We start from the raw sequence: 57,671 nt of genomic DNA, 5'->3' as shown, positions 1-57,671 counted from the left end.
GGGATGTGACGAAAAACGTCAGCCTGACCGGCGGCGTGGATAACGTCTTTGACAAGCGTTTATGGCGTGAAGGTAATGCCCAGACCACGGGCGATATTGTGACCGGAAACTATATGGCGGGCGCGGGCGCGAACACCTATAACGAACCAGGCCGGACGTGGTTCATGAGCGTTAACACACACTTCTGATAACGTTTCCCCCTCTCCTCCCTGCGGGGAGAGGGAAAGCATAACCATGATGCACACCACGCACACACCGCTCACTTTCGCAGACCACACGCTGCACATTGTCGAGTTCGATCCCGCCAGCTTCCATGAGCAGGACCTGCTCTGGCTGCCCCACCACGCTCAGCTCCTGTCCAGTGGACGTAAGCGTAAAGCAGAGCACTTAGCAGGACGTATTGCCGCAGTACATGCATTACGTGAATACGGTATCAAAACTGTGCCTGGCATCGGCGCGCAACGCCAACCATTGTGGCCGCAAAATCTGTTTGGCAGCCTCAGCCACAGTGCATCGACAGCGCTGGCGGTGGTATCAAGACAGCCGGTGGGTATTGACATAGAAGCCATTTTTACGCCGAAAACGGCAGCCGAACTGGCAAGTAGCATTGTCACTCATGCTGAGAAAGAATTGTTGGCAAACGGCTGCTTGTCTATTGAACAGGCGCTCACCCTGGCGTTTTCCGCCAAAGAGAGCGCTTTTAAAGCAACCCAGGCATCAAGACAAGCAGACGCCGGGTTTACGCAATATCAAATCGTGGTGTTACAGCATAACCAGATGATCCTCCGCGCACACCACCAAACGTATCGTGTGCAATGGCGTTTTTCGGACAACGCTGTAATCACACTGGCAACAGTATAGAATTCAAAGCAGTTCACGGGCCAGAGCAGCGATGGCTGCGGCGTCAAAGCCATGGTACTGGCGTAACCAGCCACGATCAGCCGCCGCCGCGAACTCCCCATCCTGGATGCCTAAACGCTTCAAAATTGCCCCCATTCCGGCCTCTGCCAGCACTTCGGCCACCAGGCTTCCCAACCCGCCATTAATATTATGCTCTTCCACGGTAATCACCGCTTTACAGCCTTGTAACGCAGATAACAGGGCTTTGGTATCGCAGGGGCGAATTGAAGGCACACTGACCACCTTCGCCTGAATTCCCACGTCAGCCAACAGCGCGGCGGCATCGACAATTTCATGAACTGTAGAACCGGTCGCCATCAGCGCCACAGCCCCCCCTTCACGCAGCGTCAACACCGCTCCTGGGACAAAACGGTAATTCTCGTCATGAAGCTCCGGCAGCGCTTTTCCGTCAAGACGGATATAAACTGGTCCCTGATAGCCAAGCGCGTAATCGATAATCTGGCGGCACTCCCGCGGCGAAGACGGGGCGAAAATCTGGATGTTGCCGAAGCCTCGCATAATGGCAATATCATCGATCGAATGGTGAGTGCTCGCTAGCGGGCCATAGCTGGCACCGGCATTGAGACCGAATAACTTCACGTTGGTATTGTTGTAGCAAACATCGACTTTAATTTGCTCATTGGCGCGGGAGATAAGGAATGGCGCGGCGTTACAGGTGACAGCCACTTTACCGCCGAGGGCTAGTCCTGCCGCCGTTCCAACCATGCTTTGTTCGGCGATACCTACGTTGACCAACCGACCTGGAAACTGCTTTATAAAAGGCGCAATTTTCGCGGTTGATGTTGAGTCCGCGACAACAGGCACCAGATCAACACCATTTTCTACTGCATCGATAAACGCCTGAACCATGACGTTCGCGAGGTGTTCTGTATTACTCATCTTTCAATTCCTCCAGTGCCAGTTCGATCTCTTCACCTTTGGGCACACGATGGTGCCATTCAGGACGCCCCTGGATAAACGATATACCCGCGCCTTTCGTGGTATTGGCAATGATGACGTTAGGTTTACCTTCCTGCTTCAGTCCTTCCAGGGTAGCGACAACCGACGCCATATCATTCCCCAGGCATTCAGTCACCGTCATACCAAACGCTTGCCATTTCGCGGCGAGCGGATCGGTATTCATGATTTCGCGAGTCGGTCCGGCTAATTGAAGGTTGTTCTTGTCATTAATAATGACCAGGTTGTCGAGACCATAATGCGCCGCAGCCAGCGCCGCCTCCCAGTTACTCCCTTCGGCAAGTTCGCCATCGCCGGTAATTAAAAAGATGCGGCGGGAACTGTTGTTTTTTTTCGCAGCCAGCGCCAGCCCCACCGCAACAGGCAAACCGTGACCCAGCGCACCGGTATTCAATTCGATACCCGGCGTTTTCTGGCGAACCGGATGTCCAGGAAGATGGGAATTGGCATGCTGGTAGGTTTCCAGCCACTCCACGGGGAAAAAGCCCGCTTCCGCCAGAACACAGTAATAACAGCCCACCGCATGGCCTTTGGATTGAATGTAGATGTCCCGATTCTCATCCGTGATGCGATCAGGCCCCACATTTAATATTCGAAAATAGAGCGCGGTCAGCACCTCAACCTGGGAGAGATCTGCGCCAGTGTGCCCGCCCGCAGGGCTGTTGGCATTTAATCTGACGATGTGACGGCGCACGGCTCGCGCTTTACGCTCAAGAGTCTGGATATCATAGTTCCAGGGATTCATTTAACACCTCTGAATTTATTTTCAATATGGAATATTTATTCCGGCTGGGACTAAAAAAACCAGACATCCCCATGTTTAGCATCATTAGGCTTACGCCGCTGCATCATACTCAGGAACATTCTGCCTCCTTACCACGACCACGCTGGCGCTGATAATAATCAGTTGACCGGCAATCATCTTGAATATATATTCAAGAATGACTCTTTATTCAATTATGTAACCAGATTTTCGTATTTGTCCATAGCTGTTTTTGAGGATTGGTTAAAGTTAGAGCTTTATCACACTTACCTGTCTTCATTTTTCGCGTATGATAAAACGCTCTAAGATATGGCGATACGTAAATGATTTTCGAGGAAATATATGGCTAAGCAGGACGAACAACGGCTATTGGTTAAAATCGCTACCCTTTACTACCTTGAAGGACGCAAACAGTCCGATATCGCTCAACTTCTCTCGCTTTCTCAGTCGTTTATCTCCCGCGCTATCACCCGCTGTCAGAAAGAAGGGGTAGTGAAAATCAGCGTCGTTCAGCCCTCGAATATCTTCCTGAATCTTGAAAAAGGCATCGAGGAACGTTACGGAATTAAGCAGGCCATTGTGGTTGATACCGAAGAGGATGCCAGCGACCATACCATCAAACGCGCCATTGGCTCTGCTGCAGCCCACTATCTGGAAACCCGATTGCGCCCTAAAGATCTTGTGGGGGTTTCCTCATGGAGCTCAACAATCCGGGCGATGGTGGATGAAGTCCATACGCAAAACCTGAAAGCCGGCGGGGTGATTCAATTGTTGGGCGGCGTGGGTCCCAACGGCAACGTGCAGGCAACAATTCTGACGCAGACGCTGGCGCAACATCTGAACTGCGAGGCCTGGCTGCTTCCCTCGCAGAGTATTGAAGGCTCGGTTGAAGAGAAAAACCGTCTGGTTGCCAGCAAAGATGTCGCCGATGTCATTTCACGCTTTGATAATGTCGATATCGCCATTGTTGGCGTCGGGATCCTCGAACCATCGCAGTTGCTGAAAACCTCGGGCAACTACTACCACGAAGATATGTTGCAGGTCCTGGCCGATCGCGGCGCAGTCGGTGACATTTGCCTGCATTACTACGATAACAAGGGCCAGCCGGTCTTACAGGATGACGAAGATCCAGTGATTGGTATGGCCCTCGACAAGGTAAAAAAATGCCCCAATGTCGTGGCGCTGGCGGGTGGTACAGACAAAGTTGCCGCCATTAAAGGGGCGCTAAATGGGGGCTATATCGACGTACTAATTACTGACTACCCTACCGCCCGGATGCTGGTCACAGGCTAATTCCGCAACCTCTTATAGCCTTTGCACGAAAGAAACCGGAGGCAAAGGCTACTCAAAAAACATATATATTTCAATAAACTGAAAGGTTTCACCTCCTCTTACTTTCGTATCCTTTTTGTTACTGTCCCACCTGTGTAAGTGTGATTCTCAGCACAATTGATGATTTTTTCGGTAGCCCAACGGAAATATTCTGGCTAAGGTATTAAATAAATAATCAATATCGAATATATATTCAATAATTAAAAGGATGACGTCACAGCAGGCCTGATGAAGTAATGACGCGACAATGAGGGATACCTTATCCTCTAAGCCGGGACGCAATGTGACTCAGGAGATAATCTATGTGTGCAGCGAAAAAAGAGTTCATTATTGCGCTGGATGAAGGCACGACCAACGCCAAAGCGGTCGCACTTGATGCACAGGGCAATGTGGTCGCAAAGTTTTCTCAGCCGCTGGCGATTCAGACGCCGCGTGAAGGCTGGGTTGAACAATCTGGCGAGGTGTTGATTGAGGCATCCATTGACGTCATTGCCAAAGCTGTAAATCACGTTGGCGCTAACAACGTGGCGGCGCTGGCCATCAGTAATCAACGTGAAACCGCCATTGGCTGGTATCGCCAGACAGGTAAGCCGTTGAATTCCGCAATTACCTGGCAATGCACGCGCAGCGCGGCTTACTGCGAGGAACTGCGGCATGAGAATAAAGAGCAACTGATCAAATCTACCACCGGCCTGCCAATCGCACCGCTTTTCTCGGCGTCTAAAATGCGCTGGCTACTGGAATCAGTGACCGATGGCCCACAGCTCGCTGCCCAGGGACAAATTTGCTTGGGTACCATCGACAGCTGGTTACTGTGGAATTTAACCGCCGGTGAGGCTTTCTGCTGCGACTATTCCAACGCCGCCCGCACACAGTTGTTGAATCTGCATACCGGAGAGTGGGATGACGCCATGCTGGCGCTTTTCCACATTCCGCGCGCCGCCTTACCGGAAATCAAACCTTCCAGCGGCTTGTTTGGTCATACCCGTGGCCTGAATGGCATTCCAGATGGGATCCCGGTGATGTCAGTGGTGGGTGACTCGCATGCCGCCCTGTTTGGTCATGCTCTCGGCGAAATGGGATGCGTTAAAGCGACATACGGCACCGGGTCATCGGTGATGGCGCCGGTCAAATCAGCCCAATGCGATATTGGCGCGCTGGCCACGACCATCGCCTGGCACGATGGCGATAGCATCATTTATGGCCTGGAAGGCAATATCCCGCACACCGGGGATGCGGTGGCATGGATGGCAGATAGCACCGGTCTGAGCGAGCTTTCGGATGACGAACTGACGCATGAACTCAATACCCTACCCGCCTCCGTTGATTCAACCCTCGGCGTTTATTTTGTTCCGGCGTTGACCGGACTTGGCGCGCCATGGTGGGATGACAGCGCCCGTGGCGTCATCTGCGGACTCAGCCGGGGAGTAAAACGTGCACACCTTATTCGCGCCGCGCTTGAGTCGATTACCTACCAAATCGCCGATGTTATGATTGCCATGCAGCAGCACAATGAATTCAAGTTATCCGCACTAATGGTTGATGGCGGCCCCACTAAAAATGACTGGCTAATGCAATATCAGGCAGACCTGTTGGGTTACCCGGTAATGCGCAGCGATGTAGCGGAACTTTCCGCCATCGGCGCGGCATTATTGGCGCGTAAAGCCCTTTATCCAGGTTCGCTAACTGATTTAAAAGCTTTTCTAACCGTACACAGTACATTTCAACCCGACATGGCGCGCCATCAGCGACTGCAAAAAAGATGGCAGGAATGGCGCCATGCGGTGAACAGAACATTATGGAAACCGGCCCCGTCCGCCTGACGCCTCACCAGGGAAAACGCGTGACGATTTTTACCACCTATAAAGGAGAACTCCGGACCATAAAAGAATTCAGGCTTTACGTTGTTTCACCGTACCCGACAATAACAACACAGAGAGAACATTGTCATGAAATTACGTTTAACGCTGTTAACTGCTGCAACCCTGACCGCTTTATCTTTTACCGCTCATGCCGCGGAAAAAGGGACAATTATGATTATGGTTAATTCACTGGATAACCCTTATTACGCTTCTGAAGCCAAAGGCGCCAGTGAAAAAGCCCAGGAGTTAGGCTACAAAACCACAATTTTGTCGCACAGCGAAGATGTCAAAAAACAGAATGAATTAATTGATACGGCAATCGGTAAAAAAGTCCAGGGTATCGTGCTGGATAATGCCGATTCAACGGCCAGCGTCGCTGCAATTGAAAAAGCGAAAAAGGCTGGAATTCCCGTAATATTGATCAACCGTGAAATTCCAGTCGATGATGTTGCGCTGGTGCAAATCACACATAATAACTTCCAGGCAGGTTCTGAAGTTGCCAACGTTTTTGTCGAAAAAATGGGTGAAAAAGGCAAATATGCGGAGCTGACCTGTAATCTCGCCGATAATAACTGCGTCACGCGTTCCAAATCCTTCCACCAGGTTATTGACCAGTTCCCGGACATGGTCAGTGTCGCCAAACAGGATGCCAAAGGTACGCTTATCGACGGCAAACGTATTATGGACAGCATCCTGCAGGCTCACCCGGATGTGAAGGGTATTATCTGCGGTAATGGGCCTGTAGCACTGGGCGCTATTGCGGCATTAAAAGCGGCAAACCGCAGCGACGTGGTCGTGGTTGGTATCGACGGCAGCAACGATGAGCGCGATGCGGTGAAAGCCGGCACTCTACAGGCAACCGTCATGCTCCAGGCACAGGCTATCGCCGCGCAAGGGGTTACCGATCTGGATAACTACCTGCAAAAAGGCATAAAGCCTGAAAAACAACGCGTCATGTTCCGCGGCATTCTCATCACTAAAGATAACGCAGATAAAGTACAGGATTTCAATATCAAGTCCTGATCTCGAGTTGTTGCGCCTCTCAGGAGGCGCAGAGGAGAATATTATGTCTAAAAAAGCCTGGCTGGCGCTGGCCGTGCTGACCGTGGGCGGATGCCGTATCGTCTCTCAGCAGGAGCTAGCGGACCTCAAGTCACCACCGAATCCACATATGGCCAATATAGACCAAACGTGGCAAAACCAAATTGTCCCGCAAATTGTTGGGCAGGCTCGCCCGGCCGCAGAGTTAATGGCGGCGTTACACTCTGAGAAAGATTTCGATAGCGCCTGTAAAAACCTCGGCTACCGCTCTCAGGAAGAGAATCCCTGCATCTTTTACATCCATGTGGAGGGAACAATTAGCAAACTCGACACCGCCTCTCGCAGTGGGAAAATGACCATCGCAGATAAAAGCGGGAACAACATCATTGTGCAGATAGGCCCCACGCTGCGCGGTACGCAATTACGCGATGCCTTTAAAGGCGCGAGTTATGGTGATTTCAATGACCAAGTATTGTTTGGCGAATATGGTCGGGCGATTAACGAACAAGCAATAAAGATGATCCAGTCAGCACAGCTTAAAACCGGAGAAGCAGTGCACGTTTATGGCGTTTTTTCTGGGTGGGATATACCACAATCTATTCCAGATATTACACCAGCAAAAATAGAATCTGCGGGAGGACATTAACATGCAGCAGCAAGATATCGTCGCTCCTCAATCCGTCGAATCTGAAGTTATTATCGAAACCCACGATTTATCACGTATCTATCCTGGCGTAGTAGCATTAGATAACGTCAACTACCGGGTTTATCGGAATAAAGTAAACGTACTGATCGGAGAAAATGGTGCGGGTAAGTCCACCATGATGAAAATGCTTGCTGGTGTCGAAAGCCCCTCTTCCGGAAAAATTATTCTGGATGGTACGCCAGTCGTATTAAATTCGACTCATCAGGCCGAAAAACTGGGTATCAGCATTATTTTTCAGGAGTTAAATTTATTCCCGAATATGAATGTCATGGATAACATTTTCATGGCTAACGAATTCTTTCAGAAAGGGAAAATCAACGAAAAATATCAATACGCACTGGCGAAATCTTTGCTGGAAAGGCTGGAGCTGGACGTTGATCCGTATACACCGTTGGAAGAGCTTGGGATCGGCCATCAGCAACTGGTCGAGATTGCCCGCGCACTTTCCAAAGATACCCGCGTTTTGATTATGGATGAACCCACTTCCGCGCTTAGTCAGTCCGAAGTCAAGGTGCTGTTTAACGTAATAGAGCAACTCAAACGGCGCGGCGTCACCATCATCTATATATCTCACCGTCTGGAAGAGCTGATGGAAATTGGTGATTACATTACGATTTTCCGCGATGGCCGTTTTATCAGTGAACGCCCGGTGAATGATGCCAGTATTCCGTGGATCATTGAACAGATGGTAGGTGACAAGAAAAAACATTTTGATTATCAACCCGCCCCACAAGGTGAAACGGTGCTAGCCGTACAGGGACTTACCGCGCTTCACCCAAGCGGCGGTTATAAGCTAAATGATGTGACGTTTAGTCTCAGCAAAGGTGAAGTCATCGGGATTTATGGCCTGCTGGGAGCAGGACGGACGGAATTGTTCAAAGGTCTGGTCGGACTCATGCCCTGTCAGAGCGGCAGCGTACAGCTCAATGGCGAATGCATTGATAAAGCCCATTTTCAGTCACGCCTCAAAAAAGGGCTGGCGCTGGTGCCGGAAGACAGACAGGGCGAAGGCGTTGTGCAGATGATGTCGATTCAGTCCAACATGACGCTGTCTGATTTCAGCCTGCAAGGCTTTCGTCGGGCCTGGAAATGGCTAAACCCGCATAAAGAGCAGGCCAGTGTGAAGGCGATGATCCAGCAACTGGCCATCAAAGTGAGCGATCCCGAATTGCCTATCACCTCCTTAAGCGGTGGTAATCAGCAAAAAGTGGTGCTGGGTAAAGCATTAATGACGCAACCGCAGGTGGTCTTCCTGGATGAACCCACCCGAGGCATTGATGTAGGAGCCAAAACCGATGTGTATCACCTTATCGGCAAAATGGCGCAGCAAGGATTGGCTGTGATGTTCTCTTCATCAGAGCTGGACGAAGTGATGGCGCTGGCGGACCGCATTCTGGTAATGGCCGATGGCCGAATCACCGCCGATGTTCCCCGCCATGCAGTCACCCGCGAGACGTTAATCGCGGCTTCTACACCTCAAGATTAATCAGGCTGGAATCCATCATGAACCAGAAATATATGATTTATATGTACCTGCTGAAGGCCAGAACGTTTATCGCGCTGCTGCTGGTGATCGCATTCTTCAGCGTGATGGTACCGAATTTCCTGACCACATCTAACCTGCTGATCATGACTCAACACGTCGCCATAACGGGGTTACTGGCAATTGGTATGACGCTGGTGATACTGACGGGCGGCATCGATCTATCCGTCGGCGCGGTGGCGGGTATCTGCGGTATGGTTGCGGGCGCCTTGCTCACCAATGGTCTGCCCATCTGGGGCGGGAACATCATCTTCTTCAACGTGCCAGAGGTCATTCTCTGTGTCGCCGTCTTCGGGATTATCGTTGGTTTCATTAACGGCGCCGTCATCACGCGTTTCGGAGTGGCGCCGTTTATCTGTACGCTCGGCATGATGTACGTTGCCAGGGGATCTGCTCTTCTGTTTAACGACGGCAGCACTTATCCAAATCTCAACGGCATGGATGCTCTCGGCAATACCGGTTTTGCCACGTTGGGTTCAGGCACGCTATTGGGGATTTATCTGCCCATCTGGTTGATGATCGCTTTCCTGTTGCTGGGCTACTGGGTAACTACCAAAACGCCGCTTGGCCGCTATATCTACGCGATTGGAGGCAACGAATCCGCCGCACGCCTGGCCGGGGTGCCTATCGTAAAAGCGAAAATCTTTGTGTACGCCTTTTCCGGGCTATGTGCCGCCTTTGTTGGGCTGATTGTCGCCTCGCAACTGCAAACCGCCCACCCGATGACCGGCAATATGTTTGAGATGGATGCCATCGGCGCAACCGTGCTGGGCGGAACCGCGCTGGCAGGCGGGCGCGGACGCGTCTCCGGCTCCATTATCGGTGCTTTCGTCATTGTCCTCCTCGCTGATGGCATGGTGATGATGGGCGTCAGCGACTTCTGGCAAATGGTCATCAAAGGAGTAGTTATCGTCACCGCGGTGATCGTCGATCAGTTCCAGCAAAAGCTGCAGAACAAAGTCATTCTGATGCGTCGCCATGAAGAAAAGTTGGCGGCAGCACCCTCAGTAAATACCGTATCCAGTTAAGCAGCAACATTCCGCCGGGCATGCTTTGTCCGGCCTATACAGGGGATAAAAATATGCAACGTGATTTTCATGGTAAGACGATTGTTATCACCGGTGCTTGTCGTGGGATTGGCGCAGGTATCGCCGAACGTTTCGCCCGCGACGGCGCAAATCTGGTGATGGTGTCTAATGCCGAGCGCGTCCACGAAACGGCGGAGCAACTTCGTCAGCGCTATCAGGCAGATATTTTGTCATTACAGGTGGATGTGACCGATGAGCTAAAGGTGCAATCTCTGTACGAGCAGGCCGCAGCACGCTTTGGCACCATTGATGTTTCCGTTCAGAATGCGGGCGTCATCACTATCGACTATTTCGACCGTATGCCGAAAGCTGATTTCGAAAAAGTCCTCGCTGTAAATACCACCGGCGTGTGGCTCTGCTGCCGGGAAGCGGCGAAATATATGGTTAAACAACAACATGGCTGTCTGATTAATACCTCCTCGGGTCAGGGTCGCCAGGGTTTCATCTATACCCCACATTACGCCGCCAGCAAGATGGGCGTAATTGGTATCACGCAAAGCCTGGCGCATGAGCTGGCTCCATGGAATATCACCGTCAACGCCTTCTGCCCGGGGATTATCGAAAGCGAAATGTGGGATTACAACGACCGCGTATGGGGTGAGATCCTCAGCACTGAGGATAAACGCTATGGCAAGGGTGAGCTGATGGCTGAATGGGTTAAAGGCATCCCAATGAAACGCGCGGGTAAACCTGAGGATGTCGCCGGGCTGGTCGCTTTCCTTGCATCTGACGATGCGCGTTACCTTACCGGACAAACCATCAACATCGATGGCGGCCTGATTATGTCATAACACCCGCAGGGTGTTCGCGAAGAGAGTCATCACTATGATCGCAAAAGATTTTGCTCAGCAACTGTTTAACCTTGAGGGACGTGTCGCTTTTGTCACTGGTGCGGGCAGCGGCATTGGACAGACCATCGCATACGCGCTTGCCAGCGCTGGCGCGCGCGTGGTGTGCTTTGATCTGCGCGAAGACGGTGGTCTAAAAGAGACCGTTAATAATATCGCGACGATCGGCGGCCTGGCGGCACTCTATACGGGTGATGTCCGTCAGCTTAGCGACTTGCGCGCCGCCGTAGCCCTGGCGAAGGAACGTTTTGGTCGCCTGGATATCGCGGTGAACGCCGCAGGCATTGCCAACGCCAACCCGGCGCTGGAAATGGAAAGCGAGCAGTGGCAACGCGTTATCGATATTAACCTCACCGGCGTGTGGAACTCCTGTAAAGCTGAGGCGGAGCTGATGCTGGAGTCCGGCGGCGGCTCGATTATTAACATCGCCTCCATGTCCGGGATTATTGTCAACCGTGGCCTCGAACAGGCTCATTACAATAGCGCTAAAGCGGGGGTGATTCATCTTTCAAAAAGTCTGGCGATGGAGTGGATTGAAAAAGGGATCCGCGTGAACTCCATCAGCCCGGGATATACTGCCACACCGATGAACACTCGCCCGGAGATGGTTCATCAGACGCGAGAGTTTGAAAGCCAGACGCCGATTCAGCGCATGGCGAAAGTAGAAGAGATGGCCGGTCCGGCACTATTTCTTGCCAGCGATGCGGCCTCATTTTGCACTGGTGTAGACCTGGTTGTCGACGGTGGATTCATCTGCTGGTAAACAGTCAGTCGCCCGCAGCGTTTTTAACTGCGGGCGTTTATTTACTCGCCACGACATGCCGCCAATGTTTTTCGTTGCCGCCCATGTTCATCAAAGTTGTCGGCAGCCAGCCAACGCTGCAATGCGGCATCGCGCTGCGGCCATTCGCTGTCAATCATTGATAACCAGTCGCTGTCGCGGTTGCGCCCCTTACGCACGATCTTCTGGCGAAAACGCCCTTCGAAGATAAACCCCAGACGCTCTGCCGCCCGTCGCGACGCCGTGTTCAACGAATCGCATTTCCACTCCACGCGCCGATAGCCTGACGCAAACGCCTGACGCAGCAGCAGCCAGACGCTTTCGGTGCCGAGTACCGTATTTTTCATGCGCGGCGACCAGGTCACATGACCAATTTCGACCGAGCCATGCTCCCGTTCGATCGCCATAAAGCACACCAGGCCAACGGCACGCCCGGAACGCTGTTCAATTACCGCATAGGGAACCAGGGAGACGTCAGTGGATTTTGCCGCTATCCAGCAAGCCGCGGCTTCAACGCTCGTTGGGCGGGAGCTTGCAAGCCAGGTCCAGTCGCGATCGTCGGGTGCCTGCGCATAGGCATCAAACAGGTCGGCGGCATGGCTGTCGGCATCCAGAGGAACCAAACGGCAATACTGTCCAACAAGCTCTTCCCGTGGCAGCACGGCGGCCCCCTTCCAGTCCGGCACAACATCGCCGACGGTCTGACCATAAAGATTTATTTCCGGCACGGATTCAACCCCTGTTGCGAAGCAAAAAATAGTTATAGCACCTGCCATTTCACCTTCAAAGCGTCACCCGGTGATTTCTTACGCAAAACAGAAAACCAGCAGTCCTTCTATACTTAATTAAAATCAACGCTGAAGAGAACCCTATGTCACTACCCGATTTTCATGTTTCCGACCCTTTTACGCTAGGCATTGAACTGGAAATGCAGGTGGTTAATCCCCCAGGTTACGACCTGAGCCAGGATTCTTCCCGGCTGATTGACGCCATTAAGCCACAGCTTACCGCCGGGGAAGTGAAGCACGATATCACCGAAAGTATGCTGGAGATGGCAACCGGGGTTTGTCGCAATATCGACCAGGCTGATGCTGAATTGTCGGCCATGCAGCAGATAATCATGCGGGTTGCGGCAGAGCATCACCTCGCCATCTGCGGCGGTGGTACGCACCCATTTCAAAAATGGCAACGTCAGGAAGTCTGCGATGACGAACGCTATCGACGTAACCTGGAAAATTTTGGTTATCTTATTCAGCAGGCGACCGTTTTCGGTCAGCACGTCCATGTTGGCTGCGCCAACGGTGATGATGCAATTTATCTCCTGCACGGGCTGTCGCGATTTGTTCCTCATTTTATTGCGCTCTCTGCCGCCTCGCCTTACATGCAGACATCCGACACGCAATTTGCCTGCGCGCGCCTGAATATATTCTCCGGCTTTCCCGATAACGGTCCGATGCCATGGGTAAATAACTGGCAGGAATTTACGGGACTATTTCGCCGGCTGGCTTACACCAGCATGATTGATAGCATTAAAGATTTGCACTGGGATATCCGCCCCAGCCCGCACTTCGGTACGGTTGAGGTTCGGGTAATGGACACTCCGTTGACCCTTAAACACGCGGTCAATATGGCGGGACTGATACAGTCCACCGCCCACTGGCTACTCACCAAACGTCCATTCAAACACCAGGAGCGTGATTATTTACTGTATAAATTCAACCGTTTTCAGGCCTGTCGCTTTGGTATGGCGGGGATTGTCACCGACGTGAATACGGGCGATGGGCATCGCCTGGCGGATGACACGCTACGACTGCTGGAGAATGTCGCCGCCTCTGCGGACAAAGTGGGGGCGACCAGCGCGATTGAAGCCTTACGCCTGCAGGTTAAACATGGTCATGATGAAGCACAGAATATGCGTGATTTCGTGGCGGAAGGCGGATCGTTGAGTGGTCTGGTGAAAAAACACTGTGAGATTTGGGCAGGGCTTTAGGCGTGGGGTTTGCGTTGCCCGCTGAGATCCCGGACAATGGTATTTTAACTCAAGTTTAACAATACCATGAAACACCCGCTTGAATCGCTGATGACCGCCGCTGGGATCCTGCTGCTGGCTTTTCTGTCCTGCCTGCTCTTACCTGCCCCTTCACTTGGCCTGGTGCTGGCGCAAAAACTCGTCGCCACCTTTCATCTGATGGATCTCAACCAGTTTTACACGTTGCTGTTTTGCCTGTGGTTTTTACTACTGGGGGTGATTGAGTATTTTGTGCTGCGCTACATTTGGCGGCGCTGGTTCTCGCTGGCGGATTAAACCCGCGAGAACCCGGTGCCGTTAATGCGTTCGACTATGATTTTCTTTGCGATAAGCGCCCGGCGGTTGACTAAACGTACGGGTGAAAATACGCGTAAAAGTCTGCTGTGAATCGAATCCGTACTTCAAACAGATGTCGTACACTTTCTGATCGGTATCGCGCAGATCGCGCGCCGCCAGCAGCAGTTTACGCTCACGGATGTAACGCCCCAGGCTCTCGCCTTTGTACTGCATAAAAAGACGCTGTAGGTGCCATTTTGAATAACCCGCATGGCGTGCAATATCATCAATGCGCAATGGTTGATTCAAATTATCATCAATCCATTCAACAATCGTATCAATTACCTGAGCAGAAATCGTCATCATGCTCTCCCCTGTGTTCATTGATTCGCCTGCTGCCACCAGGCCGTAAACGTTTGGTCCGGTTCGGACAGTATGACCGGTTCACCCAGCATCGGCGTCAGCAGTCGGTAATCTTGTTGGCGGCTGGCAAGCGCCAGTCGTTTGTACGGATCATCCCAGGTATGTTTCGCCAGAACAAAACGACCTGCGTGCCCGGGCAAAACGGCTTTCGCATGCAGATCCGCCGCGGCCTGAGCCGTCTCTTCCGGCATCATGTGAATAAACTTCCAGTCCTGGTCATACTGACCGTTCTCCATAATCGCCAAATCAACCGAGCCAAACTGCTCGCCAATGGCTTTAAAATGCGGCCCGTAGCCGGAATCCCCGCTGTAATAAACGTTCTGCCCCGGCATTTCAAACATAAAGCTGGCCCACAGCGTCTGATTACGCTTAATGCCTCGCCCCGAAAAATGGCGGGCTGGCAGAACATGAACAATCAGTGAATCCGTCACTCTGACGGACTGATTCCAGTCACGTTCGTCGATTATCTCGCTGCGCATTCCCCAATAACGCAGATGCGACCCCACACCCAGCGGCGTAATCACCCGTTTAATCTTCGGCATTAACGCCTTGATGGTGGCGAGATCCAGATGGTCATAATGATCGTGCGAGATGATGAGCAGATCGATCTCCGGCATCGTCTGCGCGGTCCACGGATAATCCCCGGCAAAGGCTTTGTTCAGAAATGAAAACGGCGCGGCATAGTTGCTGAACACCGGATCAATCAGGATGCGTTGACCCGCCAGTTGCAAATACCATGAGGAGTGGCCCAGCCAGACCAGAGTATCCTGCTGCGGCGGTAACCCGGCGAGATCGCTCGCCACCAGCGGTAACGGCTGCGCTGGCCGCGCATTTTCACGTTTAGCGACCAGAAACTCCCACCAGGCCGCCAGCATACCTTTGTTACCGGTATAGCCCGGTGTTGGCACCTGGTTATGAAACTGTCCATCACGATAGTGTGGCGACAGTTCAACCTGACTCAGTTGTGCCCCTTGCGGCGCCTGGCCAAATCCGGCATTGAGTACAAACGGTAAACTTGTAGCAGCGGCAATAAGCATAATAACAACCACACAAACTGTGAGACGCTTCATATCCTGACCTTAAACGCGCCTCCTTTCCGCTGGTTTGCGCGACTGACTCTTGATTATGAGTGAGTAAGCACTCATTATAGAAATCGAAAGTTCGCCGTCAAGATGATTTTCAATCTTTGACATTCTCCGTTGCGGTGCTGCAAAGGCCGTGATTCAATCATGTTTTTTACAGACTTAAGGGTAAAGTGTAGTGGCTCGTCCGAAGAGTGAAGACAAAAAACTGGCATTACTGGAAGCTGCAACCACAGCATTTGCACAATCAGGTATTGCGGCCTCAACCGCCGTAATCGCGCGCAATGCAGGGGTTGCGGAGGGAACGTTGTTTCGCTATTTCGCGACCAAAGATGATCTGATCAACGAGCTTTACCTCTTTTTAAAACACGATCTCTGCCAGTCAATGATGGCCAATCTGGACCGTTCAGTGACCGATGCCAAAACCATGACTCACTACATCTGGAACAGCTACATTAGCTGGGGTCTGAATCATACCTGCGGACATCGCACCATTCGTCAGTTGGCCGTCAGCGAGAAAATCAGCAAAGAAACTGAACAGCAGGCTGACGATATGTTTCCGGAACTGCGCGATCTTTGTCATCGCTCCGTGCGCCCTGAATTTATGTCGGACGAGTATCGCGCCTTCGGCGACGGGCTTTTTTTGACACTTGCAGAAACAACCATGGAATTCGCTGCCCGCAACCCTGCCCGCGCGACTGAATACATTTCGTTGGGGTTTGAAGCCATGTGGCGCGCCCTGACCCGCGAGGAAAAATAATGGATGGAAAGACACTGCATGTCTGCGCGAAGCGCCTTGCGCTTGAACTGCCTTTTACTGAGCACTGCTGGCCTTTTGGCCCGGAATACGACGTGTTCAAGGTCGGCGGCAAGATTTTCATGCTGGTCTTTGAACATCACGGACGCCCGCTGGTTAACCTGAAATCCGATCCGCAAAAATCACTGTTAAATCAGCAGATCTACCCCAGCATTGAACCCGGTTATCACATGAATAAAAAGCACTGGATCTCAGTCTATCCAGGCGACGACATTACCGAGTCATTGCTGACGGACCTGGTGAGCGACTCATGGCACCGGGTGGTGGATGGTTTGCCTAAGCGCGATCAGCAACGCCTGCGGCCAGGCTGATTTATCGTTAGCGTCGATAAGTGTTTTTGCATTTTTCGCTCTTATCATTTTCTCGCTAACCCTGTACCCTGCTGAAACTAAACGCACCCGCAGGGTAGGAAAACCACCAGGAGTAGTTATGGATATTGTTTCTGTCGCCTTAAAACGTTACTCCACTAAGGCATTCGATCCGAATAAAAAACTGACCGCTGAGCAGGCCGAAAAATTAAAAACGCTGCTGCAGTTTAGTCCGTCCAGCACCAACTCTCAGCCGTGGCACTTTATCGTTGCCAGCACTGACGAAGGTAAAGCGCGCGTGGCGAAATCCGCAGCCGGCGGCTTTGTATTCAACGAGCGTAAAATGCTGGATGCATCCCACGTTGTGGTGTTCTGCGCCAAAACGGCGATGGACGATGCATGGCTGGAGCGCGTCGTCGATCAAGAAGAGCGCGATGGCCGTTTCGCTACCCCGGAAGCCAAAGCCGCTAACCACAAAGGCCGTACTTTCTTTGCCGACCTGCACCGCAAAGATCTCAAAGATGACAACCACTGGATGGCGAAACAGGTGTACCTGAACGTCGGTAACTTCCTGCTGGGCGTTGCGGCGATGGGGCTGGACGCGGTGCCAATCGAAGGCTTTGATGCTGCCGTTCTCGACGCAGAGTTTGGCCTGAAAGAAAAAGGTTTCACCAGCGTAGTCGTGGTCCCGGTAGGTCATCACAGCGTAGAGGATTTCAACGCCGCGCTGCCGAAATCTCGTCTGCCGTTGGAAACAACGCTGACTGAAGTCTGATTTTTGCCGTTATGCCCGATGCGTGTCGCCGTCATCGGGCGTATCACTACTGATTCAGCCAGGCCAGAGCCTGCTCCCCCGCTTCATCCATCGGTAAATAAACCAGCAGCCGCGAACCGTTACGCGGGGCGGAATACCAGTACATTTGCTGCAAGCTAAAACGCCCTAACTGCGGATGAACAAAGTTTTTGACCTGATTTTCCACACCGCGAACGTCATAACGCTGATGCCATAATGCTTCAAACTCAGACGATGCGGCAAAAAAGCGCGCCAGTTTATTTTCCCAAACAGGATCGCTGCGATGTTCCGCCATTGCCGCACGGAAATAAGAAACAAACGTCGGTAATACATCGCAGTTTTCTATCCGGCTACGCCAGGTTTCATTCGTGAGATAGAGGTAAATACAGTTGCGGTCTTCGCTCGGGAGCGTGGAGAAATCAACGCCCATCAACCGGCAAAAACTGTCGTTCCAGGCCACGATGTCAAAACTGGGTTTCTGAATACTGGCGGGCTGCGGCATCAGGCTGTCGAGCATCTTTCGGGTGCCTGGCGCAATCCCTTCACACACCATCACCGGCGTGGATTCCGGTGGCGTCAATCCGGCCAGTACAAACAGGTGGCGGGTTTCCAGCGGACTGCATTGCAGCGCGCTCGCCACGTTCAGTAAGACCGCTTGCGACGGATTGACCTCTCGCCCCTGCTCCAGCCAGGTGTACCAGGTGACGCCAACGTTAGCCAACATCGCGACTTCTTCGCGGCGCAGACCGGGCGTTCTTCGCCGCCCAATGCGCGGCAGACCCAGACGCTGCGGATCGAGGCTTTCCCGTCGCGCACGTAAAAACGCGCCAAGCTGCTTGCGGCTGTCATCAGGGAGAATAACCGCGGATTCCTGTTGCGCTATTACCGACATGGACTCTCCAGCATAGTAGTACCAATACCAGTATAACCAGGAACTGGTACCCGTTTAATTTTTCAGTGATGCTACGTCCATCTGCAAAATGATGCAATGGAGTTACTATGAGTACATCAACTGTTTCACCCGGCCGCATAGGGTTGCTCCTGTTATTGACAGGCCAAATGCTCCCGCTCATTGATACATCAATTACCAATGTCGCTCTGGATTCCATTACCCAGTCGCTTCAGGCCACCACCACGCAGCTGGAGCTGATTGTCGCTTTGTACGGGGTGACTTTCGCCGTTTGTCTGGCGCTGGGCAGCAAACTCGGTGATAACTATGGTCGCCGCCGCCTGTTTATGACAGGCGTCGTGCTGTTTGGCATCGCCTCTCTTTTATGCGGGATGGCGAATTCCATTCATATGTTACTGGCTGCCCGCGTTCTACAAGGTGCGGGCGCGGCGCTAATCGTGCCGCAGATCCTTGCCACCCTGCACGTCACGCTGAAAGGTCCTGCACATGCGCGGGCCATCAGTTTGTATGGAGGAATTGGCGGCATCGCGTTTATTGTCGGCCAGATGGGCGGAGGCTGGCTGGTTTCGGCAGATATTGCAGGGCTGGGCTGGCGCAACGCCTTTTTTATTAATGTCCCGATCTGTCTGTTAGTTCTGATGTTCAGCCAACGCTATGTCCCGGAAACCACGCGAGAAACCCGAACCCGCATCGACTGGCTGGGCACCAGCAGTCTGGCTGCGATTCTCTGCTGCTTGTTGTTTCCCATGGCATTAGGCCCGGAAACCGGCTGGCCGTGGCAGACTCAGCTTGCTCTGGTCGCCATCCTGCCTTTGGGATGGTGGATGCGCAGCAATGCGTTACGACAAGAACAGACCGGGCAACATCCTCTCTTACCGCCACGCCTGTTAAAACTCAGCAGCATCCGGTTCGGCGTGCTGATCGCATTACTGTTTTTTAGCGCCTGGTCAGGATTTATGTTCTGTATGGCGCTGACGCTACAGGCCGGTCTGGGGATGGCGCCCTGGGAATCCGGCAATAGCTTTATTGCGCTTGGCGCAGCCTATTTTATCTCCGCCTGTTACGCACCGCGACTCATTGCCCGCTATAGCACGGGACGTATTCTGCTCACCGGGTTGATTATTCAGATCGCTGGCTTGATGGGCTTAATGATGACCTTCTGGTATTCAGGTATGCATACCTCAGCCATTACGCTCGTTCCGGCGACAGCATTTATCGGCTATGGTCAGGCGCTGATTGTGAACAGTTTTTATCGCATCGGTATGCGCGATATCGCCACGCACGATGCGGGCGCCGGAACCACCATTCTGAGTACGTTGCAGCAGGCAACATTAGGACTCGGTCCCGCCGTGTTGGGGGCGCTGTTCCTGCATCTGCAGCAACATTACCATGGTGATTACACGCGCTCGGTTATCGGCTTTTTAGCCGTCGAAGCCACAATGATGACCGTACTGTTACTGACTACCTTTTTATTTCGCCGCACGCTGAATATCAATCCGGTGTGCGCCAGCATCGCCGCAAAATCGTAGGCAAGACGAGCGTAATTTGCATAAGCTCCTGACAGCAGTCATCATAGGCCGCTGTTTATTAAGGAGACATTATGCAGGAATTGATATCTCAGGTAGAAGAACTCGGCATTGAAATAAACCACACCACCTCGCTGGTGATGATTTTTGGCATTATTTTTCTCACCGCCATTATTGTTCACGTTATTTTGCACTGGGTGGTGCTGCGCGCATTTGAAAAGCGCGCAAACGCCAGCTCCCGTCTGTGGCTACAAATCATCACGCAGAACAAGTTATTTCACCGGCTGGCATTCACCCTGCAGGGTATCATTGTCAACATTCAGGCCGCGCTGTGGTTACAAAAAGGCAGCGAAGCCGCAGAGATATTAGTGACCTGCGCTCAGCTGTGGATCATGATGTACGCCCTGCTGTCCCTGTTCTCCCTGCTGGACGTTATTCTCAATCTGTCGCAAAAACTCCCAGCCGCATCTCAGCTACCGTTGAAAGGTATATTCCAGGGAATCAAACTGATCGGCGCAATTATCGTTGGGATTTTGATGATTTCCCTGCTGATTGGTCAGTCCCCGGCAATACTGATAAGCGGCCTGGGCGCGATGGCCGCCGTCTTAATGCTGGTGTTTAAAGATCCAATCCTCGGCCTGGTGGCCGGCATACAGCTTTCAGCCAACGATATGTTGAAGTTGGGCGACTGGCTGGAAATGCCGAAATACGGCGCAGACGGCGCGGTTATCGATATTGGTTTGACCACGGTGAAAGTGCGCAACTGGGATAACACCATCACCACTATCCCCACCTGGTCACTGGTATCGGACTCTTTTAAAAACTGGAGCGGGATGTCTGCTTCCGGGGGGCGACGCATTAAACGCAGCATCAGCATTGATGCCACCAGCATTCATTTTCTTGACGAAGATGAACGCCAGCGACTGCATAAAGCACACCTGCTAAAGCCGTATTTAACCACGCGTCATCAGGAAATTGACGAGTGGAATCAGCTATTGGATGCGCCTGAATCCGTATTGAATCACCGCCGGATGACCAATATTGGCACTTTCCGCGCCTATCTGAACGAATATTTACGTCACCATCCGCGGATTCGCAAAGATATGACGTTAATGGTACGCCAGCTTGCGCCGGACGATCATGGTTTGCCGATCGAGATTTATGCTTTTACCAATACGGTAGTCTGGCTGGAATATGAAAGTATTCAGGCTGATATCTTCGACCATATATTCGCAGTGATCGAAGAGTTTGGCTTACGCATTCATCAGTCGCCTACCGGAAATGATATTCGCGCATTGTCAGGGGCTTTTCAGCGTTAATCGGCAATGAGAAGTGGTGACCGATCTCATCGCCAGGATGAGATCGGTTAGATATTAGCGGGATTTACGGCGCAGCAGTTTGAAGGCAACAAACAGGAACAGGATCCATATCGGCAGCAGAATAGCGGACAAGCGCATATCATCCATGGTGCACATCAGCACCAGAATCATGCCGAGGAAGGCAATGCACAGATAGTTTCCGGCCGGATACAGCAGCGCTTTAAACTGGGTATCACGTCCTTTGCGGCGCATCGCCGCGCGGAATCGCAAATGCGCCAGACAAATCATAATCCAGTTTAGTAGCAGCGTCGCGACAACCAGCGCCATCAACAGACTGAACGCTTTTTGCGGCAGCACATAGTTGATCAACACCACCAGTGACGTAATCGCGCCGGACAGAATCAATGAGTTCACCGGAACGCCACGACGACTGACGCGGGTTAAAAACTTCGGCGCATTTCCCTGCACGGACAAGCCAAACAGCATGCGGCTGTTCGAGTAAACACCGCTGTTATAGACCGACAGCGAAGCCACCAGAATGACAAAGTTCAGTGCAGAAGCCACCACGTTACTGTCAAGATTATGGAAAATCATCACGAACGGGCTACTGTTTGATTTCACTTCCACCCACGGGTACAAGGCCAGCAGCACCACCAGAGAACCGATGTAAAACAGCAAAATACGGTACACCACCTGATTTACCGCTTTCGGGATACTTTTCTGCGGATCCTGCGCTTCCGCGGCAGTGATCCCTATCAATTCCAGCCCGCCAAACGAGAACATAATCACCGCCAGCGAAAGGATCAATCCGTTCCAGCCGGTGGCAAAAAAGCCGTTGTAACGCCAGAGATTATCGATGCTCGCATGTTCCCCGCCGTTACCGGAAAACAGCATCCAGATACCAAAGCCAATCATGCCGATAATGGCCAGCACTTTAATCAGCGCAAACCAGAATTCCGTTTCGCCATACAGACGTACGTTAACCAGATTGACGGCGTTGATGATCACAAAAAACGCGGCGGCCCAAATCCAGGTGGGGACATCGGGCAGCCAGTACTGCATGTAGATTCCGGCCGCTGTCAGCTCCGCCATGCCAACCAGCACAAACATCACCCAGTAGTTCCAGCCGGACAAAAAGCCAGCAAACGGTCCCCAGTATTTATAGGCAAAATGGGCAAACGATCCGGAAACGGGTTCTTCCACCACCATTTCGCCCAGTTGACGCATAATCAAAAAAGCGATGATTCCGGCTACGCCGTAACCCAGTAACACCGCAGGCCCCGCCATCTGAATGGCCGGACCAATGCCCAAAAACAGGCCGGTTCCAATTGCGCCGCCCAGCGCAATTAACTGAATATGGCGGTTTTGCAACCCCCGCTGAAGCGTCGGCTCATTCGTCGACGCGGCATCAGACACGCTGGTGTCAGATGCAGTTGACGCGTTTTTCACGCCCTTCCCCTGTGTCGTTTTTATTGAAGGGGCTTCTTTTAACATTTCAACCTGGTTGCCGCAAGGCGCAATCGTTTAACACCATGGTCATCAGCGATGCCTGAGCCGTTGTTATTTTTCATGGGGCTGCTCCTTACCAGAGCTCACGCTTTTCATAATTACAGTGAATTATTCTGGACGAAAAGGTATTGCAGGCCACAGAATGCACCTTACTGTTTTTCTAACATTTTCAAACGGGTGGGCCTGTTGTATTTAAGCCACTCGTTTTTAAGCCAGGCCAGGCAACGACTGTCATGAATAAGATCATCAAACGACTGGAAATCGTCAAAAGCGCTATTGAACTGGAAGATGAGGAGATTATTTTCCAACAGGTGGCGCATCTGAAAAATGAGCCTTTGTCAGTCGTGCCAGACACCATCGTGCAGGCGATCGAAGCCCGGCGCTTTAGCGATGCTCTGCGTGAAATCACCGCCTGGCTGCAATCTCAGCGGGCAGTCTCTACGTGGCAGGATCCTGCGATTGCGGCGAGTAAACTCGAACTGAAAGCGCTTGAAACACAATTGCGTGACCTGATTGATAAGCGCAACACGCGCATTCAAATCCTCGATGATTTCAACGATCTATACCATCTTCGTCTTGGGCCGTTGATGAGCCGCATCCTTGAGCTGCGTAAGCAACTGACCGCCAGCGCGCAACGTAAGCAGGAAGCGGAGCGAAAACGCCGGGAAAAAGACTATCAATCCTGTCAGCACTATATTTCCCAGGCCGTTGAGCAGTTGGCCAGACTCAAGCAGCAATGGATGAACCAGCACTCAGATTCGCGCGAATCTGTCGAAACCCGGCAACGCATTCAGCAACAAACGGAGCTGATCACCGCCCTGCTGGCGGAGATCCGTGAACTGGAAAACGACTTTTCTCGCCAGGACGACAGCGCGACTCGCCAGGCACAAGAAGAGGCCAGTCATGAATATGATGAATATCAGGAGCAGCAGCAGGACGCACAGCATCGTTTTACCCGCGATCAACGACTTTCTCCCGATGAGCGTAGCGAGCTAAAGCGCCTGTGGCGGCAGGCCAGTCGTCTTTGCCACCCGGACGTAGTGGCGGATGATCTGAAAGAGAAAGCGCATCAGATGATGGTACAGCTTAACCAGGCGCGCCAAAATGCCGACCTTGCCGCCGTACGGGCGTTACTGACCCAGTTACAAAGTGGTCTCGAACCGATGATGGCGAGCGACCGATTGAACGATCTGCAGCATTTACGCAGCAAAATACAGCAGCTCAGAGAACAAATTAACGCACTGCTGAAAGAGATTACCGAACTAGAGGCGGAAAACGCCTGGCGCCTTGCTTCCTCCGTGACCGATAAAGAGGCTTACTTCTCTGACCAGCAACGGGCGCTGACGGAAATCCGCAACTCGCTGGAACAACAGGTGCAACAGGTCGAGCAGGAGCTGTTAGCGGGCTGAGCGCTAGCAGCGAAGTAAGCAGATAAAATGACAACGGCAAGCAACATGCTCAAATAAAGCACAAAAAGACCAACTTAGAATAAAAATCTATGAACGTTTATTTAATTGGCTAAACAGTCTTAAATTCAAACATTTTTAGATGCTTAATGTAAGTTTGGCGATATTTCCATCTTCACTGTTCCCACCCGCCCCTTCTTCCTAATCTTAATTAAGAATTTTCCTACCCACCAACCAGTCCATCATCACAAGCTGGCATTCCTTTGAAATATAATCATTTTTAAATAAATCGCCGTCAATAAGCCAGGAATATCCTGCCTTTATGGAAAAGGTGGGCCCATTCTTGTGGTGATCCATAAGCGAAATCTATCAATCATCTGCTCAGAGGTGATATAAACGATTTATCTTAAATTTTAACAAAGTGTAATATCTACTTTCAGAATAGTTAATGCTTCTAATAAATACAGAAAATATCTGTTGAATCGGCAATAAATAAGGATACGTTCGAACCAAAGAACGTTATACGAGATTTAATTAACATTCCGCGCGTCGCAAGAAACTCTTTTTTCAGCCAGAAAAAAGAGGCGACTGCTTGCATTAAAATTTCAAGGAGATCGTAATGTCTAAGGCTATTTTTTTGGGTGATTCACTTTATCCCTGGCTAGGCATGCGAGAAATTCTACGTGGTTCATCATTATATATTGATATCACATACCACTCCTCTCAGACGTTTTCAGCAGTCAAGTTCCTGCCAGATGGCACGGATTACATCATTATTAATCCTGACAAATCAGATTTTTTAAAATATGCCCGGATTATCCGCAGCATGGCTATCCGCCCTGCCACAAAAATTATTGTTTTGGCAGATGAAGCCACCTTTTCTCTTTTTCAAACCGTTTGCGGGAAGAACATGCAATTACTCGATCAAGATGCCAGCCTCGATCGGCTACTGCATGCCGTTACACGTATCATACAGAATAAAAAACAAAATAATATCAACGCACTACATACTAAAATTACCGCAAACGAATTCAATGTCATGATGATGCTTGCCCGGGGTTGGTCATTGGCACAAATCGCCGGGGCGTCACAAAAAAGTGAAAAAACCATCGGGGCGTACAAAAGCAACATTGCCAGAAAGCTCGGCAAAAATAACACCCGGCTCAAGTACACCATTTCCCACTATAGCCAGCCGTAACTGACTTATTTAAGGACAATTATCACGGTTATTATTTAAATCTTTCCTTTCGGCTCATTTTTAATTCCGCAACGCTCGGAAGGGAGCCCTATTCCCAAAAATCAATATGCCGGGTAGCGCATCCGCGGGCCAATCATAGCCAACAACTCAACGTATTAACACATACATAACAGGAATGTAGACGAGGGTTATATATGAACAAAGTTTACAGCATTATTTGGAACGCGGCGCTCGGCATCTGGGTGGTCGTTTCTGAATTAACTAAAGGCAAGAAAAAAAGTAGTTCACGTAAAACTGTCGCCGTCCTCGCTGCTGGCGCATTAAGCGGAGCGTCGATGATGGCCTCGGCTGATCCGATTATTGATATCGGCGATCATGATATTTCTACTGACTACCAGCGAGGAATTTCCGCTGGCGTTTATGAGGGAATTCATAACTACGGCTTCTTATATGAAGATAATACCACTGGTCAGGCGCTCAATATCAGCGGCGCGATCCCGACGATTACCCCTGGCCAAAGCGGCGTTGTTGAGTCAACGACTATCCGGGAGCTGCTGCAAACCGGCAAAATCACGCTTAAAGCTACCAGCCCTGACCAGAGCGTAAAAACAATCTCTACAGAGGAAGAGCTGGCAGAATACCTGACTCATACCCAGTCAGCGAAGCCTTCGCAAAGCACGGACTTTGATATTTTTGATCCGGCGCTCCCAGGAGAGCCAGAAACCATTAAAGTTTTTGATACCAGCGCGTTAGCCGGGTTTATCACTGAGTCACAAATCGGCGATGCTGTTTTAAATACGTATGATGCGCAACAAACGCAAATCTATAAGCAATTTGGCATCGCGTTGGCGACCAATGGCGCCACGGCCAATCTGAATATTGGCAACGATACGCTTCATGTACGTGACAAAGCCAATACCATCGAATTACTGGCTAAAGATTCCTCGCTGCTGGAAGCGCAAGGCGCCAACAGCCAGGTGAACTGGCAATCCGATAACTACATCAAATTTAACGCCGCCCCCGTTATTCCGACCAAAACGTTTAACGGTTCCAGGACGACCTCCGTATTTGGCGGCGATGTAACGCTGATGACATATGGCTATAACGACGCTGGCGAGGTGATCGAAACGGGGGAAAAAACGTTCTCAATTACCACGGCTGCGGAACTGGCTGAGTTCAATAGCTGGTTGTTAGGCGAAAGCGATGATGCCGCGCAAAAACCGGATGGACAAAAAGTCAGTCAGATCCAGTTGTGGCTGGATGTTGAAGACAGTCAAATCACAACCGTCTCCGCCGCGCAAGCGAAGTATGCTGAGCTGATAGATGACTTACTGACTTCAGGTAAGTCATCTGATGTTATCTCCTGGGATTACGACGTCTGGACCGATGGCGAGTCGCATAGCAATAACACGACCGCCGAACGCGGTGAGCTACACGCTATCTATGCCAACGGCGCAGGTACCGCCGGTACGTTGAATAAAGATGCGATGATCGCCGTAGACGGCAGTATTAATGGCGTGATGAAAGCCATTGACGGCGGGGTTATCACTAACCTGGGCGAACTGAACGCATTGCGTACCTCTACCGGCCAGAGCCTGGCAATTGGCATGCTGGCGAAAGATGCGACGGCAACCAACCACGGAACGATTAACGCCGGGCTGTTTATTGATAAGGACGGTAACCAAAACGTCAACAGCTACGGTGCATTTGGCATGCAGGGGCAAGGCGCCAGCGTAATTACCAACGAAGGCACAATCAACCAGGCGATTACTACCGATAACTTCGGTACCGCTTCTGCTGCCGATCCCTGGAGTAAAGACGATCCCGAGACTTCGTTGACGCTGGCCATTGGTATGCAGTTGTCCAACGACGCGCAAGGCACTAATAACGGCGATATCAATATCGTCAACGGACACAAAAACAATAACCCCTTTGGTAACGGCACCGCCTTTGGCGTAGAAGTCGCCGACAACGCCACATTTACCAACACCCAGAATGCCTCTATTTACCTTGGCCGCGATGCTAATAATTCCTCCCAGGATGCCATACTGCCAGGCGGTTCCAGCCCAAGCGCCGGTATCATGACCAAAAGCGCCAAAGAGGTGATTAACAATGGTCTCATCACCCTTGGCGTCGGCATACGTAACGCCGCCGGGATCCTGATCGGCAATGCAACAGGTAATGTGCTGAATACCGGCACTATCGCAATCAATGGCGATGGCCGTGGAGGCACCAGCAAGAACTACGGCATCACTGTGCGTGACAGTGGCGCAGAGAATGGTCAGATCATTAGAAATGACGGCAAAATTAACGTTAATGGCAACAATAACGTCGGGATCCACGTCAGCGCCAATAAGAAAAATGCCGAAGTCACCACCAGCGCTTCTGGTTCTATCGTAGTAGACGGTGACGGCGGCGTCGGTAACCGAAACTATGCTATTTGGGCAGAAGGCGGCACCAACGGTCAGGCAACGGTCAATGTCTATTCTGATATCACCCTGAATCAGGCAGGTAACATCGGCGTACACGTGCGTGATAACGCCATCGCTAACGTCGATAGTCTGAGTAGCCCGGCGTTCAACAACACCGATCAGATTGGTTATTACCTGTATGGTAAAGGCGCGACCGCCAATATTGGGCAGGCGGTGATGAATGACAACGGCCAGGATCGCACCACTATTTTCCGTATCGCCAATGGCGCATTGTTGGCCGGTAATACGACTAACCCGAAAGATCAGTCCACTTCTGACCTAAATCTGACGCTCAGCGGCAACAATTCTGTTGGCGTGCTCGCCACCGGCGCAGGCAGTAGCGTAGATACCGGGGAAGCGACGTTTACCGTTAAGGGCACCAACTCCGCAGCGCTGATCATCGAAGGCGGCGCCAACGGTACCATCAGCGATAAAACCACCATCAATTTAACCGGTGAAAGCACCGTTGCCGGGGTGGTGGATGGTCAGGCGCATCAATTGAATGGCGACACGCAGGGGAATGCCACGAGCACCACCCTCACCTCAAACGCGAAGATTACCTCTGAAGCCAGCGGCAACAAGGTTATTGCCTATGTGGCGAGAAATCTGGGCAACCTGCTCCTCGATACCAAATCGATCATCGATCTGGCCAGCGTCGACAGCATCGGCGTTGATGTGCAACAAGGCGGGAACTTAACCAATAACTCCTCCAGCGCCCTGCATGTCAGCAACGGCATCGGCGTACGCGCCTCAGGCTCTAACGCGCAGATTAGTAAGCTGGGCAAAATTCAGGTTGATGATGGTACTGCTGGCGTTCTGCTGACCCAGGGGGCCAGTCTGCTGATCAACGGTAAAACTGGCGACAGCATTATCACTAATGGATCTGCTGACGGTATTCGTCTGGCCGAGGGTGCAGGCGCGCTGGCCGCGCAAAGCGTGATGATTCGCGCTGAGGGGACTGGTGCCGGTATTCAAAACGATGCCAACAACACCAATATCACACTGCGTGATGTCACTATCGATTCCAACGATGGTCCAGGGATCCGCACCAGCGTCGCGCTGACCATGAACGATGGCCTGAACAACATCCTCAACGTCAACGGGAAAGGTACCGGTTTCGCCTTTGAGCAGCGCAATGGCGACGCGGTGACGGGCGATCTGACCATCGGCAAAGGCTATACCGTTGAGGTGCGAAACAGCGAAGGCAGCGGTATCCGCGCCAACACGGATGGCCAGGTCACGACCAGTGCCGACATCAACGTACATAACAGCGCAGGCGGTTCTGCGATCATCGCGAAAAACGTCAGCGCATTAACCAACAGCGGGAAGATTATTTCTGCCAGCACGACCTCACCGGTGATTGACGCCAGCGGCGACAGCAAGAAAAAAATCACCAATACCGGTACCCTTCAGGCCATCAACGACACGGCGGTGGCTATTCAGTCTGGTAAAGGCAATGACACCATTGATATCAGCGGCGGTATCACCAGCGGCGTAATCAATACCGGCGAAGGCAGAGATACCTTCAACTGGCGCAGCGGTTCCTATGCGGGCGAAGTGAATTTCGCTGGCACTGGCGGCAACAATAAAGCCAACATCGGCAATGTAATACTGGATAAAACGCGCCACATCATTACCGCTGCGGGTACGGGCAATGCCCTCACCTTCACCAATACGAAAGATGCGAAGATTGGCACGCTTGCCAGCGACAACCTGAATACCGGCACCAACATTGGCACCGGCTGGGATTCCCTGACCATCAGCGGATCAAACGCGGATGTACGCATCGTTGAAAACCTGAGTCTGGCGAGCAAAACCCTTGCCGTAAACAATGGCGCAACGCTGCGCACCGGCGATCACATTGAGCCGACCAGTACTGCCGCCAGCATTGGCGATTACGATGTGACGACCCAAGGCGCAGGCAGCAGGGTTATCTTCGATACCCTGGGAGATGCGTCAGCGGCGCAGATCTATCGTGGCATCATCAGCGGCGACGGGAAATTTGAACGTGCGGCGGGCGGCACCACGGTGTTTACCGCCAACAACAGCTACACCGGCTCTACCACCATCGCGCAAACCGGTACGTTGCAGTTGGGTGACGGCGGCAATGAGGGCGAAGTCAGCGCCGTATCTGACATCATCGACAACGGCGTGCTGGCGATCAACCGCGCCAACAACGTCCTGCTCAACGGGGTGATCTCTGGCATCGGCGCGCTGCAACAAATCGGCGGCGGCATTACCCGTCTGAACGGCAATAACACCTATACCGGCGATACCACCGTCACCAACGGTACGCTGCTGGTGAATGGCGATCAAAGCGCGGCGCGCGGCGCAACGACCGTCAGCGGCACATCCACACTTGGTGGGAATGGCATTATCGGCGGCAATGTATTGATGAACGATGCCACCACCCTCAGCGCGGGTGATGGCGGTGCAGGTACGCTCACCATTAACGGTAATCTGCAGCTTGGCAGCAAAACGACCTCCGCTTTCGAACTGGGCAACGCTTATACGCCAGGCGGTGCATTAAACGATCTGGTCAACGTCGCAGGCGATCTGCAGCTTGACGGAACCCTGGATGTTACCACTTCACAGGGCGGTAACTTCGGACCGGGCGTATATCGTATCTATAACTACGGCGGCACGCTGGATAACCAGACGCTTGAGCTGGGCGTAATACCGGACAGCCAGGATAAGAGTAATATTTTTGTCCAGACCTCTATCGACAAACAGGTCAACCTGGTGAATGCCAACGGCGTTACCCTGCAGTTCTGGGACGGCGCAACCGTCAATCAGAGCCATGGCGCATCGGGCATTGAAGGCAACAGCAAAATTGACGGCGGCGATGGCAAATGGATGGCGATCGGCAGCCAGGGAGATAACAACTGGACTACGGCAACCGGTGAAGGTAACGCCCCCTGGGCGCAGAAATCCTTTGCCGTCTTCACCACCAAAGGCGGAACCGTTACCGTGGATAACGCCGCGGGCGAAGTTAACTTCTCCGGGGCGCAGTTTGACGCCGATGGCTATATCGTTAAAGGTGATGCGCTTAACGCGTATGCCACCACAGAAAACGCGCCCCATGCAGGCCAGACGCCAGGCACCGGTGAACTGCTGCTGCGCGTTGGCGCCGGTGGCGCGGGTCAAAACTATACCGCGGCCATTGAGTCGGTGATCCGCGAAGCCAGCACGACTGACAAACTGACGCTGGTGAAAACCGACCTTGGTCGTCTGATCCTCAGCGGTGATAACGAGTATCGCGGCGGCACGCGCATTGATGGCGGTACGTTGCAGATTTCCTCTGACAGCAACCTCGGCCAAAGCGGAACCGATCTGGTTATTAACAACGGCTCCACCCTGCAGATGGGCGCGGACCTGACCAGCAATCGCACTATCGAGCTGGGAGCGAGTGATAACGCGGCGGTGTTTGACCTCAATTCGCGCCACTTCACGCCAGCCGGTGAGATTACCGGCGACGGTAAACTGAAAGTCACCAGCAGCTCAAGCGATGCGGGCAGCACCTTGTCGCTCGATCGCGCCAACAGCTACAAAGGCGATACCGAAATCGCCGGTACGGGTAATGCCAACAATGTCACGGTCAACGTCAGCAAAACCGGGGCCTTTGGTAGCAATGAAAGCAGCACCGTGAACGTCAATAAGGGGGCGACGCTCAATGTCAGCGGGACAGAGACCAGTCTGAAATCCCTGACCATGAACATCGCCGACAGCCTGTTAACGCTGGCGGATAATGTCACCGCCGCAAGCGCCAAACTCAACCTGACTGGCGCTGCAAAAGCGCTGTTAACCGACAACGCCACCGCAGGAAACGCGACGGTTAACGTGGCAAAAGACAGTACGCTGGCTCTGGAAGAGAATGCCAGCGGCGGCAATGCCAGCGTGAATAACAGCGGACTGATGACCTTTGCCGACCTGGCGATGGCGGAAAATACCGTCGTTAAAAACCTGGTGGGCGGTAAGGTCGATATCAGCGCGGTCGACAGCGCAACGTCTATCGGCTCGTTGTCCGGCGCGGGGAATGTCGAATTGGGCAATAAAGCATTGTCGCTGGGGAATCTGCAACTTGATGACACCATCAGCGGCATTATCAGCGGTAACGACGGTAGCCTGGTGAAAATCGGTGACGGCACCTTAACGCTGACAGGCGATAACACTTACACCGGCACCACGGACGTCAATGAAGGCGTGCTGCTGGTCAACGGCAACCAGTCTGCCGCGACCGGTCAGGTAACGGTTAAATCCGGCGCGACGCTCGGCGGGAACGGTATTATCGGCGGCGCAGTTGACGTGCTGGACGACGGTCATATTACTGCTGGCGCCGCCATCAACAGCGTGGGTAAACTGACCACCGGTTCACTGACGCTGAGGGATAACGCCCAACTGGATTATCAGTTTGGTCAGGCTTATACCCCAGGCGGTGCCTTCAACGACCTGATTGATGTGAATGGCGACCTGACGCTCGACGGTAAGCTCAATATCGAGACCTCGCCGGGCGGCAGCTTTGACGTGGGCGTTTACCGCGTCATCAACTACACCGGCACCTTGACCAACAATGTGATGGACATTGCCAACGCGCCGGAAGCCGCAGACAGCCTGTACGTGCAAACCTCGGTTAACAACCAGGTTAACCTGGTCAACCATGCCGGACTGACGCTGCGCTTCTGGGACGGCACCGGCGGTGAGAATGGCGAGCTGAAAAACAACGGCGTCATCAACGGCGGCGACGGTATCTGGCAATCCAGCCAGGGTAACGACAACTGGACCACGGATGAATCCACGCCAGAAGGCGCGCTGAATGCACCGTTTACCGATGCCGCCTTCGCCGTCTTCCAGGGTGAAGCGGGCAACGTCACCGTCGATAACAGCAAAGGCGACGTTATCATTAGCGGCGCACAGTTCGCCACCGATGGCTATCGCGTGGGTGGTGAGGCCATTACCACCGACACAGCGAACACGCTGATTCGCGTCGGCGATGGCACGGTAGACGGCGCAAACTACACCGCAACTATCGACAGCGTGATCCGCGGTACCGGCGGCCTGAATAAAGGTGATCTCGGGACGCTGATCCTTACTGGCGACAACACCTACAGCGGTGGAACCACCATCACCTCAGGTACGTTGCAGGTGGCGGGGGATACCAACCTTGGCGCGCCAGAGACGGGTATTACCTTCAACGGCGGTACGCTGAAGTATGGCGAAGCATTTGATACCGCCCGTCAGGTGACACTGGAATCCGGCGGCGGGACATTCGATACCAACGGACATAACGTTTCCCTGCTGACGGAAGTCGAAGGTAATGGTCATCTGACCAAAACCGGTAAAGGCTCCCTCACCCTGACGCTGGATAATACCTACACCGGGGGCACTACCATCGAACAAGGCGTTTTACAGCTGGGTAATGGCGGTAACATCGGCAGCATTCAGGGAGATATCGTTGATAACGGCGTACTCAAGGTTGATCGCGCGGATACCCTGGCGTTAACGGGCAATATCAGCGGTAAAGGCCAGTTGCACCAGACCGGCAGCGGTATTACGGAACTGCAAGGTGAAAACAGCTACAGCGGCGCAACGTTGATTGCCAACGGCGTACTGCAGGCGGGTAATACCAACACCCTGAGTAGCGCGTCACACCACTACGTTGTCGCTGACACCATGTTGAACACGCAGGGATACAACCAGACCGTCGCAGGCCTGAGCAACGGCGGTGATGTCTCGCTCATCGGCCAGCAGACTGGCACAACGTTAACCGTCAAAGGGGATTACGTCGGCGAAAAAGGGATCATCAACATGGCGGCCATTCAGAATGGTAGCGGTGCAGGTATTGCCGACCGTCTGATTATTGATGGCGGTAAAGCCAGCGGGAGTACGCTGCTGGACGTTGATGGTTCTGGCCTCGGCGCACCGACCGTCGGGGATGGTATCGAGGTGGTCACGGCCCTCAATGGCGCCACCACCACCGCGCAAACGTCGCGCGACGCCTTCCACCTGGCCGCCGATCGTATGGCAGCAGGCGCGTTTGAGTACCAACTGCATGCGGGTAATGCTCAGGGTCAGGGGGAAAACTGGTATCTGAGAAGCGAATATCGTCCGGAAACCATGCTGTATTCAGGCCTTGCCAGCGTCGTGCGTCAGGGTGACATTAGTCTGCTGGGTAACATGCACCAACGTATGGGCGACGAGGTTAAACCGGGCATTGATGAAGATAATCGCGCTTGGGCGAGAATGCTTGGTTACTCCGGTAAAACCAAACTGGACGATGCGGCCGGGACGCAAACCAGCTCCCATACTATGGGTATCCAGGTCGGCGTCGATATGTATGCTAACGAAAGCTGGAAAGCCGGGATGTATACCAGCATCCTTGACATCGACAGCAATGTGAAAGGCACGAAGACGGGTAGCGACGGCAAAGGCGGAAACATCGATGACAATGCGTTTTACGTCGGCGGTTACGCCACCTGGTTCTCGGGCGACGGGATGTATGTTGATAACGTCCTGCAGTACGGTAACCATAAATCTCGCCTGGCGGCGACCGGGAACAACGGTTCTTATACCGTCAAAGGCAACACGCTGACGGCGTCAACGGAGGTGGGTAAATCGTTCCGTCTGGGTTCAAGCGCCTGGAGTCTGGAACCTCAGGCTCAGTTAATCTACCAATACAGCGATTTTGATAATGGTCGGCTTGATGGTGTGACCCAAACGAAAGTGAAAATGGATACCGCTGATTCCTTTACCGCCCGTCTGGGCGTACGTCTGGTTGCTGACTATGACACCAACCATGGCAAATTCCAGCCGTACGGCAGGGTAAACGTCTGGCAGGGTCTGGGTTCAAAAGACAAAACGCACTTTAGCAATGCGGTCGCCACCACCACGCTCGAATCCTCACAGCAGTACTCCAGCACCGAAGTTGCGGCCGGTCTGTCCTGGTCAATCGACAGAAACGTGCAGGTCTACGGTGAACTGGGTACGCAATTCAGCAACGGTGGCAGTAAGTCGCAAGTTGAAGCACCGATCAATGCTTCCATTGGCTTTAAGAAATCGTTCTAAGCAGTCATAAACTCACCAGCCCTCTGTTCTGCAGGGGGCTTTTTTTTGCCTTTCAGGGCTGCCAGATGCGCTACGCTTATCAGTCCTACGAACTTAACGACAACGTAGAACAATCAAGGGTTTGGGAAACGTAAAAAGGTGGGATTAATGATTATACTGCGTCAGGAGTAACGGGATTTCTTCTGCTAACACCGGCGGAGAAATGAAAAAGCCCTGAATTTTGTCACAACCAATCTGCGTTAAACGGTCCAGTTGGGACTGGGTTTCCACCCCTTCAGCAAGAACTTCAATACCAAAATTGTGCGCCAGTGAAATAATGCCCTCAACAATCTTTGTCGATCGGGTATCGGGCTCAATGCCAGCAACAAATTCCTTATCAATTTTTAGGGTATCAAAAGGATACTTCAGCAGATAATTAAGATTTGCGTGACCGGTACCAAAATCATCAAGAGCGAGTTTAACCCCGATCTCCTTTAGCTCCAGCATATTGTTAACCGCTATCTGGCTGTCGCGCAGTGGTGACGTTTCCGTAACCTCAATTTGGCATCGATAAGGCGGTAGTCCACAGAGGGTGAGATTACGTCTGACGCGTTGCGGTAAGAGAGGGTCACAAAATTCAAGTGCGGAAATATTGATTGATAATACAAGAGGATCGGGCCAGGACGTCGCCACATCCCAGGGGGTATGGGTAACCATGTCTTCAATTGAAATGATATTGCCACTGTCTTCCAATAACGTAATAAAAATATCGGGAGAGATCATCCCCATCTGAGGGCTGTTCCAACGCATTAATGCTTCAAATCCGCTAATTTGCTGAGTGTGCAAATTAAAAATGGGCTGATAAACCATATAAAACTGACTGGTATTCAATGCCTGTTCAAGCGCGGTGAGCACCTCGTTGGAATTAAACATTCCCTCTACCTCTACAAATCATAAAATTTAAAACCAGTCAGCATCGCTCCCGAATTATATCTACTATGATATGTTTTACATCAGAAAAGAATCACCAGACTAGGGTAAAAAAGACATCCGATGGGTGAATCTGACAATTAATTTATTTAAATCAGAAGTATTGTTCAGTCCCAACTTGGCGACGACGCGCATTTTATGAGCCTGAATGGTTTTATAGTTAAGGCTCACTAACTCAGAAATTTCTTTAGCGGTATAGCCACTTACCAGCAAACTCAGGATCTGCTGTTCCCTTTCGGTTAACCTTTTCTGCGAACGATACAGCCGGGGATTCCATTTCCCGACTGACAACGTCGCCAATTGACCGAAATCTCGCAGTGAAGATTTCTCAGTCAACACTATTGCTTTCTCAATATATAATAACTCCACGCATAATTTCGCCACCAAACTGTCAGCTACAATGACTACGACGTTATTATAGAACTTGAATCGATTTTTATTCAGAAACTGTACGACGTCTGAACACGGTTGTTCATTATTAATGATATTAAAAATCATGGTTTGATGCTGACATAATGATGACTGATGCAACATATCCTCAAACTGGAATGTTTGTACAGGTACATGTTTGCTGGTCAGGTAGGCGAACATACCGTTGCCCACAAAATTATCATTGCCACACATCAACATCCTGTTTACCGCTCCTTATAAGCTTCTGATCTTGTTACTCATTAAAAATTTGATAATAATTTTCTCGACTTCAGCCTCTTCACGACGATTTTTAAAATCGAACTCACACGAGATCTGATGACAGGAGTACAACTGATTATCCTCATCAAACTCATTGATCGTGACGACATCGATCACTTTTAAATCCAGCTGTAAACTGCCAAACGTATCAAACTCCAGTGAGGCATTTTTAATCACCGCATCTTTATAAACAAAGCGGGTATTTACATCTTTAACAATTAACGCACAGCCACCCTGAGAGATGTTTTTAATCCTGAAAGAGTAGTTTTCTCCGTTTTTGTAACGACCAAAACAGAAAAAGTCATAACCCTTCAGGAAGGAAAAACGCTGATTTTGTCGCTGCTGGGCAAAGAAAATCATATCCGGGATGAGGTAGGATAATCCTGCCTCCGCACCTGCGGGTGGAGTTTGTTCAAATCTGGCACTAAATTTTACAATCCCGCTTTCGCTGTGCAGGATAAAGTATTGGACCTTTTCAGGCACAATCTCTTCATGGCCGGAGATGACAAACCGTTCGAAATCGACCTTCTCTAGCTGTGTGATAACGCTACTGTTTTCGCATAAGACTTCCAGTTTCGTTTTCTTGTGCAGCTCTTCACGAAGGATAGCGATGATTTCAAACTTGTTGTCCTTTGCTAATCCAAAGCTCATTCTAAAACCCTTATTTCCATATTTAAGATATGTCCCGCTTTTGGTTACCCAAAAACGCGAGATCAGCATCCGCCCTGGTGCTTAATTACCATAGTGGATTCCATGTCAGACAGTTGGTTAAAAATTAAGTTTTTAACTATCTTTAGCCAATTATTGATACGTAAAAACATTTAATCAGGATAATTCTAGCTTAAGCCGCGCTTAAAACCACGCGAACTTATGGATTAACTATAACAAAAATGAATAATAATTTTATTTAAGATGCTGTTTTGAGATAACAAATAGCAAGAATTGCACAGAAAAAAACAAAGAAAAATGAAGGTGTTGGGATGGTTGGGCAATGCGCAGGTTGTCGCGCTTTTGTCGTCAGTGCGTATGATGCTTACATCTTCATATCATTAACTGCCAATACAGCCTGACGCGTGATTGTTATAAAGTGAATAATTACATTTTATATATTAAATAAATTTCCCTTAAGTCAGAAAAAAGCCAGCATCCTGCTGGCCCGGCAAATACCGAATAGAACTAGAGTGGCTTGCTACCTTACAGAGGGTACAATGTTAAAAATTCAATACCGCTGCTTAATTATTGATCGAGATGAGTCTGCGATGATCATCACTGCTCCCGCCAGCATTAGCGTGTCTTTCAATACCAGACGCCCGGCCCCGGACAAGTACGGAAAACCATGATGTAAATCGCCCAACGGCATTACCCATGCCTCAGGTGTGGTAATTAAAAAGGATAAGGTAACAATCGGCGTAGCAAATGCCAGTATGCCGCCAATTAATCCCAACCAACGGCTAACAGGATTTGCCAGCACCAATAAAGCGATAAGAACTTCGACTACGCCCAGACCATTGGAGAATGTATAGGTATTATTCGCCGCCTGCCATTCACGCTCCTGTGGCTTAAACTCACCTTCGTGGGTTAAATGCTGCTTATACTCTTCTGGATGTTCATAAAAAAATGACATTACCGGGCTATTAGCAACAAATGGCGTAATACTGTCAGCTTCGTAAGGTACAAATTTTAATAACCCAATCCAGATAAAAACAATTGCAATGCTCAGGCGAATTAAGGTTAATCCAATTTTATCGCCCTTACTGAGTAAACGCAGATACTTTTCCATGCAGGCTCTCCTCACTTGTATAAAATTGCCGTTGCGTGAGTGCTGCCATCAATGCGCATTGAGGTGATTTTCCAGGACGTTGCATTATTTTCCTGCGCCAGTTTCGCAATAGCATCCTCTATCTCGGAAGGCGCACCAGATATGGCAGACACGCTAACATGGACAACTTCGGTTTGCGCCAATGCGGAAAATGTCACCGGTGCAGTCAGTAACGCGGTCATTAGTAACGTAGTTTTAAACATGTTCATTCCTATTTCCATTAAACAGTGATTTCAGTGGCAATATAATAAAACATGCCAATTTATTTTATTTCATCCAGGACGCCAGAATAACTGTCAATGAGTATCCAGCCGTTAAAAAGACAAAAAAAGCCCCACACGGGTGGGGCAAACATGCAGACTACGCTTTTATTATTTAACGAGAGAAAAGAGATCGTTTAATGATTCACTCATACTCGGATGGGTAAATATTTGATCGCGTAAGGTTGTATAGGGTAATCCTGCATCCATAACCGTCTTGATGATATTAATCATCTCATGTGAATCCACACATAATAGCGAAACACCTAATATCTGTTTCGTTTCACTATCCACCACCGCTTTAAGTACGCCGCGTGTGTCATCCATCACTCGCGCACGCGGAATCGCCGCGACCGGCAGCGTGACTACCTGCACAGAAGCACCGCTGGCGCGAGCCTGTTCTTCGGTCATCCCCACGCGGGAAAGCGGCGGCGTCATAAAGACGGAATACGGTACATTTTGACGATCGCCGGTGTGACGTCTCCCCTCGCCTGACAGGTTGTCACGCACAATGCGGAAGTCATCCAGTGAGATGTACGTGAACTGCAACCCCCCGGTAACATCGCCCATTGCCCAAATATTATCTGCCGAGGTACGCAAATATTTATTCACAATAATGGCGCCGCGGTCGTTTACATCCACACCCGCTTTCTGCAACTGCAGGTTTTCGGTCGCCGGTTTGCGGCCCGATGCCACCAGCAGCGCATCCACGGTCTGGACGCCTCCCGGCATTTTCACCTGTACCGCGCCGTCCCCGGACGAAACCGCCTGTACGTTGGCATTAAGGATAATCTCAACGCCTTTGTCGCGTAAAATCCTGGCGATAGCTTCGGCAATATCCCGATCTTCACGGGCTAAAAACAGCGGAGCGGCTTCATAAAGGGTAACTTTGCTGCCGAAGTTAGCAAACATTGATGCGAACTCCACACCAATGTAACCGCCACCCAAAATTCCCAGACGTTCAGGCCGTTGCGTCAAATTCAACAGCCCGGTGCTGTCAAACACCCCCGGTGTGGTGGTTAACCCTTCCACGTCTGGAACCGTTGACTGCGCGCCGGTATTAATAAAGATCTTCTCGCCGCTTAGCTCAATCGCGCCTGTTGACTGCACGACTCGCACAGTATGGTTATCGACAAACTCAGCACGACCGTCGATCACATCGACATTTTCCAGGTCGGCCAGATTATGGAAGTTTTTATCGCGCAGGAAACTGACAACGGCAGCCTTGCGCTGCATCGCCGCAGCAAAATCATGTTGAAGTTCAGCGTCATGTACCAGGGTTTTGGTTGGAATACAGCCGATGTTGATGCATGTCCCGCCATACATGGTGTTCGACTGTTCAACAATCGCCACCCGCCAGCCCGTTTTTGCCAGGGTAGCTGCCAGCGTTTTACCCGCTTTGCCAAATCCAATAATAATCGCCTGATACTGATTCATGCTCTCTCTCCGCCTGGTCACTGTTCATTTGTTGAACTGAAGTATAGGGGTAACCAGACAAGGGAAATGTATCCAGAACGCGCTTATTACTGTTAAATCGTCTAAATCACTTTTAACCTCTTTTCATGAAACACATAAGCATAATAAATTAACACCTTGAAGGTATTACTTTAATTTAAAATTGACGAGATAATTCCGCCAAACCAATAGTGATTAAAACTGCCCAGGAGTCTTCATGGATGCCCTTAGTCGATTACTCATGCTTAACGACCCGCAAGGCTCGATCGATCAAAACTGTTTGTTGAGCAGAAACTGGCAACTGCCGCATGCGGCGGGCGAGCTATCCGTTATCCGCTGGCATACAGTCACTCAGGGAGCAGCCCAACTTGACATGCCTGACGGGACATCTTTCACCCTGCGGCCAGGGACTCTTGTTATCCTGCCGCAGAACTCCGCCCATCGACTTTGCCAGTCCGGGGATGAACAAACGCATATCGTTTGCGGTAGCCTGCGACTGCACGCCACCTCACGCTATTTTTTAACCGCGCTACCGGAAGCACTGATTCTGGCGCCTGAAGAAAAGAGTCCCGTCAGCCATTGGCTCAAGGCCGTGATTGCGCTATTACAACAGGAATCCATTAGTGGGCTGCCGGGTTCCAGCGCTGTATGCAGCCAACAATGCGCCACGCTGTTCGCCTTAGCCGTTCGTGAGTGGTTAACCAGTGCATCGCCCGCACAAAACGTGTTGAATTTACTGCTGCACCCCAAACTCGGATCTGTGGTGTTTTTGATGCTCGAATCACCGTCCTTTGCATGGACCGTCGAAGAGCTGGCGAAGCGCGTACACATGTCGCGGGCCAGCTTTGCGCAATTATTCCGTGAAGTGTCAAACTCCACACCGATGGCAGTGTTAACCACTTTGCGCCTGCAATTCGCCGCTCAGATGTTGTCACGCGGATCGCAACCATTGATTGTGGTAGCTGAATCGGTGGGCTACGCCAGCGAGTCATCGTTTTATAAAGTCTTTCTACGCGAATTCGGCTGTACGCCGGGCGAGTACCGCAAACGCGTGAAAGCGCTGGAAGCATAGAGCTACGCCTGCTTCGGGGTACAAACCGAAGACAGGCGTATGATTGAGAAGGTTACTTTTGCTTGCGATGCCTGTGCAGCCACATCAGCTTATACGCAGCCGGAATGATAAATAGCGACAACAGCGGCGCGGTGATCATGCCGCCAATCATCGGCGCGGCTATGCGGCTCATCACTTCTGACCCGGCTCCCGTCCCCCACAAGATGGGCAACAGACCGGCGATAATCACCGCCACGGTCATCGCTTTCGGGCGCACGCGCAGTACAGCGCCGTGATATAACGCTTCATCCAGTTTATCCGCCGTAAAGGTTTGCGGGTTTTCCAGCGCAGGCTCTGCTTCAATGGCGTGACGCAGATACATCAGCATCACCACGCCAAACTCTGCGGCCACGCCGGCCAACGCAATAAACCCGGTTCCGGTCGCGACCGACATATGGAACCCCATCCAGTAGAGGAACCAGATGCCCCCTACCAGGGCAAAGGGGACGCTGGTGATAATCAACAGCGCTTCGCCAAAGCGACGGAAAGCCAGATAAAGCAGGACGAAGATAATCATCAGCGTCATCGGCACCATCAATTTGAGCTTATGGCTGGCGCGTTCAAGCAGTTCGAACTGCCCGGAGAACGCCACGCTGGTCCCCGGCTTTAACTGCACCTTTTCCGCGATCGCTTTTTGCAGATCGTTCACCACCGAAACCATGTCACGATCGCGGGCATCGATGTAAATCCAACTGGTGGGTCGCGCATCTTCTGTTTTTAACATTGACGGCCCAGAAACGACCGTGACATCCGCCACATCAGCCAGCGTGATTTGCTGTTTCATGGGGGTCAGAATGGGCAGATTACGCAGCGCTTGCGGGCTGTCGCGATAGCTCTGCGCATAGCGAAGGTTGATAGGATAACGCGCGATCCCTTCTACCGTTTCGCCCACCATCGCGCCCCCCACAGCGGAGGTCACAAACAGCTGTACATCGCCAACGGTCATGCCATAACGAGCCGCTTTCTCACGATTAATATCCACATTGAGATAGCGTCCCCCTACCAGACGCTCAGCTAACGCAGAGGCGACGCCTGGCACGGTTCTGGCCACCTCTTCAATTTGTTCCGCCGTCGCATCGATATCAGCCAGCACGTTACCTGACACTTTAATCCCGATAGGGCTTTTTATCCCGGTAGAGAGCATGTCGATACGGTTACGAATTGGTGGCACCCACAGATTCGCCAGCCCCGGCAAGCGCACGGTTTTATCCAGCTCGGCGATGATTTTGTCCATCGTCATACCCGGACGCCACTGATCCTGCGGCTTCAGTTGGATCGTCGTTTCAACCATTTCCAGCGGTGCGGAATCAGTTGCGGTTTCCGCTTTACCGGTTTTACCAAATACGCGCGCCACTTCAGGAACGGTCATGATCAGCTTATCGGTTTTTTGCAGCATGTCCGCCGCCTGCGCCGCCGAGATCCCCGGTAGTGTCGAAGGCATATACAGCAAATCGCCTTCATTAATCTGCGGCAGGAATTCACCACCGACTTTATTCAACGGGTAGATAACCGTCAGTATTGACAGCACCGCTACCAGGAGAGTGGTTTTGGGCCAGTGCAGCACCTTCAGCAATAGCGGATGGTAAATACGGATCAGAAAGCGGTTAAGCGGGTTACTGCTTTCCGCCGGTATTTTTCCGCGGATCCAGAATCCCATCAGGATCGGAATAACCACAATAGCCAGAAATGCCGCGCCCGCCATGGCATAGGTTTTGGTGAACGCCAGCGGACCAAACAGCCGCCCTTCCTGCCCTTCAAGGGTGAAAATAGGGATAAACGACAACGTAATTATCAGCAGGCTGATAAACAATGCCGGGCCGACTTCCACCGAGGCGTCAGTAATGACCTTCCAGCGCGTGGCGTTATCCAGCGTTTCACCCGGATGTTGATGCCCCCACTCTTCCAGCCGCTTATGGGCATTCTCAATCATCACGATTGCCGCATCAACCATCGCCCCGACGGCAATGGCAATTCCCCCGAGCGACATAATATTGGCGTTCAGCCCCTGGAAATGCATCACGATAAACGCGATACACAGCCCCAACGGCAGGGAAATAATCGCCACCAATGCCGAACGCAGATGCCACAGGAACAGCGCGCACACCAGCGCAACGACGATAAACTCCTCCAGTAGCTTGTAGCTCAGGTTATCAATGGCGCGATCGATAAGCTGACTGCGATCGTATGTTGTAACTACCTCAACGCCTTCCGGCAGGCTGCTTTTCAGGGTGTCGAGTTTGGCTTTAACGGCGGAGATCACCTCACGCGCATTTTTACCGGAGCGCAGGATAACCACCCCGCCCGCCACTTCGCCTTCGCCGTTCAGCTCGGCGATCCCGCGGCGCATTTCCGGTCCAATCTGAACGCGTGCCACATCGCGCAGATAAACCGGTACACCGTCGGCCCCGGTTTTCAGGACGATATTATTGAAATCATCAAGTGTTTGCAGATAGCCACTGGCGCGCACCATATATTCGGCTTCAGCCATCTCCACCGACGAGCCGCCCGCTTCCTGATTTGACGTATCCAGCGCAGATTTCACCTCCGCCAGGCTGATGCCATATTGCGTCAGCTTCATCGGGTCGATAACCACCTGGTACTGTTTAACCACGCCGCCCACCGAGGCCACTTCCGCCACGTTAGGAATCGTTTTTAACTCATATTTTAAAAACCAGTCCTGAAGAGAACGTAATTCCGCGAGGTCATGTTTTCCGCTGCGATCCACCAGCGCATATTCAAAGATCCAGCCGACGCCCGTGGCGTCCGGTCCCATTTCGGCACTAACGCCTGCCGGCAATTTTCCCTGCACCTGGTTGAGATATTCCAGTACGCGCGAGCGTGCCCAGTAAGGATCGGTGCCATCCTCGAAAATGACGTACACATAGGAATCGCCAAACTGCGAGAAGCCGCGCACCGTCTTCGCGCCCGGTACCGACAGCATGGTGGTGGTCAGCGGGTAAGTGACCTGATTCTCGACGATTTGCGGCGCCTGTCCGGGGTAGCTGGTTTTGACTATCACCTGGACATCAGAGAGATCGGGCAGCGCATCAACCGGGGTGTTAATGATGGTCCAGGTTCCCCAGATGCTGAGAAACAGCGCCCCCATCATCACCAGGAAGCGGTTTGCCACTGAACGGCGGATAATCCATTCAATCATTTATCATGTCCTCAATGTGAATGGGTCGCCTGGGCTGGCATCGCGCCTGCGTCTTGCGCACCACTGTGCTGGGCGCGCATACGGTCAAGGGCGCCAGAAATATTCGCCTCGGAGTCAATCAGGAACAGGCCGCTGGACACCACTTTTTCACCTTCGGCCAGGCCTGAGCGAATAGCCGTCAGCCCCTGAGATTCATGGAATACAGCAACCTGCTTCGGCACAAATCGACCTTCATGATCAACGGTAATCACCCGCTGTTCGGTACCCGTATCAATTAACGCTTTAGACGGGATCAGCAGCATCGGCTCGCTTTGCGTTTTCAATTGCAGGTAAGCATTCATTCCAGGCTTGAGCGCTTCGTCGGGGTTATCAACCTGCAAACGCAGCTGGAGGGTACGCGTGGTAGCATCAACGCTTGGCAAAATACTCCACTTACTGATGGTGAATGGCTTATCCGGCCAGGCAGGAACAGTGATGCGAAATTGCGAGGCATCTTTAATCAGCCAGGCAATAGATTCCGGGACCGACGCGCTGACCCATACCGGATCCATTCCCTGAATTTTCGCGACCACATTGTCTTTAGAAATATTCATGCCGGTACGCAAATCGAATGCGGTGATCACCCCATCAATGGGGGCTTTCAGGGTAAAGCGGGTCTGAATTTTACGCGTCGACTTTAAACGCTGGATATCCGCTTCCGGCATACCGGCAAGGCGTAATCGCTCCAGAATCCCTTCCACCTGCGTCGCGCTGCCGCCGGTCTCGCGCAGCAGCAAATATTCGCTCTGCGCCTCAACCCAGTCAGGAATCGTCAGGTCAATGAGCGGAGAACCCTTCTTGATTTTGTCACCCACAGTGAGCGGGTAAACCTTCTCGATAAAGCCAGCGGAGCGTGCCTGGACAATAACAAACTGGTATTCGTTATAGCTCACGTTAGCCGGGAAAGTTTGCGCATAGTGCAGTGGTCCCCGACGCACGGGTTCCGTTTTTAGCCCCAGATTCTGGGTCTGAGTGGGATCGATGCGCACGCCAGGTGCTGACGCGCTTGCGGTCTCTTCATCGGCATATTTCGGGATTAAATCCATATCCATGAACGGCGATTTGCCCGGCTTGTCAAAACGCGTATTCGGATACATGGGGTCATACCAGAACAGAACTTTTCTGGCTTCTTTTGGCGAAGCCTGTCCGGTTTCGGTCGATACTTTTGCGGATGAATAATAAGTATAAACACCGACAGAAATAATCCCACCTGCAATCATGCCAGCGAGAATAAGCGCGGTATTTTTAATATTTAAAGACGCCATAATGATTTCCATTGCGCGATAATCTCACCCGCGCTCGCAAGAACCCGGGCAAGAATTAAAGAGACCAGCGAGAACGTTATTTACTGATGTGAATATCGCGTAACACAGAGAGATTTCCCTGTTGAACAAACGTAAACGCGACCTTATCGCCCGGTTTAATATCGTCAGCCCTGGTGTCGGCCACCAGCGTAAAACGCATCGTCATCGCCGGCCAGTTCACCGCCGGAATAGGATCATGTTTAATCGTGACTTTTTTACTTTCCATATCAACAGCTTCAATCACTCCAGTCGCGCTAATGCGTTGTTCCTGTTGAGCCGCCGGCTGCATACTCATCATCTCGCCATGTTGATGCTCATTGGCCTGAGCGTTAAATATGACCACAGAGAAAAGGCTTAACAGCACGGCTTTGGCGGTAGTATTCATAGTTGATGCTCCTGAAAAGTTAATATTAAGGTTTACTCCACCCAACCGCCGCCTAAGGCAGCAAACAGCTTAATTTCATTAACCTGCTGGGCGTAATTAAGATCGAGCAGCGATTGCTGCGTGGCAAATAAAGAACGTTCGGCGTCCAGAACTTCGATATAGCTAACCGCGCCATTCTGATACAGCGCTCTGGCACGTTGTAGGGTGATTTGCAATGACGTCAGGTAGCGCTGCTGGCCGCTAATTTGATCGGCAATGCTTTGACGCAACGCCAGCGCATCGGCCACCTCTTTAAATGCGCCCTGAATTTTTTGTTCGTAATTCACCACCGACTGCTGTTGGCGAATTTCAGCCAGATCAAGATTGGACTGATTACGTCCGGCGTTAAAAATTGGAATATCTATTTTGGGGACAAAATTCCACATGCCGCTGGCAGCATTAAACAAGCTGGAGAGATCGCTGCTGCTACTGGACACGGAGCTGGTCAGAGTAATCGACGGGAAAAATGCCGCCCGCGCGGCACCGATATTGGCATTCGCCGCCATTAATCCGTGCTCAGCTTCCATAATATCCGGACGCTGTAACAGTATTTGCGACGAGAGTGATGGCGGCAGCGTAACCGGTTTAATATCTCCGCGACTGCGCGCCCTATCGTCGGGTAATTTTCCGTAGGTACCCAGCAACAGTTGCAGCGCGTTGTTGGCCTGCGCCAGTTCACCTTTACGCTTCGCGATTTCGCTGCGCGTACTTTCAATCACGCCCCGCGCCTGTTCCAGCGCCAGTACATTAGTGCTACCGGTGACCAGTTGTTTTTCAACAAAGGCGTAGGAACGCTGATAGTTTTGCAGCGTTTCTTCGGCAATTTGCAGTTGTGCATAAGCCAGACGCTGATTGAAATAACTTTGCGACACGTTAGAGATTAATGAGATATGTATCGCCCGACGCGCCTCTTCGCTGGCAAAGAAATTCTGTCGATCGGCTTCACTCATATTTTTCAGCCGACCAAAAAAATCCAAATCGAAACTGAGATTCAGTCCGGCCTCGAATTGGCGATCGGTGCTGCTGTCGCCTTTTAATTTACCGCTGTAGGTACCGCTGGATCCTGCCGTAATTTGCGGATAGCGGTCAGCGTCCGTGACGCCATATTGCGCTCGCGCCTCCTGAACCTTCAGCACAGCCATACGCAAATCGCGGTTATTGGCCAGCGCCTCACCAATCAGCATCTTAACCTGGTCGTCAACGAAGAAGGTCCGCCAACCGGTGTCCTGATAATTCCCAGAGGCTGACACCAGCGCATTCTGGCTTAAGGAGAATTGCTGTGGCACCGGCAAAGCCGGGCGCTGATAGTCCGGCGCTAATGAACAACCGGCGAGAACGAATATAGCGCTGAGGGTAAGAAGCTTAAATTTGCTCATAGTTCTTCACGTCCTGACCGGACTGATGACCCTAAAATATGTAGGAATTTATAGGGTTGTACTTTAACGAAGTGACTCTGTTTAACCGGTGACAGGAAAATGACAAAACTGTCATTTTCCCAATAACCGATTGCTATCCGATCCCGCTTCCCTAGAATTGAAAGTCCGCACAAGCAGTGCGAGAAGGAGAATGCGATGAAGATTTTAATAGTCGAAGATGAGAAAAAAACCGGTGAATACCTGACGAAAGGCCTGACGGAAGCAGGTTTTGTCGTGGATTTGGCGGATAACGGCCTGAACGGGTACCACCTGGCGATGACCGGCGATTACGATCTGCTCATCCTCGACATCATGCTGCCGGATGTAAACGGCTGGGATATCGTACGCATGCTGCGTAGCGTCAATAAAGGCATGCCCATTCTTCTCCTCACTGCGCTGGGTACCATTGAACATCGGGTTAAAGGTCTGGAATTAGGCGCTGACGATTACCTGGTCAAACCGTTTGCCTTTGCCGAACTGTTGGCGCGGGTCAGAACGCTATTACGCCGGGGCGCGGCGGTAATTGTTGAAAGCCAGTTTCAGGTCGCAGATTTAATGGTTGATCTGGTGAGTAGAAAAGTCACCCGCAGCGGGGCGCGCATCACCCTGACCAGCAAAGAGTTTACGCTGCTTGAGTTTTTCCTGCGCCACCAGGGAGAAGTTTTACCCCGCTCGCTGATTGCCTCTCAGGTCTGGGATATGAATTTTGACAGCGATACCAACGCCATCGATGTCGCCGTTAAGCGTCTGCGCGCCAAAATCGATAATGACTTTGAGCCGAAACTGATTCAGACCGTGCGCGGCGTGGGATATATGCTTGAGGTTCCTGATGGCCAGTAAACGATGGCAACGCCCTTTTTCCCTGGCGACGCGACTGACCTTTTTCATCAGTCTGGCGACTATCGCTTCATTTTTCGCCTTCGCATGGATAATGATCCACTCAGTGAAAGTACATTTCGCCGAGCAGGACATCAATGATTTACAAGAGATCAGCGCCACGCTGGAGCGTATTCTTAATCAACCGAACGAATCTGAACCACGCCGACTGGAAACGCTAAAAAACGTCGTGGCAGGTTACTCGAACGTCATTATTTCTCTGGAAGATAGCAATCAGAAGGCTATTTTTCATTCACCTGACGCCCCGGATCTCCGGCAATTTATCGCCAGTGCAAGGCCGGATAAAAATGCCCAAGCCCGCGATGTCTTTATTATATCCGGCCCCATGCTGCAAACGCCCAAACATACGCACGATCAGATGACATCATCAAACTGGCGCATGATTCGTTTGCCTGTAGGCCAGCTTGCCGATGGAAAACCGGCATATACGCTGTACCTGGCATTATCGATCGATTTTCATCTGCACTATATTAATGACCTGAAAAACAAGCTGATTATGACGGCATCACTGATTAGCATGATGATTGTTTTTATCGTGCTGTTCGCCGTTTATAAAGGTCATGAACCGATCCGTAATGTCAGTCGCCGCATCCAAAATATCACCTCGAAAGATCTCGACGTACGCCTTGATCCGCAAACCGTGCCTATTGAACTGGAACAGTTGGTCAGTTCGTTTAATCACATGATCGAACGCATCGAGGATGTTTTTAAACGTCAGTCGAACTTCTCGGCAGATATTGCCCATGAGATCCGCACCCCAATTACCAACCTGGTCACGCAAACGGAAATTGCGCTAAGCCAGATCCGCAGCCAAAAAGAGCTGGAGGACGTGCTGTATTCCAATCTCGAAGAATTTGGCCGGATGTCGAAGATGGTGAGTGACATGCTGTTTCTGGCGCAAGCGGATAATAATCAACTGATCCCGGAAAAGACCGCGCTCAATCTGGCTGATGAGGTCAGTAAAGTGTTCGACTTTTTCGAAGCCTGGGCAGAAGAGCGTGAGGTTGGTTTACGCTTTGAGGGGCGCGAATGTTGGGTATCGGGCGATCCGTTAATGTTACGCCGGGCAATGAGTAATCTGCTTTCAAATGCCATGCGTTACACGCCAAAAGGCGAGTCAGTGACCGTGCGGGTGAAAGAGGCCGATGAACAGGTGCAGATAGTCGTTGAAAACCCCGGCCCGCCAATTCCTCCACAACATCTTCCGCGACTCTTTGACCGCTTCTATCGGGTAGATCCTTCCCGGCAACGTAAGGGAGAAGGCAGCGGCATTGGCCTTGCGATCGTGAAATCGATAGTCATTGCCCATCAGGGAAAAGTTGCAGTGACATCTGATTCACATGCCACCCGCTTTATTCTGACGCTGCCCCGGCATGCAATTTAATCTCTGCTGATGACGGTTAAGTGTTTCCTGTTCTCTGACACAACCGTCATATTCCTGTCACGTCACTGACAGCCCTCGCTAATTATAATTTCTTCCGTAAACCCACACAGGAGAAATATGATGAATAAGATGTCCTCTTTTTTAGCTATCGCATTTTTTATCTCAGCAGGCGTTAATGCAGCCGAAACGTCACCCCATGCACAATCATTTTCGCAAATGAATGAACATGAAAAAGCGATGGTAGTACATCAGTCGACAAATAATGCTCATTCCTATGCCCATGAGCAGCAGGCCCAAAAACATCGTGCGCAGGCAAACAGTACGCAATAACGGATAACGCCAAAGGGCGCTGCGATCACAGCGCTCTCAAAAGCTGTGCGTTAAAGTATGCCGTTTTAATACTGGAGTCAGGCATGGCTTTAACCCTCACGGTGTTGCTTGAAAACCGGCGCGCTGCTGGCGCAGATAAATCATTACGGGCAAAACCCGGATTAAGTCTGTTAATTCAGGATGAAACCAGCACCATACTGTTTGATACCGGGCCGGATGACAGCTTCATTCTAAACGCCGCGCAAATGGGGATCGACCTGACGCAATTAACCGCCGTGGTGCTGTCACACGGTCATTACGATCATTGTGGCGGCGTCCCCTGGCTTGCCGATAACAGCCGTATTATTTGCCATCCTCAAATAGCCTGTGAGCGTTACGCGTCGATAACGCTTGCGGGAAAGCCGCGACAAATTAAAAAACTCTCCCGCGATAACGACTACTCTCGTCTGAATATGGAATACACCCGCGAACCGTTGGCGATTAGCGATCGTTTTTTGTGGTCCGGGGAAATTAGCGTATCCACACCGCAGGCCTACGGTGTTATTCGCGAGAAAACACCTCAGCCGGATTACATCAGCGATGAAGGCGTATTGATCTATAAATCTGACCGTGGGCTGGTGATCATTACCGGTTGCGGGCACCGGGGAATAGAAAATATCGTCCGCCATTGCCAGAACATCACCGGCATTCGCAAAATTCACGCCCTCATCGGTGGGTTCCATTTACGCGCCGCCTCTCCCGCTAAACTGTGGCGGACGCGGCAATTTATTAAGCAGCAGCAACCGGAAAAACTGCTCGGCTGTCATTGTACCGGTTCGTGGGGACGGTTGTGGCTACCGGGAACAAAAGCCCCGGCAACGGGGGATGTCATCGTGCTGGCGAACTAAAGGCGGTAAAACGTGGCCCACATCTGCATTAGAAAACGGGAACTTACGTTCCCCGTTTATCATTGACGACAATTATGCACGTAACCTTGATCTGGTCACTTATTATACAGAGACAACCTTGGGTACACTCAGGATAGAGGTAAACAAACAGGAGGTAGTGAATATGTATCGCTCAATTCTGGTGCCCATTGATATCTCTGAAGCCGATTTAACCCGCCATGTTGTGCCGCAGGTTCAGGCGCATGCCAAAACCGCCAAGGTCCATTTTCTGGCCGTTATTCCTACCGTTCCGTTCTATGCCTCGCTGGGGCTGGCCTACTCAAGCGAATTCCCGGATCGCAGTGGTCTGCAGGCCAAGGCCAGCGAAAAACTCGAAGAGATTGTTAAGCAATTCAACATTCCTGCTGGCAGGAGTCAAATCCACGTCGTTTACGGCCCACCGAAGGATCAGATCCTCAAACTGGCGGAAGCGGTTGACGCCGAACTTATCGTCATCGCCTCGCATAAGCCTGGTTTTAGCACCTACCTGCTGGGTTCAACGGCTTCTGCCGTAGTCCGCCATGCGAAATGTCCGGTGCTGGTTGTACGGTGACACTGGCTAACATAATAAAAACGGGAGTAAATTTACTCCCGTTTTTTTCCGACTAAGGTCAGCACTCAGTGCTGATTATCCAGCCTGACCAATGCCAGCAACAGCTGGCTCAGCGCACCATAAAACCCAAAATCATCATAGCGACAGCATTTAGCGGTGAATTCCGGTAACCAGCGTAACAACCCCGCCAGCGTTTCTCTGCGCAGCGCGTCAATTTGCTGATGACGCAAGCCAGCTTCAGCCAGTGAAAAATGCAGATGACTCAGCAGCTCGACGAAAATCGCCAGGTGATCGGCTGACTCGCTAAACGTATTGCTGACCTGCATCCCCGCATCAGATAACAGTTGTTTAATGACGCCGTAGTTCGATCCCCCTTCGAGATGAGCCGACGCATAGGGTAACGCCGCGTGTTTGTCCGACATCAGAAACAGACTGCAAAAATCAGCTGCCAGTTCCAGAGTGACGTCTTCACGCATCTTAAGCGCCGCAATTTTTTCCTCCAGCAGAAGTACTTCCGCCTCAAGCGATGGCTCACTTTTTAGCAACGCAAACCACCCCGCCATTTCGCTGGAATGCAACTGTTCCAGGCTTTCGTCATCGCGCTCACGGGAAAACAACTGCGCCAGCCACGCGTAAACGCAGGCCACCTGCTCTGGTGTCAGAGAAGAGTCTTTCATTATGGCCTCCCCTGCTCTGCCGGAACATATTCGCACTGTGCCACCATTTTTATCGGGCCGCTGAATGCCGTCACATTCGCCAGCTTGCCGGTATATTTCTCGATTTCCACCAGCGCAGTATGGGCACTGGTGGCTTGTGCCAATTGAGACGTGCCGATATCTATCGTTAACACGTTCGGGTTGCCGTATTTGCACAGTGCCCCGATTTCTCCGCCGTTCTCCGGATCGTACCAGGCGCCTTCATGAATACGCACGACGCCTGGCGAGTAGAGATCGGAGACAACTGCCCCGGCGAGCACTTGTCCACGCGCATTAAATACACGGACGATATCACCATTGCGAATCCCTCTTGCACTGGCATCCTGCGGGTTGATAAACACCGGTTCTTTGCCACTTACCGCATAATGCTTACGTAGCGCTTCAGATTCACAAAGCTGCGAATGCAGACGGAAGTCCGGGTGGACGGATTGCAGATGCAGCGGCCAACGCTGCGACCCCGGCCCGCCGTGTGATCGTTCGATTTTCTCAAACCACATCGGATGCCCCTGGCAGTCGTCATACTGCATATCGGCAATAGTTTTCGAGAAAATTTCGATCAAACCGCTTGGTGTCCCCAGCGGCTCAAGATCGGGATCTTCGCGGAATGCCTGATGTCGAACAAACATCTGCGGATGCTCGAACTCGACGTACTCCTGCTGATTCCAGAAGACGTCAAATGCCGGGAGATGAACGCCGCGCCCTTTCCCCTGCTGGCTTCCTTCCTGCCAGATCCGCTTCAACCACCCCATCTCATCCAATCCTTCGGTGAAGGCCTCTTCACGATTAAAGCGGCGGCATAGATCGCGGAAAATATCGAAATCATTACGCGCTTCAAATTGCGGCTGTACCAGCTGTTTCATGGCGATAATGCCGCGGTTGGAGTGGTTGCCATACTGGTCGAGATCGTTACGTTCAAATTGCGTCGTCGCAGGCAATACAATGTCGGCGAAGCGACAGGTCGAGGTCCACTGATTATCAATAGCGATAACGGTTTCCAGCTTCCGCCAGCCCTCAATAATGCGGTTGATCTGCTGGTGGCGATGAAAAGGATTGGTCCCGGCGAAAACGCACATCTTCAACGGCGGCAATTTCACCGTTTTACCGTTCCAGTTAATTTGCTTGCCCGGCTCCAGTATCGCATCAATAAAACGTGCAATAGGGATGGTGCTGCTATAGCCCTTATAATCGGTGCTGTCATGTATCGGAGGAACGGTGGTGGAGCCAGAAAAACCACTCAGAATTACACCCTTACGGCCTGGCGTACCCGCGCCGTTATAGTGCCAGCCAAAACCAAAGCCCCCGCCGGGTAAACCGATTTGTCCGAGCATTGAAGCCAGCACCACAATCATCCACGCCCATTGCTCCCCATGCTGCATGCGCTGGACGCACCAGCCGGCAATAATTTGCGTTCTCCCCCCTGCCATCTGCCGTGCCAGTTCACGAATCGTGTCGGCATCGATCCCACATATCTTTTCCGCCCACAGGGCATCTTTAGGCTGTCCGTCACTTTCTCCCAGCAGATAAGGCAGAAACTGTTCAAACCCCACGCAGTAGTTATCGAGAAAATGCGGGTCATAGAGCTTCTCGGTATAGAGCGTGTGCGCCAACGCCAACTGTAGCGGCACATCAGCCTGCGGATTTACGGCAATGTGTTTAACTTTATCACGACCCAGATAGTCATGAGTCGAGGTGACGACCGGGTCAATACTGATGACAGAGATCTCGCCACGCGCCACTTTTTCCTTCAACTGCTCGTAGTATTCATAGACATCATGATCCGGACACCACCAGTTCGCCTGCTGGTTTTTGATCAGATCGGAGCCCCACAGCACAATGGTTTTGCTGTTCTTCAACACCAATGGCCAGGAGGTTTGTTGCTCATACACCTCCATTGAACCCACCACCCGCGGCAGGATCACTTGAGCGGCGCCGGTGGAATAGTCTCCCCCGGTACCCACGCTGTTGCCATGCAGCGCAATGGCGCGCGCCAGCATACCGGAAGCGTTATGGAACATGCCGGTTGATTGCCAGCCGCTGGCCGTAAGCAGCGCGCTTGGACCATAGGTCTTCTGAATGCGCTCCAGCTCCTGATAGAAGAAGTCCAGCGCTTCATCCCAGGAAACGCGCACAAAGCGGTTATCGCCGCGTTGTGTGGTATCGCTCTGGTGTCGTTTACGTAACCAGTCAACGCGCACCATCGGATAACGGATACGCGCGCCACCGTGTACATGATCCGGCAGTCCGGCGATCATTTTGGACGGGTACTTATCACGCTCAAACGGCTTCGCCTCGATAAAACGCCCATCAACCACGGTGGCACGGATTGCTCCCCAGTGAGAACCGGTCAAAATCCCCTCTTTAACACCTGTTCCCTGTACCTCGGCGGCACTGGCGCTACGCGGTGTGAGTAGAGAGGGGCCTACCATACCGGCTACGGTCAAACCGCCCAATTGCAGCAGGAAACGTCGGCGAGATGCCTGAAAGAGATCGTTATTTTTCATTGCTTTCTCCCGTAGCGCTATGTGGCTTGTCCGTGGTGTCAGAGGCATTCATCTGCAGATATTTCAGCAAGGTACGTTCTTCGCGTTTATCCAGACTGGTAAACCCAATCATGCCGTTCAACGTGCCAATCCAGCCGTTGGCGTCAAAGTGTTCTTTCTCTGGGGCGCCGTGGCACTGGTTACAGGTTCCGTTATAGAGTGAGTCGGCATAGGCCCAAATCGGCTTGATGTCGTTAACCATATCGCCCTTGTGCATCCAGGCGGTGGCTTGCAACTTACTCCACGGCGTATTCGTTTCCGCGACGGTGGTTTGTTCCAGCGTTTTCACGTGCTGCTGGATATCACCGCGAATAGAAGCCACAAAAATGCGCTTACCCGGCAGTTGCGCCAACACGCGCTGACGTCCGTTACTTTCGGTCCAGCCCACAATCTCAATTTGCAGCCAGTCGCCGTCACGCTTTAACACTTTGACTTCAGAGGCGGGCAGCAGTGAACCAGCGGGCTCTTTATCACCTTTCGCGGCATACAGAGGTTTGATGTCAAGGGAGTAGAGCGTATCGCCATCATCATTCGCACTGGCGCGAAGCGCATCAAACTGCTTGCGGAAACCGCTGCTCATGTCGGGAAGTTGGTGCGCAATGCCTTTATGACAGTCGATACAGGACTGGTTATCCTTCGCCGCAATTTTCATCTGGCGCGCGGCTTCAGGATGCTGTTTAGCGTGATCCATCGCGTCATAGTTATGACAGGAACGACAGGTTGCGGAGTTGTTCTCTTTCATTCGCGCCCATTCGCGCTCCGCCAGCTCGGCGCGCTTGGCTTCGAATTTCTCAGGCGTATCAATAGAGTGGGCAACAAAGGTCTGGTAGATATCGTTGCTGGCCTCCAGCTTACGTTTCACCATACCAGGGATATCTGATGGAATGTGGCAATCGTGACACTCTGCGCGTACCCCGGAGGCATTCTGAAAATGCACCGACTGTTTATATTCTTCATAAACCGGCTGCATGCTGTGGCAACTCACGCAAAACTCGGTTGAACTGGTTAATTTAATGCCAACGTGCGGTAAGACGATCAGCGCGATGCCGACCACAATTCCGATAACGACCAGCGCCAACACTGACCAACGTGCGCTCGGTCTGAGCAGCGCCCTCCATAGTTTCCGCATAATAGCCCCTGTAATTATATGGTTTAGTTACAGAGGATCTTATTTCCCAAATGTGAACAGCAACACTGGTCAGGATGAATGGCTTACGGCACAATGTGAACAGATATGAACAGAAAGAGACAGCAACCAGGATGTCGCATCACATTGTCATTGTTGAAGATGAGCCGGTTACCCAGGCGCGGTTACAGGCTTACTTCGAACAGGAAGGTTATCACGTCTCAGTCACCGCCAGCGGAGCCGGTCTGCGTGAAATCATGTCGCTACACCCTGTCGATTTGATTCTGTTAGACATCAATCTCCCGGACGAAAATGGCTTAATGCTGACGCGCGCCCTGCGCGAACGCTCAACGGTGGGCATCATTCTGGTGACGGGTCGCAGCGACCAAATTGATCGTATTGTGGGCCTGGAAATGGGCGCTGATGATTATGTCACCAAACCGCTGGAGCTACGTGAACTGGTGGTTCGGGTGAAAAATTTGCTCTGGCGGATCGATCTTGCCCGCCAGACGCAGCCGGAGACCAAAGACAACTGCTATCAGTTTGCCGGATATTGTCTGAATGTCTCCCGCCATACCCTGGAGCTTGGCGATGAAGCCATCAAACTCACCCGCGCCGAATATGAAATGCTGGTCGCCTTTGTCACTAATCCGGGGGAGATTCTCAGTCGGGAACGCTTATTACGCATGCTTTCCGCACGACGGGTAGATAATCCAGACTTACGCACTGTGGACGTTCTGATCCGCCGTTTGCGCCACAAGCTGCGGGCCGATTTGCTGGTGACACAGCACGGGGAAGGCTATTTTTTAGCAGCCGATGTGTACTGATACAGATAAACAGGGCGAAATCCGCCGGGTGACAGTGAGCGCTGAACATGCCGGCTGTCCGCATTTTTCGACGTAAGCACGAGGATCGGCGGACTGATATTTTCCGGCACCGACTGTCCTTGCAACACCCTGATAGCCTGCTGAATCGCCAGTTCTCCTTGCCAGACCATTTGATCGCTGGCAGCCATAATAATTCTTTCGCGTTTAAGCCCGCGATAAACCTGATGCGACAAATAAAAAGAGACCACGGTCAATGGCGTTCCCTGATTACGTCTCTCCCCCATCGCCGCTTCTGCCGCAATTGCCGTACCGGCAACCACATCGGCATCCGGGTGACGCTCAAGCATCTCCTGCAGCAGGTTACGCTGTATTTCAATATCATTATCACCCAACGCCATATCCACAATCTGTACCTGACTACCGGCAATCGCCTGGCGGAATCCATCCACCATTTCGCGGCTGCCGCCCGCGTCGTCAGGGCCTGGCAATAATAAAACTTTTAGTGGCCTGCTACCGCTCCATTTAACCAGATAGCGACCTGGCTGATACCCCATCTGGAACCACGGCACCCCAACCCGGGCTTTGACCGTCGCGTCATGTATCGCATTCACCACCTCAATAACCGGCAGCGTGCCCACCTGCGCCTGCAAATCCGGAAAAGTTGTCGTGCTACTGCCTAACAAAATGGCATCCGCGCCCCATTGCTGACACTGGGCGATTTGCGATTTTTGCGTGCTAAACTGGCGATACCCTCCCGC

At 51.7% G+C, this 57,671-nt stretch carries 48 protein-coding genes (2 of these 48 running past the window's edge); 27 read left to right on the top strand and 21 right to left on the bottom strand.

Annotated features, from left to right (window positions below):
- Together FDX09_RS06875 and entD are read left to right on the top strand one after the other, a co-directional pair.
- Positions 1 to 188, top strand: the 3' portion of a protein-coding gene (locus FDX09_RS06875) for a TonB-dependent siderophore receptor (protein ID WP_069323126.1). It extends 2,086 nt beyond the left edge of the window; the window shows 188 of its 2,274 coding nt (coding positions 2,087–2,274); its start codon lies off the left edge, out of view; it ends in the stop codon at positions 186 to 188.
- 49 nt (positions 189 to 237) lie between these two features.
- Positions 238 to 861, top strand: coding sequence for an enterobactin synthase subunit EntD (gene entD / locus FDX09_RS06870; RefSeq protein ID WP_137347013.1), 624 nt, complete (start codon positions 238 to 240; stop codon positions 859 to 861).
- A gap of 3 nt (positions 862 to 864) precedes the next feature.
- Here entD and FDX09_RS06865 read toward each other — a convergent pair whose 3' ends face one another.
- Positions 865 to 1,800 (bottom strand): transketolase C-terminal domain-containing protein, encoded by a 936-nt coding sequence (locus FDX09_RS06865; protein WP_087857109.1) that lies wholly within the window; start codon positions 1,798 to 1,800, stop codon positions 865 to 867.
- Complete coding sequence (locus FDX09_RS06860; RefSeq protein ID WP_137346962.1) at positions 1,793 to 2,623, bottom strand: transketolase; 831 nt, start codon at positions 2,621 to 2,623, stop codon at positions 1,793 to 1,795. The genes FDX09_RS06865 and FDX09_RS06860 overlap by 8 nt, the downstream gene beginning before the upstream one ends.
- 360 nt (positions 2,624 to 2,983) lie before the next feature.
- Between FDX09_RS06860 and FDX09_RS06855 the strand changes: the two genes are divergently transcribed.
- From FDX09_RS06855 to FDX09_RS06820, 8 genes are all read left to right on the top strand, one after another.
- Positions 2,984 to 3,934, top strand: coding sequence for a sugar-binding transcriptional regulator (locus FDX09_RS06855; protein WP_085047555.1), 951 nt, complete (start codon positions 2,984 to 2,986; stop codon positions 3,932 to 3,934).
- Positions 3,935 to 4,275: 341 nt separating this feature from the next.
- On the top strand, positions 4,276 to 5,796 hold the full coding sequence (locus tag FDX09_RS06850; protein ID WP_085047556.1) for an FGGY-family carbohydrate kinase: 1,521 nt from the start codon (positions 4,276 to 4,278) through the stop codon (positions 5,794 to 5,796).
- A gap of 126 nt (positions 5,797 to 5,922) precedes the next feature.
- Positions 5,923 to 6,858: a D-ribose ABC transporter substrate-binding protein gene (locus tag FDX09_RS06845; protein WP_085047557.1), complete on the top strand. Its 936-nt coding sequence runs from the start codon at positions 5,923 to 5,925 to the stop codon at positions 6,856 to 6,858.
- Positions 6,859 to 6,901: 43 nt separating this feature from the next.
- A complete protein-coding gene (locus FDX09_RS06840; RefSeq protein WP_085047558.1) occupies positions 6,902 to 7,522 on the top strand; it encodes a DUF2291 domain-containing protein in 621 nt (206 codons plus the stop codon).
- 1 nt (position 7,523) lies between these two features.
- Positions 7,524 to 9,068, top strand: a complete 1,545-nt coding sequence (locus FDX09_RS06835) for a sugar ABC transporter ATP-binding protein (RefSeq protein ID WP_085047559.1) — start codon at positions 7,524 to 7,526, stop codon at positions 9,066 to 9,068.
- Positions 9,069 to 9,085: 17 nt separating this feature from the next.
- The gene (locus FDX09_RS06830) at positions 9,086 to 10,153 is read left to right on the top strand and encodes an ABC transporter permease (RefSeq protein WP_137346961.1); all 1,068 of its coding nucleotides are present in this window, start codon (positions 9,086 to 9,088) and stop codon (positions 10,151 to 10,153) included.
- A gap of 53 nt (positions 10,154 to 10,206) precedes the next feature.
- On the top strand, positions 10,207 to 11,004 hold the full coding sequence (locus FDX09_RS06825) for an SDR family oxidoreductase (RefSeq protein ID WP_085047561.1): 798 nt from the start codon (positions 10,207 to 10,209) through the stop codon (positions 11,002 to 11,004).
- A gap of 34 nt (positions 11,005 to 11,038) precedes the next feature.
- Positions 11,039 to 11,824: an SDR family oxidoreductase gene (locus FDX09_RS06820; protein WP_137346960.1), complete on the top strand. Its 786-nt coding sequence runs from the start codon at positions 11,039 to 11,041 to the stop codon at positions 11,822 to 11,824.
- A gap of 41 nt (positions 11,825 to 11,865) precedes the next feature.
- Here FDX09_RS06820 and FDX09_RS06815 read toward each other — a convergent pair whose 3' ends face one another.
- Complete coding sequence (locus FDX09_RS06815) at positions 11,866 to 12,570, bottom strand: GNAT family protein (protein WP_137346959.1); 705 nt, start codon at positions 12,568 to 12,570, stop codon at positions 11,866 to 11,868.
- A gap of 143 nt (positions 12,571 to 12,713) precedes the next feature.
- Here FDX09_RS06815 and FDX09_RS06810 point away from each other — a divergent pair, with 143 nt between their 5' ends.
- Together FDX09_RS06810 and FDX09_RS06805 are read left to right on the top strand one after the other, a co-directional pair.
- The gene (locus tag FDX09_RS06810; RefSeq protein WP_137346958.1) at positions 12,714 to 13,832 is read left to right on the top strand and encodes a YbdK family carboxylate-amine ligase; all 1,119 of its coding nucleotides are present in this window, start codon (positions 12,714 to 12,716) and stop codon (positions 13,830 to 13,832) included.
- Between the two features lie 66 nt (positions 13,833 to 13,898).
- Entirely contained in the window at positions 13,899 to 14,147 is a 249-nt protein-coding gene (locus tag FDX09_RS06805; protein ID WP_069323123.1) for a DUF1158 domain-containing protein, read from the top strand.
- 21 nt (positions 14,148 to 14,168) lie between these two features.
- Here the strand turns inward: FDX09_RS06805 and FDX09_RS06800 are convergent, their stop codons facing one another.
- Positions 14,169 to 14,510, bottom strand: a complete 342-nt coding sequence (locus tag FDX09_RS06800; RefSeq protein ID WP_003021996.1) for a RamA family antibiotic efflux transcriptional regulator — start codon at positions 14,508 to 14,510, stop codon at positions 14,169 to 14,171.
- Between the two features lie 17 nt (positions 14,511 to 14,527).
- The gene (locus FDX09_RS06795) at positions 14,528 to 15,640 is read right to left on the bottom strand and encodes an MBL fold metallo-hydrolase (protein ID WP_137346957.1); all 1,113 of its coding nucleotides are present in this window, start codon (positions 15,638 to 15,640) and stop codon (positions 14,528 to 14,530) included.
- 190 nt (positions 15,641 to 15,830) lie between these two features.
- On the opposite strand from FDX09_RS06795, the gene FDX09_RS06790 reads away from it, so the two are divergent.
- The 3 genes from FDX09_RS06790 (at position 15,831) to nfsB (ending at position 17,552) form a co-directional block, all read left to right on the top strand.
- Positions 15,831 to 16,412, top strand: coding sequence for a TetR/AcrR family transcriptional regulator (locus FDX09_RS06790; protein WP_069323121.1), 582 nt, complete (start codon positions 15,831 to 15,833; stop codon positions 16,410 to 16,412).
- The gene (locus tag FDX09_RS06785; RefSeq protein ID WP_038638590.1) at positions 16,412 to 16,780 is read left to right on the top strand and encodes an MmcQ/YjbR family DNA-binding protein; all 369 of its coding nucleotides are present in this window, start codon (positions 16,412 to 16,414) and stop codon (positions 16,778 to 16,780) included. Before FDX09_RS06790 ends, FDX09_RS06785 begins: the two co-directional genes overlap by 1 nt.
- A 118-nt stretch (positions 16,781 to 16,898) precedes the next feature.
- Complete coding sequence (nfsB, locus tag FDX09_RS06780; protein ID WP_069323119.1) at positions 16,899 to 17,552, top strand: oxygen-insensitive NAD(P)H nitroreductase; 654 nt, start codon at positions 16,899 to 16,901, stop codon at positions 17,550 to 17,552.
- Positions 17,553 to 17,598: 46 nt separating this feature from the next.
- On the opposite strand, the gene FDX09_RS06775 is transcribed toward nfsB, so the two are convergent.
- A complete protein-coding gene (locus FDX09_RS06775) occupies positions 17,599 to 18,462 on the bottom strand; it encodes a helix-turn-helix transcriptional regulator (RefSeq protein ID WP_085047567.1) in 864 nt (287 codons plus the stop codon).
- A gap of 107 nt (positions 18,463 to 18,569) precedes the next feature.
- Between FDX09_RS06775 and FDX09_RS06770 the strand changes: the two genes are divergently transcribed.
- Positions 18,570 to 20,009, top strand: a complete 1,440-nt coding sequence (locus tag FDX09_RS06770; RefSeq protein ID WP_204354925.1) for an MFS transporter — start codon at positions 18,570 to 18,572, stop codon at positions 20,007 to 20,009.
- A 71-nt stretch (positions 20,010 to 20,080) separates the two neighbouring features.
- Positions 20,081 to 21,325, top strand: coding sequence for a mechanosensitive ion channel family protein (locus FDX09_RS06765; RefSeq protein ID WP_069323117.1), 1,245 nt, complete (start codon positions 20,081 to 20,083; stop codon positions 21,323 to 21,325).
- Positions 21,326 to 21,379: 54 nt separating this feature from the next.
- Here the strand turns inward: FDX09_RS06765 and pheP are convergent, their stop codons facing one another.
- Positions 21,380 to 22,774 carry a phenylalanine transporter gene (gene pheP / locus FDX09_RS06760; RefSeq protein WP_038638573.1) on the bottom strand — a complete coding sequence of 465 codons (1,395 nt, stop codon included), beginning with the start codon at positions 22,772 to 22,774 and terminating at the stop codon, positions 21,380 to 21,382.
- Between the two features lie 293 nt (positions 22,775 to 23,067).
- On the opposite strand from pheP, the gene FDX09_RS06755 reads away from it, so the two are divergent.
- The 3 genes from FDX09_RS06755 to FDX09_RS06745 all read left to right on the top strand — a co-directional run bounded on the left by FDX09_RS06755 (position 23,068) and on the right by FDX09_RS06745 (position 34,971).
- A complete protein-coding gene (locus tag FDX09_RS06755) occupies positions 23,068 to 24,243 on the top strand; it encodes a DNA repair protein (RefSeq protein WP_137346956.1) in 1,176 nt (391 codons plus the stop codon).
- Between the two features lie 616 nt (positions 24,244 to 24,859).
- Positions 24,860 to 25,438, top strand: coding sequence for a LuxR C-terminal-related transcriptional regulator (locus FDX09_RS06750; RefSeq protein WP_085047570.1), 579 nt, complete (start codon positions 24,860 to 24,862; stop codon positions 25,436 to 25,438).
- A gap of 194 nt (positions 25,439 to 25,632) precedes the next feature.
- Positions 25,633 to 34,971 (top strand): autotransporter outer membrane beta-barrel domain-containing protein, encoded by a 9,339-nt coding sequence (locus tag FDX09_RS06745; protein ID WP_137346955.1) that lies wholly within the window; start codon positions 25,633 to 25,635, stop codon positions 34,969 to 34,971.
- A 144-nt stretch (positions 34,972 to 35,115) separates the two neighbouring features.
- Here the strand turns inward: FDX09_RS06745 and FDX09_RS06740 are convergent, their stop codons facing one another.
- The 6 genes from FDX09_RS06740 to rclA form a co-directional block, all read right to left on the bottom strand.
- Complete coding sequence (locus FDX09_RS06740; RefSeq protein ID WP_038638561.1) at positions 35,116 to 35,883, bottom strand: EAL domain-containing protein; 768 nt, start codon at positions 35,881 to 35,883, stop codon at positions 35,116 to 35,118.
- Positions 35,884 to 35,982: 99 nt separating this feature from the next.
- Positions 35,983 to 36,564 carry a LuxR family transcriptional regulator gene (locus FDX09_RS06735; protein WP_170973229.1) on the bottom strand — a complete coding sequence of 194 codons (582 nt, stop codon included), beginning with the start codon at positions 36,562 to 36,564 and terminating at the stop codon, positions 35,983 to 35,985.
- Positions 36,565 to 36,585: 21 nt separating this feature from the next.
- Entirely contained in the window at positions 36,586 to 37,281 is a 696-nt protein-coding gene (locus tag FDX09_RS06730; protein WP_085047572.1) for a pilus assembly protein PilZ, read from the bottom strand.
- Positions 37,282 to 37,849: 568 nt separating this feature from the next.
- Positions 37,850 to 38,410 carry a reactive chlorine resistance membrane protein RclC gene (rclC, locus tag FDX09_RS06725; RefSeq protein ID WP_038638553.1) on the bottom strand — a complete coding sequence of 187 codons (561 nt, stop codon included), beginning with the start codon at positions 38,408 to 38,410 and terminating at the stop codon, positions 37,850 to 37,852.
- An 11-nt stretch (positions 38,411 to 38,421) separates the two neighbouring features.
- Positions 38,422 to 38,652 carry a reactive chlorine resistance periplasmic protein RclB gene (rclB, locus tag FDX09_RS06720; protein ID WP_038643060.1) on the bottom strand — a complete coding sequence of 77 codons (231 nt, stop codon included), beginning with the start codon at positions 38,650 to 38,652 and terminating at the stop codon, positions 38,422 to 38,424.
- 168 nt (positions 38,653 to 38,820) lie between these two features.
- A complete protein-coding gene (gene rclA, locus FDX09_RS06715; protein ID WP_121528727.1) occupies positions 38,821 to 40,146 on the bottom strand; it encodes a reactive chlorine resistance oxidoreductase RclA in 1,326 nt (441 codons plus the stop codon).
- A gap of 235 nt (positions 40,147 to 40,381) precedes the next feature.
- Here rclA and rclR point away from each other — a divergent pair, with 235 nt between their 5' ends.
- Positions 40,382 to 41,236, top strand: a complete 855-nt coding sequence (rclR, locus tag FDX09_RS06710; RefSeq protein ID WP_085047574.1) for a reactive chlorine-specific transcriptional regulator RclR — start codon at positions 40,382 to 40,384, stop codon at positions 41,234 to 41,236.
- A 52-nt stretch (positions 41,237 to 41,288) separates the two neighbouring features.
- Here rclR and FDX09_RS06705 read toward each other — a convergent pair whose 3' ends face one another.
- The 4 genes from FDX09_RS06705 to FDX09_RS06690 form a co-directional block, all read right to left on the bottom strand.
- Positions 41,289 to 44,432: a CusA/CzcA family heavy metal efflux RND transporter gene (locus FDX09_RS06705; RefSeq protein ID WP_110498597.1), complete on the bottom strand. Its 3,144-nt coding sequence runs from the start codon at positions 44,430 to 44,432 to the stop codon at positions 41,289 to 41,291.
- Between the two features lie 11 nt (positions 44,433 to 44,443).
- On the bottom strand, positions 44,444 to 45,736 hold the full coding sequence (locus FDX09_RS06700) for an efflux RND transporter periplasmic adaptor subunit (protein ID WP_085047576.1): 1,293 nt from the start codon (positions 45,734 to 45,736) through the stop codon (positions 44,444 to 44,446).
- 76 nt (positions 45,737 to 45,812) lie between these two features.
- Positions 45,813 to 46,160 carry a cation efflux system protein CusF gene (cusF, locus tag FDX09_RS06695; RefSeq protein WP_069323108.1) on the bottom strand — a complete coding sequence of 116 codons (348 nt, stop codon included), beginning with the start codon at positions 46,158 to 46,160 and terminating at the stop codon, positions 45,813 to 45,815.
- Between the two features lie 32 nt (positions 46,161 to 46,192).
- On the bottom strand, positions 46,193 to 47,575 hold the full coding sequence (locus FDX09_RS06690; RefSeq protein WP_137346954.1) for an efflux transporter outer membrane subunit: 1,383 nt from the start codon (positions 47,573 to 47,575) through the stop codon (positions 46,193 to 46,195).
- A gap of 195 nt (positions 47,576 to 47,770) precedes the next feature.
- Here FDX09_RS06690 and cusR point away from each other — a divergent pair, with 195 nt between their 5' ends.
- From cusR to uspF, 5 genes are all read left to right on the top strand, one after another.
- Complete coding sequence (gene cusR / locus FDX09_RS06685) at positions 47,771 to 48,454, top strand: copper response regulator transcription factor CusR (protein ID WP_137346953.1); 684 nt, start codon at positions 47,771 to 47,773, stop codon at positions 48,452 to 48,454.
- A complete protein-coding gene (locus tag FDX09_RS06680; protein ID WP_137346952.1) occupies positions 48,444 to 49,895 on the top strand; it encodes a Cu(+)/Ag(+) sensor histidine kinase in 1,452 nt (483 codons plus the stop codon). The genes cusR and FDX09_RS06680 overlap by 11 nt, the downstream gene beginning before the upstream one ends.
- Before the next feature lie 120 nt (positions 49,896 to 50,015).
- Positions 50,016 to 50,225 carry a hypothetical protein gene (locus FDX09_RS06675; protein WP_069323104.1) on the top strand — a complete coding sequence of 70 codons (210 nt, stop codon included), beginning with the start codon at positions 50,016 to 50,018 and terminating at the stop codon, positions 50,223 to 50,225.
- Between the two features lie 83 nt (positions 50,226 to 50,308).
- On the top strand, positions 50,309 to 51,112 hold the full coding sequence (locus FDX09_RS06670; protein ID WP_085047580.1) for an MBL fold metallo-hydrolase: 804 nt from the start codon (positions 50,309 to 50,311) through the stop codon (positions 51,110 to 51,112).
- 163 nt (positions 51,113 to 51,275) lie between these two features.
- Positions 51,276 to 51,704, top strand: coding sequence for a universal stress protein UspF (uspF, locus tag FDX09_RS06665; protein WP_038638520.1), 429 nt, complete (start codon positions 51,276 to 51,278; stop codon positions 51,702 to 51,704).
- Positions 51,705 to 51,769: 65 nt separating this feature from the next.
- Here uspF and torD read toward each other — a convergent pair whose 3' ends face one another.
- The 3 genes from torD to torC are packed head-to-tail and all read right to left on the bottom strand — an operon-like array spanning position 51,770 to position 56,089.
- Positions 51,770 to 52,384, bottom strand: coding sequence for a molecular chaperone TorD (torD, locus tag FDX09_RS06660; RefSeq protein ID WP_137347012.1), 615 nt, complete (start codon positions 52,382 to 52,384; stop codon positions 51,770 to 51,772).
- Positions 52,381 to 54,921 carry a trimethylamine-N-oxide reductase TorA gene (torA, locus tag FDX09_RS06655; RefSeq protein ID WP_137346951.1) on the bottom strand — a complete coding sequence of 847 codons (2,541 nt, stop codon included), beginning with the start codon at positions 54,919 to 54,921 and terminating at the stop codon, positions 52,381 to 52,383. Before torA ends, torD begins: the two co-directional genes overlap by 4 nt.
- The gene (gene torC / locus FDX09_RS06650; protein ID WP_042309930.1) at positions 54,911 to 56,089 is read right to left on the bottom strand and encodes a pentaheme c-type cytochrome TorC; all 1,179 of its coding nucleotides are present in this window, start codon (positions 56,087 to 56,089) and stop codon (positions 54,911 to 54,913) included. Before torC ends, torA begins: the two co-directional genes overlap by 11 nt.
- Before the next feature lie 131 nt (positions 56,090 to 56,220).
- Here torC and torR point away from each other — a divergent pair, with 131 nt between their 5' ends.
- Positions 56,221 to 56,913, top strand: a complete 693-nt coding sequence (gene torR / locus FDX09_RS06645) for a two-component system response regulator TorR (RefSeq protein WP_087857091.1) — start codon at positions 56,221 to 56,223, stop codon at positions 56,911 to 56,913.
- Here torR and torT read toward each other — a convergent pair.
- On the bottom strand, positions 56,886 to 57,671 hold the 3' portion of the coding sequence (gene torT, locus FDX09_RS06640; RefSeq protein ID WP_137346950.1) for a TMAO reductase system periplasmic protein TorT. The gene runs 246 nt beyond the window's last position; the window shows 786 of its 1,032 coding nt (coding positions 247–1,032); the start codon falls outside the window, past its right edge; the stop codon is at positions 56,886 to 56,888. The genes torR and torT overlap by 28 nt on opposite strands.

Source organism: Citrobacter sp. wls717, from assembly GCF_005280955.1.
Taxonomy (GTDB): Bacteria; Pseudomonadota; Gammaproteobacteria; order Enterobacterales; family Enterobacteriaceae; genus Citrobacter; species Citrobacter werkmanii.
The sequence above is the reverse complement of the archived record's forward strand: the minus strand, read 5'-3'. Positions and strand labels throughout refer to the sequence as shown.

Coding starts and splice junctions, on each gene's coding strand:
- FDX09_RS06855 (WP_085047555.1), top strand. CDS start 2,984: ATGGCTAAGCAGGACGAACAACGGCTATTGGTTAAAATCGCTACCCTT.
- FDX09_RS06700 (WP_085047576.1), bottom strand. CDS start 45,736: ATGGCGTCTTTAAATATTAAAAATACCGCGCTTATTCTCGCTGGCATG.
- FDX09_RS06845 (WP_085047557.1), top strand. CDS start 5,923: ATGAAATTACGTTTAACGCTGTTAACTGCTGCAACCCTGACCGCTTTA.
- FDX09_RS06795 (WP_137346957.1), bottom strand. CDS start 15,640: ATGAAGCGTCTCACAGTTTGTGTGGTTGTTATTATGCTTATTGCCGCT.
- FDX09_RS06835 (WP_085047559.1), top strand. CDS start 7,524: ATGCAGCAGCAAGATATCGTCGCTCCTCAATCCGTCGAATCTGAAGTT.
- cusR (WP_137346953.1), top strand. CDS start 47,771: ATGAAGATTTTAATAGTCGAAGATGAGAAAAAAACCGGTGAATACCTG.
- uspF (WP_038638520.1), top strand. CDS start 51,276: ATGTATCGCTCAATTCTGGTGCCCATTGATATCTCTGAAGCCGATTTA.
- FDX09_RS06805 (WP_069323123.1), top strand. CDS start 13,899: ATGAAACACCCGCTTGAATCGCTGATGACCGCCGCTGGGATCCTGCTG.
- entD (WP_137347013.1), top strand. CDS start 238: ATGCACACCACGCACACACCGCTCACTTTCGCAGACCACACGCTGCAC.
- nfsB (WP_069323119.1), top strand. CDS start 16,899: ATGGATATTGTTTCTGTCGCCTTAAAACGTTACTCCACTAAGGCATTC.
- FDX09_RS06740 (WP_038638561.1), bottom strand. CDS start 35,883: ATGTTTAATTCCAACGAGGTGCTCACCGCGCTTGAACAGGCATTGAAT.
- FDX09_RS06675 (WP_069323104.1), top strand. CDS start 50,016: ATGAATAAGATGTCCTCTTTTTTAGCTATCGCATTTTTTATCTCAGCA.
- cusF (WP_069323108.1), bottom strand. CDS start 46,160: ATGAATACTACCGCCAAAGCCGTGCTGTTAAGCCTTTTCTCTGTGGTC.
- FDX09_RS06705 (WP_110498597.1), bottom strand. CDS start 44,432: ATGATTGAATGGATTATCCGCCGTTCAGTGGCAAACCGCTTCCTGGTG.
- FDX09_RS06765 (WP_069323117.1), top strand. CDS start 20,081: ATGCAGGAATTGATATCTCAGGTAGAAGAACTCGGCATTGAAATAAAC.
- FDX09_RS06775 (WP_085047567.1), bottom strand. CDS start 18,462: ATGTCGGTAATAGCGCAACAGGAATCCGCGGTTATTCTCCCTGATGAC.
- FDX09_RS06850 (WP_085047556.1), top strand. CDS start 4,276: ATGTGTGCAGCGAAAAAAGAGTTCATTATTGCGCTGGATGAAGGCACG.
- FDX09_RS06730 (WP_085047572.1), bottom strand. CDS start 37,281: ATGAGCTTTGGATTAGCAAAGGACAACAAGTTTGAAATCATCGCTATC.
- rclR (WP_085047574.1), top strand. CDS start 40,382: ATGGATGCCCTTAGTCGATTACTCATGCTTAACGACCCGCAAGGCTCG.
- FDX09_RS06830 (WP_137346961.1), top strand. CDS start 9,086: ATGAACCAGAAATATATGATTTATATGTACCTGCTGAAGGCCAGAACG.
- FDX09_RS06755 (WP_137346956.1), top strand. CDS start 23,068: ATGAATAAGATCATCAAACGACTGGAAATCGTCAAAAGCGCTATTGAA.
- rclC (WP_038638553.1), bottom strand. CDS start 38,410: ATGGAAAAGTATCTGCGTTTACTCAGTAAGGGCGATAAAATTGGATTA.
- FDX09_RS06800 (WP_003021996.1), bottom strand. CDS start 14,510: ATGACGATTTCTGCTCAGGTAATTGATACGATTGTTGAATGGATTGAT.
- torC (WP_042309930.1), bottom strand. CDS start 56,089: ATGCGGAAACTATGGAGGGCGCTGCTCAGACCGAGCGCACGTTGGTCA.
- FDX09_RS06865 (WP_087857109.1), bottom strand. CDS start 1,800: ATGAGTAATACAGAACACCTCGCGAACGTCATGGTTCAGGCGTTTATC.
- FDX09_RS06745 (WP_137346955.1), top strand. CDS start 25,633: ATGAACAAAGTTTACAGCATTATTTGGAACGCGGCGCTCGGCATCTGG.
- FDX09_RS06825 (WP_085047561.1), top strand. CDS start 10,207: ATGCAACGTGATTTTCATGGTAAGACGATTGTTATCACCGGTGCTTGT.
- FDX09_RS06750 (WP_085047570.1), top strand. CDS start 24,860: ATGTCTAAGGCTATTTTTTTGGGTGATTCACTTTATCCCTGGCTAGGC.
- FDX09_RS06810 (WP_137346958.1), top strand. CDS start 12,714: ATGTCACTACCCGATTTTCATGTTTCCGACCCTTTTACGCTAGGCATT.
- FDX09_RS06785 (WP_038638590.1), top strand. CDS start 16,412: ATGGATGGAAAGACACTGCATGTCTGCGCGAAGCGCCTTGCGCTTGAA.
- FDX09_RS06840 (WP_085047558.1), top strand. CDS start 6,902: ATGTCTAAAAAAGCCTGGCTGGCGCTGGCCGTGCTGACCGTGGGCGGA.
- FDX09_RS06770 (WP_204354925.1), top strand. CDS start 18,570: ATGAGTACATCAACTGTTTCACCCGGCCGCATAGGGTTGCTCCTGTTA.
- torR (WP_087857091.1), top strand. CDS start 56,221: ATGTCGCATCACATTGTCATTGTTGAAGATGAGCCGGTTACCCAGGCG.
- FDX09_RS06860 (WP_137346962.1), bottom strand. CDS start 2,623: ATGAATCCCTGGAACTATGATATCCAGACTCTTGAGCGTAAAGCGCGA.
- rclA (WP_121528727.1), bottom strand. CDS start 40,146: ATGAATCAGTATCAGGCGATTATTATTGGATTTGGCAAAGCGGGTAAA.
- FDX09_RS06820 (WP_137346960.1), top strand. CDS start 11,039: ATGATCGCAAAAGATTTTGCTCAGCAACTGTTTAACCTTGAGGGACGT.
- rclB (WP_038643060.1), bottom strand. CDS start 38,652: ATGTTTAAAACTACGTTACTAATGACCGCGTTACTGACTGCACCGGTG.
- FDX09_RS06670 (WP_085047580.1), top strand. CDS start 50,309: ATGGCTTTAACCCTCACGGTGTTGCTTGAAAACCGGCGCGCTGCTGGC.
- torA (WP_137346951.1), bottom strand. CDS start 54,921: ATGAAAAATAACGATCTCTTTCAGGCATCTCGCCGACGTTTCCTGCTG.
- FDX09_RS06690 (WP_137346954.1), bottom strand. CDS start 47,575: ATGAGCAAATTTAAGCTTCTTACCCTCAGCGCTATATTCGTTCTCGCC.
- FDX09_RS06680 (WP_137346952.1), top strand. CDS start 48,444: ATGGCCAGTAAACGATGGCAACGCCCTTTTTCCCTGGCGACGCGACTG.
- FDX09_RS06735 (WP_170973229.1), bottom strand. CDS start 36,564: ATGTGTGGCAATGATAATTTTGTGGGCAACGGTATGTTCGCCTACCTG.